The organism is Corynebacterium sp. HMSC064E07, from assembly GCF_001815745.1.
GTDB lineage: Bacteria > Actinomycetota > Actinomycetes > Mycobacteriales > Mycobacteriaceae > Corynebacterium > Corynebacterium jeikeium_D.
Genome location: NZ_KV821829.1, coordinates 1 through 55,993 on the forward strand (window position 1 = coordinate 1; position 55,993 = coordinate 55,993).

The 55,993-nt window shown below is 59.4% G+C and carries 51 protein-coding genes (1 of these 51 cut by a window edge); 30 read left to right on the forward strand and 21 right to left on the reverse strand.

Annotated elements, in window-relative coordinates; all coding sequences use genetic code 11:
* Positions 1-611: 611 nt before the first annotated feature.
* Positions 612-1,427: a hypothetical protein gene (locus tag HMPREF3053_RS10255; protein ID WP_049172588.1), complete on the forward strand. Its 816-nt coding sequence runs from the start codon at positions 612-614 to the stop codon at positions 1,425-1,427.
* Positions 1,428-1,465: 38 nt separating this feature from the next.
* Here HMPREF3053_RS10255 and HMPREF3053_RS11265 read toward each other — a convergent pair whose 3' ends face one another.
* Entirely contained in the window at positions 1,466-1,588 is a 123-nt protein-coding gene (locus HMPREF3053_RS11265; protein ID WP_255351592.1) for a hypothetical protein, read from the reverse strand.
* A 124-nt stretch (positions 1,589-1,712) separates the two neighbouring features.
* Positions 1,713-2,975, reverse strand: coding sequence for an aminotransferase class I/II-fold pyridoxal phosphate-dependent enzyme (locus HMPREF3053_RS10265; protein WP_065421670.1), 1,263 nt, complete (start codon positions 2,973-2,975; stop codon positions 1,713-1,715).
* Here HMPREF3053_RS10265 and HMPREF3053_RS10270 point away from each other — a divergent pair.
* Positions 2,974-4,347, forward strand: a complete 1,374-nt coding sequence (locus HMPREF3053_RS10270) for an aminotransferase-like domain-containing protein (RefSeq protein ID WP_048731913.1) — start codon at positions 2,974-2,976, stop codon at positions 4,345-4,347. The two genes, HMPREF3053_RS10265 and HMPREF3053_RS10270, sit on opposite strands and share 2 nt — an antisense overlap.
* Before the next feature lie 24 nt (positions 4,348-4,371).
* Here the strand turns inward: HMPREF3053_RS10270 and HMPREF3053_RS10275 are convergent, their stop codons facing one another.
* A complete protein-coding gene (locus HMPREF3053_RS10275) occupies positions 4,372-4,788 on the reverse strand; it encodes an iron chaperone (RefSeq protein WP_049172586.1) in 417 nt (138 codons plus the stop codon).
* Positions 4,789-4,847: 59 nt separating this feature from the next.
* Between HMPREF3053_RS10275 and HMPREF3053_RS10280 the strand changes: the two genes are divergently transcribed.
* Positions 4,848-6,230: a DHA2 family efflux MFS transporter permease subunit gene (locus HMPREF3053_RS10280; protein WP_070604527.1), complete on the forward strand. Its 1,383-nt coding sequence runs from the start codon at positions 4,848-4,850 to the stop codon at positions 6,228-6,230.
* Here HMPREF3053_RS10280 and HMPREF3053_RS10285 read toward each other — a convergent pair.
* Both HMPREF3053_RS10285 and HMPREF3053_RS10290 read right to left on the reverse strand, forming a co-directional pair.
* A complete protein-coding gene (locus HMPREF3053_RS10285; protein WP_070546990.1) occupies positions 6,214-6,906 on the reverse strand; it encodes an AAA family ATPase in 693 nt (230 codons plus the stop codon). The two genes, HMPREF3053_RS10280 and HMPREF3053_RS10285, sit on opposite strands and share 17 nt — an antisense overlap.
* Positions 6,903-7,916 carry an App1 family protein gene (locus tag HMPREF3053_RS10290; protein ID WP_070546991.1) on the reverse strand — a complete coding sequence of 338 codons (1,014 nt, stop codon included), beginning with the start codon at positions 7,914-7,916 and terminating at the stop codon, positions 6,903-6,905. The genes HMPREF3053_RS10285 and HMPREF3053_RS10290 overlap by 4 nt, the downstream gene beginning before the upstream one ends.
* 93 nt (positions 7,917-8,009) lie before the next feature.
* On the opposite strand from HMPREF3053_RS10290, the gene HMPREF3053_RS10295 reads away from it, so the two are divergent.
* A complete protein-coding gene (locus HMPREF3053_RS10295) occupies positions 8,010-8,336 on the forward strand; it encodes a transglycosylase family protein (protein ID WP_005511827.1) in 327 nt (108 codons plus the stop codon).
* On the opposite strand, the gene HMPREF3053_RS10300 is transcribed toward HMPREF3053_RS10295, so the two are convergent.
* A complete protein-coding gene (locus HMPREF3053_RS10300; RefSeq protein ID WP_016421766.1) occupies positions 8,333-9,562 on the reverse strand; it encodes an HNH endonuclease signature motif containing protein in 1,230 nt (409 codons plus the stop codon). The genes HMPREF3053_RS10295 and HMPREF3053_RS10300 overlap by 4 nt on opposite strands.
* 309 nt (positions 9,563-9,871) lie before the next feature.
* Here HMPREF3053_RS10300 and HMPREF3053_RS11315 point away from each other — a divergent pair, with 309 nt between their 5' ends.
* Positions 9,872-10,015, forward strand: coding sequence for a GNAT family N-acetyltransferase (locus HMPREF3053_RS11315; RefSeq protein ID WP_306295439.1), 144 nt, complete (start codon positions 9,872-9,874; stop codon positions 10,013-10,015).
* The gene (locus HMPREF3053_RS10305) at positions 9,994-10,233 is read left to right on the forward strand and encodes a GNAT family N-acetyltransferase (RefSeq protein WP_306295438.1); all 240 of its coding nucleotides are present in this window, start codon (positions 9,994-9,996) and stop codon (positions 10,231-10,233) included. The genes HMPREF3053_RS11315 and HMPREF3053_RS10305 overlap by 22 nt, the downstream gene beginning before the upstream one ends.
* Here the strand turns inward: HMPREF3053_RS10305 and HMPREF3053_RS10310 are convergent.
* Complete coding sequence (locus HMPREF3053_RS10310) at positions 10,190-11,107, reverse strand: FAD-dependent oxidoreductase (RefSeq protein WP_070767665.1); 918 nt, start codon at positions 11,105-11,107, stop codon at positions 10,190-10,192. The genes HMPREF3053_RS10305 and HMPREF3053_RS10310 overlap by 44 nt on opposite strands.
* A 54-nt stretch (positions 11,108-11,161) precedes the next feature.
* Here HMPREF3053_RS10310 and HMPREF3053_RS10315 point away from each other — a divergent pair, with 54 nt between their 5' ends.
* Entirely contained in the window at positions 11,162-12,160 is a 999-nt protein-coding gene (locus tag HMPREF3053_RS10315; RefSeq protein WP_070429082.1) for an LLM class oxidoreductase, read from the forward strand.
* Here the strand turns inward: HMPREF3053_RS10315 and HMPREF3053_RS10320 are convergent.
* Positions 12,144-13,181: an aldo/keto reductase gene (locus tag HMPREF3053_RS10320; protein WP_070767666.1), complete on the reverse strand. Its 1,038-nt coding sequence runs from the start codon at positions 13,179-13,181 to the stop codon at positions 12,144-12,146. The genes HMPREF3053_RS10315 and HMPREF3053_RS10320 overlap by 17 nt on opposite strands.
* Positions 13,182-13,326: 145 nt before the next feature.
* On the opposite strand from HMPREF3053_RS10320, the gene HMPREF3053_RS10325 reads away from it, so the two are divergent.
* From HMPREF3053_RS10325 to HMPREF3053_RS10335, 3 genes are all read left to right on the forward strand, one after another.
* Entirely contained in the window at positions 13,327-14,655 is a 1,329-nt protein-coding gene (locus HMPREF3053_RS10325; protein ID WP_070767667.1) for a PepSY-associated TM helix domain-containing protein, read from the forward strand.
* Positions 14,656-14,734: 79 nt separating this feature from the next.
* On the forward strand, positions 14,735-15,139 hold the full coding sequence (locus tag HMPREF3053_RS10330; protein WP_049172567.1) for a hypothetical protein: 405 nt from the start codon (positions 14,735-14,737) through the stop codon (positions 15,137-15,139).
* A gap of 108 nt (positions 15,140-15,247) precedes the next feature.
* Positions 15,248-15,583 carry a YciI family protein gene (locus HMPREF3053_RS10335; protein WP_049189837.1) on the forward strand — a complete coding sequence of 112 codons (336 nt, stop codon included), beginning with the start codon at positions 15,248-15,250 and terminating at the stop codon, positions 15,581-15,583.
* 1 nt (position 15,584) lies between these two features.
* Here HMPREF3053_RS10335 and HMPREF3053_RS10340 read toward each other — a convergent pair whose 3' ends face one another.
* Both HMPREF3053_RS10340 and HMPREF3053_RS10345 read right to left on the reverse strand, forming a co-directional pair.
* Positions 15,585-16,436 carry an SDR family NAD(P)-dependent oxidoreductase gene (locus tag HMPREF3053_RS10340; protein ID WP_070767668.1) on the reverse strand — a complete coding sequence of 284 codons (852 nt, stop codon included), beginning with the start codon at positions 16,434-16,436 and terminating at the stop codon, positions 15,585-15,587.
* Complete coding sequence (locus HMPREF3053_RS10345) at positions 16,433-17,650, reverse strand: saccharopine dehydrogenase family protein (RefSeq protein ID WP_070595870.1); 1,218 nt, start codon at positions 17,648-17,650, stop codon at positions 16,433-16,435. Before HMPREF3053_RS10345 ends, HMPREF3053_RS10340 begins: the two co-directional genes overlap by 4 nt.
* A 106-nt stretch (positions 17,651-17,756) precedes the next feature.
* On the opposite strand from HMPREF3053_RS10345, the gene HMPREF3053_RS10350 reads away from it, so the two are divergent.
* A complete protein-coding gene (locus HMPREF3053_RS10350; protein WP_070595869.1) occupies positions 17,757-18,965 on the forward strand; it encodes an MFS transporter in 1,209 nt (402 codons plus the stop codon).
* Between the two features lie 200 nt (positions 18,966-19,165).
* Positions 19,166-20,380: a Fic family protein gene (locus tag HMPREF3053_RS10355; RefSeq protein ID WP_070767698.1), complete on the forward strand. Its 1,215-nt coding sequence runs from the start codon at positions 19,166-19,168 to the stop codon at positions 20,378-20,380.
* A 14-nt stretch (positions 20,381-20,394) separates the two neighbouring features.
* Here the strand turns inward: HMPREF3053_RS10355 and HMPREF3053_RS10360 are convergent, their stop codons facing one another.
* Complete coding sequence (locus HMPREF3053_RS10360) at positions 20,395-20,781, reverse strand: Rieske (2Fe-2S) protein (protein WP_049172555.1); 387 nt, start codon at positions 20,779-20,781, stop codon at positions 20,395-20,397.
* A gap of 30 nt (positions 20,782-20,811) precedes the next feature.
* Positions 20,812-21,534: a YggS family pyridoxal phosphate-dependent enzyme gene (locus tag HMPREF3053_RS10365; RefSeq protein WP_049193390.1), complete on the reverse strand. Its 723-nt coding sequence runs from the start codon at positions 21,532-21,534 to the stop codon at positions 20,812-20,814.
* A gap of 84 nt (positions 21,535-21,618) precedes the next feature.
* On the opposite strand from HMPREF3053_RS10365, the gene HMPREF3053_RS10370 reads away from it, so the two are divergent.
* The gene (locus tag HMPREF3053_RS10370; protein WP_246819400.1) at positions 21,619-22,785 is read left to right on the forward strand and encodes a glycosyltransferase 87 family protein; all 1,167 of its coding nucleotides are present in this window, start codon (positions 21,619-21,621) and stop codon (positions 22,783-22,785) included.
* A 12-nt stretch (positions 22,786-22,797) separates the two neighbouring features.
* On the opposite strand, the gene HMPREF3053_RS10375 is transcribed toward HMPREF3053_RS10370, so the two are convergent.
* Entirely contained in the window at positions 22,798-25,215 is a 2,418-nt protein-coding gene (locus HMPREF3053_RS10375) for an ATP-dependent RNA helicase (protein WP_049172549.1), read from the reverse strand.
* Between the two features lie 43 nt (positions 25,216-25,258).
* Here HMPREF3053_RS10375 and HMPREF3053_RS10380 point away from each other — a divergent pair, with 43 nt between their 5' ends.
* The 5 genes from HMPREF3053_RS10380 to HMPREF3053_RS10395 all read left to right on the forward strand — a co-directional run bounded on the left by HMPREF3053_RS10380 (position 25,259) and on the right by HMPREF3053_RS10395 (position 28,389).
* On the forward strand, positions 25,259-26,152 hold the full coding sequence (locus HMPREF3053_RS10380) for a cation diffusion facilitator family transporter (RefSeq protein WP_070767670.1): 894 nt from the start codon (positions 25,259-25,261) through the stop codon (positions 26,150-26,152).
* A 109-nt stretch (positions 26,153-26,261) separates the two neighbouring features.
* Positions 26,262-26,975, forward strand: coding sequence for an alpha/beta fold hydrolase (locus tag HMPREF3053_RS10385; RefSeq protein ID WP_070767671.1), 714 nt, complete (start codon positions 26,262-26,264; stop codon positions 26,973-26,975).
* On the forward strand, positions 26,899-27,210 hold the full coding sequence (locus HMPREF3053_RS11045) for a hypothetical protein (protein WP_141758957.1): 312 nt from the start codon (positions 26,899-26,901) through the stop codon (positions 27,208-27,210). Before HMPREF3053_RS10385 ends, HMPREF3053_RS11045 begins: the two co-directional genes overlap by 77 nt.
* A gap of 12 nt (positions 27,211-27,222) precedes the next feature.
* Positions 27,223-27,723: a methylated-DNA--[protein]-cysteine S-methyltransferase gene (locus HMPREF3053_RS10390; RefSeq protein WP_070767672.1), complete on the forward strand. Its 501-nt coding sequence runs from the start codon at positions 27,223-27,225 to the stop codon at positions 27,721-27,723.
* Positions 27,724-27,726: 3 nt separating this feature from the next.
* Positions 27,727-28,389: a nitroreductase family protein gene (locus HMPREF3053_RS10395; protein ID WP_070767673.1), complete on the forward strand. Its 663-nt coding sequence runs from the start codon at positions 27,727-27,729 to the stop codon at positions 28,387-28,389.
* An 11-nt stretch (positions 28,390-28,400) separates the two neighbouring features.
* On the opposite strand, the gene HMPREF3053_RS10400 is transcribed toward HMPREF3053_RS10395, so the two are convergent.
* A complete protein-coding gene (locus HMPREF3053_RS10400) occupies positions 28,401-30,461 on the reverse strand; it encodes an oxidoreductase (protein WP_070767674.1) in 2,061 nt (686 codons plus the stop codon).
* A gap of 183 nt (positions 30,462-30,644) precedes the next feature.
* On the opposite strand from HMPREF3053_RS10400, the gene HMPREF3053_RS10405 reads away from it, so the two are divergent.
* Entirely contained in the window at positions 30,645-31,406 is a 762-nt protein-coding gene (locus tag HMPREF3053_RS10405) for an SDR family oxidoreductase (RefSeq protein WP_070767675.1), read from the forward strand.
* Positions 31,407-31,454: 48 nt separating this feature from the next.
* The gene (locus tag HMPREF3053_RS10410) at positions 31,455-32,186 is read left to right on the forward strand and encodes an SDR family oxidoreductase (RefSeq protein WP_016421787.1); all 732 of its coding nucleotides are present in this window, start codon (positions 31,455-31,457) and stop codon (positions 32,184-32,186) included.
* Between the two features lie 82 nt (positions 32,187-32,268).
* On the opposite strand, the gene HMPREF3053_RS10415 is transcribed toward HMPREF3053_RS10410, so the two are convergent.
* Both HMPREF3053_RS10415 and HMPREF3053_RS10420 read right to left on the reverse strand, forming a co-directional pair.
* The gene (locus tag HMPREF3053_RS10415; RefSeq protein WP_049193377.1) at positions 32,269-33,966 is read right to left on the reverse strand and encodes an AMP-binding protein; all 1,698 of its coding nucleotides are present in this window, start codon (positions 33,964-33,966) and stop codon (positions 32,269-32,271) included.
* Between the two features lie 539 nt (positions 33,967-34,505).
* On the reverse strand, positions 34,506-35,363 hold the full coding sequence (locus HMPREF3053_RS10420) for an HNH endonuclease family protein (RefSeq protein WP_083295689.1): 858 nt from the start codon (positions 35,361-35,363) through the stop codon (positions 34,506-34,508).
* A 314-nt stretch (positions 35,364-35,677) separates the two neighbouring features.
* Between HMPREF3053_RS10420 and gltB the strand changes: the two genes are divergently transcribed.
* Positions 35,678-40,300 (forward strand): glutamate synthase large subunit, encoded by a 4,623-nt coding sequence (gltB, locus tag HMPREF3053_RS10425; protein ID WP_070767699.1) that lies wholly within the window; start codon positions 35,678-35,680, stop codon positions 40,298-40,300.
* The gene (locus HMPREF3053_RS10430) at positions 40,293-41,834 is read left to right on the forward strand and encodes a glutamate synthase subunit beta (RefSeq protein WP_070547013.1); all 1,542 of its coding nucleotides are present in this window, start codon (positions 40,293-40,295) and stop codon (positions 41,832-41,834) included. The genes gltB and HMPREF3053_RS10430 overlap by 8 nt, the downstream gene beginning before the upstream one ends.
* Before the next feature lie 8 nt (positions 41,835-41,842).
* Here HMPREF3053_RS10430 and HMPREF3053_RS10435 read toward each other — a convergent pair whose 3' ends face one another.
* Together HMPREF3053_RS10435 and HMPREF3053_RS11120 are read right to left on the reverse strand one after the other, a co-directional pair.
* Positions 41,843-44,410 carry a multicopper oxidase domain-containing protein gene (locus HMPREF3053_RS10435; protein WP_070767676.1) on the reverse strand — a complete coding sequence of 856 codons (2,568 nt, stop codon included), beginning with the start codon at positions 44,408-44,410 and terminating at the stop codon, positions 41,843-41,845.
* A gap of 132 nt (positions 44,411-44,542) precedes the next feature.
* Positions 44,543-44,695, reverse strand: coding sequence for a hypothetical protein (locus HMPREF3053_RS11120; protein WP_155877870.1), 153 nt, complete (start codon positions 44,693-44,695; stop codon positions 44,543-44,545).
* 366 nt (positions 44,696-45,061) lie between these two features.
* On the opposite strand from HMPREF3053_RS11120, the gene HMPREF3053_RS10440 reads away from it, so the two are divergent.
* The 6 genes from HMPREF3053_RS10440 to HMPREF3053_RS10465 are packed head-to-tail and all read left to right on the forward strand — an operon-like array spanning position 45,062 to position 52,809.
* Positions 45,062-46,948: a polysaccharide biosynthesis protein gene (locus HMPREF3053_RS10440; protein ID WP_070547016.1), complete on the forward strand. Its 1,887-nt coding sequence runs from the start codon at positions 45,062-45,064 to the stop codon at positions 46,946-46,948.
* A gap of 9 nt (positions 46,949-46,957) precedes the next feature.
* A complete protein-coding gene (locus HMPREF3053_RS10445; protein ID WP_070547017.1) occupies positions 46,958-48,202 on the forward strand; it encodes a lipopolysaccharide biosynthesis protein in 1,245 nt (414 codons plus the stop codon).
* Between the two features lie 3 nt (positions 48,203-48,205).
* Positions 48,206-49,396 carry a glycosyltransferase family 4 protein gene (locus HMPREF3053_RS10450; protein ID WP_070547019.1) on the forward strand — a complete coding sequence of 397 codons (1,191 nt, stop codon included), beginning with the start codon at positions 48,206-48,208 and terminating at the stop codon, positions 49,394-49,396.
* Complete coding sequence (locus HMPREF3053_RS10455) at positions 49,396-50,574, forward strand: DegT/DnrJ/EryC1/StrS family aminotransferase (RefSeq protein ID WP_070767677.1); 1,179 nt, start codon at positions 49,396-49,398, stop codon at positions 50,572-50,574. Before HMPREF3053_RS10450 ends, HMPREF3053_RS10455 begins: the two co-directional genes overlap by 1 nt.
* Complete coding sequence (locus HMPREF3053_RS10460) at positions 50,571-52,133, forward strand: O-antigen ligase family protein (RefSeq protein WP_070767678.1); 1,563 nt, start codon at positions 50,571-50,573, stop codon at positions 52,131-52,133. The genes HMPREF3053_RS10455 and HMPREF3053_RS10460 overlap by 4 nt, the downstream gene beginning before the upstream one ends.
* A 10-nt stretch (positions 52,134-52,143) precedes the next feature.
* On the forward strand, positions 52,144-52,809 hold the full coding sequence (locus HMPREF3053_RS10465) for a sugar transferase (protein ID WP_048731988.1): 666 nt from the start codon (positions 52,144-52,146) through the stop codon (positions 52,807-52,809).
* On the opposite strand, the gene HMPREF3053_RS10470 is transcribed toward HMPREF3053_RS10465, so the two are convergent.
* Both HMPREF3053_RS10470 and HMPREF3053_RS10475 read right to left on the reverse strand, forming a co-directional pair.
* A complete protein-coding gene (locus tag HMPREF3053_RS10470; protein ID WP_070767679.1) occupies positions 52,793-53,488 on the reverse strand; it encodes a NeuD/PglB/VioB family sugar acetyltransferase in 696 nt (231 codons plus the stop codon). The genes HMPREF3053_RS10465 and HMPREF3053_RS10470 overlap by 17 nt on opposite strands.
* Before the next feature lie 58 nt (positions 53,489-53,546).
* The gene (locus tag HMPREF3053_RS10475; protein WP_049189801.1) at positions 53,547-54,074 is read right to left on the reverse strand and encodes an HPP family protein; all 528 of its coding nucleotides are present in this window, start codon (positions 54,072-54,074) and stop codon (positions 53,547-53,549) included.
* Positions 54,075-54,237: 163 nt separating this feature from the next.
* Between HMPREF3053_RS10475 and HMPREF3053_RS10480 the strand changes: the two genes are divergently transcribed.
* The gene (locus HMPREF3053_RS10480; protein ID WP_005510922.1) at positions 54,238-54,531 is read left to right on the forward strand and encodes an RNA-binding S4 domain-containing protein; all 294 of its coding nucleotides are present in this window, start codon (positions 54,238-54,240) and stop codon (positions 54,529-54,531) included.
* Positions 54,532-54,534: 3 nt separating this feature from the next.
* Entirely contained in the window at positions 54,535-55,416 is an 882-nt protein-coding gene (locus HMPREF3053_RS10485) for a VOC family protein (protein ID WP_070767680.1), read from the forward strand.
* Positions 55,417-55,419: 3 nt separating this feature from the next.
* Here the strand turns inward: HMPREF3053_RS10485 and HMPREF3053_RS10490 are convergent, their stop codons facing one another.
* Positions 55,420-55,993 carry the 3' portion of an NYN domain-containing protein gene (locus HMPREF3053_RS10490; protein ID WP_070652688.1) on the reverse strand. 191 nt of this gene lie beyond the right edge of the window, so the window shows 574 of its 765 coding nt (coding positions 192-765); the start codon falls outside the window, past its right edge; its stop codon occupies positions 55,420-55,422.

Here is a 55,993-nt window from a genome sequence, read left to right on the forward strand (position 1 = left end):
TGGCATGCGGACACACTTTTCTTTACTTAACCCGGGTTTGGGGTGGGGCTTGGGTTGAAGCAGAGGCAGATGCTGAGCTGAGGTTGTTGGCTTGTCCTTTAACTCTCCTTTAACCCTGTCCGGCACTTATGGCCAGGTTTCGGGGACTTGTCGATGGATTCTCCTGACTTATCGATGGTTTTTCGGCACTTATGCGCACGCTGTGGGCCAGGCTCTCTCACTTGTCGATGCGCTATTCACTTGTGGACACGCTGTAGCGCATCGATAGGTGAATAGCGTGGCCATAAGTCGTCGGATGCGTCGGCCAGCTAGCATTGCAACGGCTCACGAGAAGAAATGTAGAAATCTCACAACTCATTTTGTATTGAAAGTAGAAGAAAACTTGAATAGTTTTGAGATGTGCATGAGGGCAGTCGGCCCCCATCTGGGGCATTGATATAGCGGTGTTCAGTCATGAGCTTGGCTTACGGCCATATTTTAACGACCATTTGGTACCTGTTCATATCGTGAAAAGGCAACTCAAGAATGTGTAAGAAGTATTAAGAGAGAGCCCGTTTGGTGAGTAATCTTCTTCCGAGGAAAACCTGCCAATTCATAGTCGGAAGGCAAACATGAAAATTGTATTTAGAGCAATGCTGGGTGCCGCAATTATTTTTGAAGGAGTTCTTTTCCTTCTTATGAATGTGGTATCTGGTTTGCCGGGTTGGGTATTCCTGTTACCACTTGCCGTGGTGGTTGCGGCTTTTCTCTTACTGTTTGGAGGTATGTGGCAAGACTATCTCAGAAATGGCAGGTCATGGGCTTCTTCGCTGTCCGAGACGTCAAAGAAATTTGGCGTACCTCGAAAAATACTAGCGTTACTCGTTTCGGAAGTTGGTTCGCTGCTAGCTGCTTTCACCTTTTTTAAGCCTCAGAGAAATGTCGACAGTGAAGTCAGATCCTTCACAGCATATAGAAACCTTCGAACTGTTGTTTTTATGATACTGGCGCTGAGCGTTGCAGAAATAAGCATAGTGCATTTTGCTATTTCTAATGCGTTTTGGCGATATTTATTGCTGGTAATTAGTGTTTATGCCGTAGTTCTTTTATCTGGATTTTACGTAACTGTTCGGGATCATCCACATCTAATGACACCGCAAGGACTCGTACTGCGAAATGGGCGAAGGCTTATTTGCGAAATTCCGTGGTCACACTTACGTCATGCGAGCTCCGTAACGGCAGGTGAAGGAGGGGACGTAGCAATTGACGAGCACGGCAATCTCAGGGTGCCTGTTTTGAGCGAAGTGAACGTCAAGTTAGAAGTCGATTCGCAGGTCGTGGCAGAAGATCTTTACAAGGGACCAATGATGGTTTCCTCGATTGAGATTTACTGCGACGACAAAGACACATTCCTGCGTGATCTCGCTGAGGAAAGGAATGCTCATTAAGTGCTTGGCAGCTTCCAGGGCTGGTAATCAACCCCGACCTACCGCCAGAACTTGGTCATCCCGCGCTTGTCCTCGATGTTGAACTCAATCATTTTGGCCAGCAGGTCCAGCGGCATGGACTCGGCCTTGCCATCCTTTGGCCAGGGGAAGCGGACCATCATTTTTCCGTAGGAGAGGCCGCGGTCATCGAACTCGTCGGAGAACTTTTCAATACCTGCGCGGGTCGAAGATGGACGGCCTTTATTGATGAGGATGCCCTGGCGGATTTAGCGATGTAGTTAGGGGCTAGCGCTTAGCGTACTTCTCCAGGTGAGCTGCGAAGCGAGCGGCGAAATGTTCAATTGTCTCGACCTCAGGAAGAAAAGTAATCCGGACATATGTCCCGCCTTTCACATTGAAAGCGCTGCCTTGGACGATGTGAATGTGTTCTGCTTCCAGAAACGAGAGAACGAAGTCCTCATCCTTATCAATTTCGTAAATATTGCCGTCTAGTCGAATGAAAATGTACAGCGCCCCTTGCGGCTCGATGAACGAGATTCCGGGAATCTTGCTGAGTGCTGTAGTGGCAGCAACTTTTTGTTCGAAGAGGCGGCCACCGGGTCGTACTAAATTGTCGATGCTGTGTTCTTTGCCCAGCACGGCAGCAATCGCGTGCTGGGCTGGAATTGAGGCGCACATCCGCATTGAGGCCAGTAGTCGAATTCCTTTAAACAGGGTGTCCTGTTCGCGAAATCCAGTTGCAGTCACCCATCCAGCTCTCAATCCGGCCAAGCGATGCGTCTTGGAAAGGCCGGAGAACGTTAAGCAGGGGACATCCTGCGCTAGGCAAGCTGTTGGAGTGAACGAGGCTCCAGGGTACACAATGCGGTCGTAGATTTCGTCGGAAAGCAGCACTAGATTGTGCTCACGTGCGAGCTGGGCAATCTGGGAGAGAGTCTCCGGTGAGTAGATGGCGCCTGTGGGATTGTTTGGATTGATGATGACAATCGCCCGAGTTTTGGCTGTGATGGACTCGCGTATGGCATCGACGTCTGGCTGCCAATTATTTTCTTCTAGGCAGGAATAGTGCACGGGGACTCCGCCGGCGAGGGTGGTGGATGCGGTCCAGAGTGGATAGTCGGGTGAGGGGATGAGGATCTCATCACCGTCGTTGATGAGAGCTTGTAGACATAGGTTTACCAGCTCCGAGACACCATTTCCGACAAGAACGTGATTGCTATCGAGGGCGGGGAAGTCCTCATTCTGCGAGTAGTAGTCCACGACAGTCTGACGGGTGTCGCTCAGGCCGAGGGAATTTGAGTATCCAGAAGTTTCCTCGAGGCCACGGTGCGTAGCGGAAAGTACCTCTGCAGATGGCCGGAAGCCGAATGGGGCAGGATTTCCGACATTGAGGGGAATGACCTTTACGCCCTGGCGCTGTAGCTCGTCGGCCTTGTCCTGAATTGGTCCGCGCAGGTCATAGAGAACATTGTCGAGGTGATGCGAAAAATGGATTGGGCAGGATAGCACTGCGCGCTTCGATACGATAGCGCTACTATGTATATTCATGGTTAACAGTAGCACGTCTATGTTGGTCGGCGAGCTGGAAACGTGGATTGCGCAACACAAAGCCGGAGAAAAGCTGCCATCCAGCCGTGAAATCACACGGTCGTATTCGGTTAGCCCGGTGACAGTGCGAAACGCTATCCACGAACTGGCTACCCGCGGACTGGTAGAAGTGCGAGTCGGCGTGGGGGTATTCGTCAGGCATCGCCAACAACTCCCACGGGCGGACTTTAGCTGGCAAGTCGGAGCGCTGGGACCTCAGCCCAATACCGGAAGGGTTCTGGCCGCCACCCAGAGAGCTTCCACTGATGAGGCAATCAGTCTGCATTCCGGTTATCCGGATGAATCTCTGCTGCCAACGAACTTGGTACGAAGAGCGCTTACCAGAGTCAGTAAATCGTACGATGCCTATCGACGAGCACCGGTGCGGGGGATGGCAGAACTGCGGCAGTGGTTTGCTTCGCAACTGGTACGGGCAAATGAGCGCGATGTGGTTATTGTTCCGGGCACACAGAGCGGGCTCGGTGCCATTTTTCGTGCCATTTCACCGAAGGAACTCATCATTGAGTCGCCTTCATATTGGGGTGCAATCCTGGCTGCTCGGCAGGCTGGGATTTCTCTACTACCAGTGGAAAGTGATGATGAGGGGCCAATCCCCGAGAGTTTGGAGAGGCTGCTACGAACGAGTTCTGCACGAGCTTTTTATGGTCAACCCACGTTCGGTAACCCTCATGGGAAACGGTGGTCGACAGCTCGTCGTAAAACAATTATTGAAATCATAAGAGCGTTCAACGCTTTCCTCATTGAGGACGATTGGGCACATGATTTCGCATTCGACGCACCTGATGTTCCGATAGCGGCGGATGATGCCGAAGGGCATGTCATCTATCTGCGATCGCTGACAAAGGTGATTTCGCCTGCAGTTCGGGTAGGGGCAGTAATTGCCAAGGGGCCAGTTCTTCAGCGGATACTCGCAGAAGTTTCAGCCGAAGCGTTGTACACCAGTGGAATTTTGCAGGCCGTGGCGCTGGACGTCGTCAAGCAAAGTGCGTACGCGACGCACCTCAAAAATATGCAGGTCGCACTGCGACAGCGACGAAATGATTTGCTTGAAGCTTTATCCAGATATGCGCCGTCGGTGGAAACTCCACACGTGCCTCAAGGAGGACTCAACTTGTGGTGCAGGCTTCCCGATGGCACAGACCCCCAAGAGGTTGCCGAACGTTGCGAAGGACGGGGACTGATAGTTGCGCCAGGACGGGACTGGTTTCCCTCCGAGGAAATCGGCCCGTATTTACGCCTGAACTTCGCGGGTCCCCATCCCGAGAGATTTGTTGATGCTGCGATGATTCTGGACAGCGTGGTTTCGGGCTAGCCACTAAATTCGACGGAGACATTCCTACCGCCAAAACTTGGTCATCCCGCGCTTGTCCTCGATGTTGAACTCAATCATTTTGGCCAGCAGGTCCAGCGGCATGGACTCGGCCTTGCCATCCTTTGGCCAGGGGAAACGGACCATCATTTTTCCGTAGGAGAGGCCGCGGGCATCGAAGTCGTCGGAGAACTTTTCAATACCAGCGCGTTCCGGGGCAATCGCCATGTGTTTCTTGGCGTAGGAAAAACCGATGATAAAAGTGCCATCGAGCGTGAACATCGGCTGATTCCAGGCAATGCGAACGCCGAGTTCCGGGTACTTTTCATGAACCCATTCCAACACCTCGAGAGCGACAGCGCGCTGCGTGTCATCATCTACCCGCGAGAGGTGATTGGCGAAGAACTCGGCGATGGTTTCATCGGTCATATGCTGAACAGCCATAGCCTGGATTTTACTGTGCCATCAACTAACACCCGAGCCATCAACTAACATAACTCCGAGTGGCTACAGATTTGAATACTCAGTTTGATCCCAAAAAGGCGTGGCCAGCGCTATGGACCGTGTTACTCGGCTTCTTCATGATCCTGGTCGACGCCACCATTGTCACCGTTGGTATCAACACCATCCAGCATGAACTGGGCGGTGAGCTCAACCAGGTCATGTGGGTGACCAGTGGTTATCTGCTGGCCTATGCCGTGCCGTTGCTCATTACTGGCAGGCTCGGTGACCTCTGGGGAGTCAAGCACACCTATGTAGCGGGCCTGGTTATCTTCGTGTTGGCGTCGCTGGCGTGTGGGTTGGCGCCGTCGTTAAGCATGCTGATCATTGCCCGCGTGGTGCAGGGACTGGGGGCCGCGCTGCTGACGCCGCAGACGATGGCGCTGATTACGCAGATGTTTCCGCCGGCGCATCGCGGTGCGGCGATGGGCCTGTGGGGTGCGGCGGCCGGAATTGCCTCGCTGACGGGGCCGCTGGCCGGTGGCGTGTTGATTGAGCTGCTGAGTTGGCGCTGGATTTTCCTCATTAATGTGCCGATTGGGCTGATCGGGCTCGTTTTTGCGTTCCGCTATCTGCCGACCTTTGAGACGCACCGCAACAAGATTGATTATCTCGGTGTTGTACTCAGCGCGATTGGTATGTTCCTGCTGGTCTTCGGCATTCAGGAGGGGGAGAGTGCCGGCTGGTCCGGTTGGATCTGGGCACTGATTGCCGGTGGCGTGGTGGTCCTGGCCCTGTTCACCCTGTGGGAGGCCAAGACCACGGCCGAACCGCTGATGCCGCTGTCCCTTTTTAAGGATCGCAACTTCACCATCTCCTCGCTGGCCATTGCCGTGATGGGCGCGCTGGTGGTCGCGGTTGGTTTCCCGATCATCCTCTTCGCCCAGAATGCCCGCGACCTATCGACCATCCAGGCCTCACTACTGCTCGTGCCGCAGGCGCTCATTTCCGGTGTCATGGCGCCATGGACTGGGCGAATGCTGGACCGGCTGAAGTTCCGCGAGTTCGCGCTGATCGGTTTTGGGTCCTCGCTGGTGGGCATGCTCGGGTTCCACTACCTCATCCACGAGGACCTCTCCGTGCTGTGGCTGCTACTGCCGGGCGCCGCATTCGGTGTGGCAAACGCGTTTATTTGGGGCACGCTGTCGACGGCTGCTACTCGCAACATCGACCCGTCCCTCGCCGGTGCCGCCTCCGGTGTGTACAACACCATCCGCCAGATTGGCAGTGTGCTGGGTAGCGCACTGATTGCCACCGTCATGGCGGCGGCGCTCAGCAGCAACCGTGGCGACTTCACCACCGCCATGAGTGACGCGATGTGGTTGCCGGTGGCACTGTCGGCCGTGGGTGTCGTGGCGGCGCTGGGGCTTAAGAATCCGACGTAAAACGCTCCACCATGTAGTCCGCGATGCCGACCGGATCGGCCAGGAAATCCCTGGTCGCCCGTACCGCGAGGGTGTCTTCGAAGTGGGTGGTGTCGGCGTCGTCAAGCGAAATAATCGTTGCTTCTGGCGTGGCGAGCAGGATGGGGGAATGCGTCGCCATGATGATTTGTGCGCCGGCTTCCGCGAGCGCGCCGAGGCGGCCGAGGAGCTCCAGTTGGCGTAGGACCGACAGTCCCGCCTCGGGTTCGTCAAGGAAAATCAGTGATTCGGGACTGAAGCGGCGTTCGGCCAGCGTCATGATGGATTGGCCGTGGCTCATCTGGGTGAGGTCTGCCATTTCTCTGCCACCTGGTAGCTGCCCAAGCGACTCGTAATAGCGCGCGAGGTTCAGGTGCGCGTCGCCGCGAAAGAAAAACGTATCCGGGGGATTGCGCCTGGTCAGCGCCAGTGGGACCGGGGAGGTGCGCTCTTGCGTCTTGTACCGCGAGCCGCCGTCCGTATCGACACCCATCGCCGACGCTAACGCCTCCAGTACCGTCGACTTTCCCTTGCCGTTTTCGCCGGTCAGGATGGTAATCGGCGTGGTGAAGGTCATGGGGAAGGGCAGCGCGAGCTTTACGACGTACGCCGGGAGCTCGGCATCATCGTGAATACGGGCATGGCGGAGGTAGATCATGGTTGCGGCAGCTGGTCAATCTGTTTGAGCAGTTCATAGCCGTCGGCGCCCTCGATGAACGGGACCTCCTTGTTCTCCAGCTTTTCAATTGGCACCGCCGTGCCGTGAGAGAGCACGTGCTCGCTGGGAGTGAGGTTGCGGATTGCGATGGCCGCGACCTTGTCCGGATGCTCCGCCGCGGCCGTGCCGTAGATGAGCGGGTCGTACTGGCCATCATCGCCGACGAGAATCCAGTTGATTTCGGGGAAGTCAATAAACAGGTCGCGAAGTCGCACCTTCTTGTGTTCCTTGCCCGAGCGGAACAGGCCGGTGGGCGTTGGCCCCCAGTCGGTGAGCAGCAGTGGGCCCTTCGGCAGGTTGTTGCGGTGTAGGAACTTTTTTAGTGTGCTGAAGGTGTTCCACGCTCCGGTGGAGAGATAGATGACGGGAACGTCCGTGTCCTCGTCGGTTTTGCTCGCGTAACGACGGCGAAGTTGCGCATAGAACTCGCTGAAGCCAGCGACGGCCTTGCGCTCGTCTGTCTCCTTGACCCAGGAGTTGTAGGCGGCGATGAGGGCGCGCGGCAGCATAGTGACCAAAACGGTGTCATCAATATCGGAGACGATGCCGTATTTGGTCTCCGGGGAGAGGATGAGGACCTCTGCAGGAGTGTCGTTGATGGTGATTTCGTGCCAGCCGGGTTCCAGGCCGTGATTCCTGATTAGTACCTCGATATAGCCGTTGCTATCCGTGGTGGTTTCCACCGTGCGGTCGCCGGCAGTGATGGTGACGGGAAAGTCCGCGAGTTCGACGGTAAAGAACTGCCAAAATCCGCGTTTTTTGTTTCGTTCTTCGTCTCGTTTTTTGGCCGGATCCTTCAGGAGGACACGGCCGAATACGCGCACGCGCTCTGCATTTCCGTACCCGGTGAAACCGATGATTTCCGGTTCCCAACCAGCGTTTTTGGAACGCTTGGCGGCCAGCGCGTTGATCCTTCTCTCGGTCTTGCGGACGACATCTGCCACGGACATGCTTTCCAGGATACGGGTTGACAGGACGGGGGAGGGTGCGCGTAGGTTGGTCGCCCAAGAGAAAAGTCAACCCTTTAGGAGTGTTCTCTTTTTATGCGTTTTTCCGGTAAGTTCATCGCATCCGCCGCTGTGGCAGCAGGCATGATTGCTGCCCCGACCGCGGCCGCTAACGCTGCATCAGTTAGCGCCTGGGATCAGGTTGCGGCTTGTGAGTCCGGCGGAAATTGGCAGACCAATACCGGTAACGGCTACTACGGCGGACTGCAGTTCTCGCAGCAGACCTGGAGCGGCCACGGCGGTGACCAGTACGCACCGACGGCTGACCAGGCCACTAAGGAGCAGCAGATTGAGATTGGCGAGCGCGTGCTTGCCTCCCAGGGTGCTGGCGCATGGCCGAACTGCGGTGGTCCGCTGGGTTAATCCTCCCCATCATCAAAGACCAGATCTGGCACAGCCGCGAATGACAGCCACCACTTCATGTAGTGGTCATGGCGTGCTTTCGTCTTCTGAGTAGCGCGTTTGTCAAAAGTCTGTCGCCCGAACCCGGCTAATGGTCCGGCCGGGACGGTCGCCGCGGTAATACCGTCGGCAGAGGACCACACCTCTGAGCCGTCCTCATAAGCGGTGATATCCCAGAGCTTGTGGGTTTTCAGGTTGTGGTGCTTCCTGCATAGGCAGTGCAGATTCTGTGTGTCGGTGGGGCCACCGGCTTCGGGGGCTTCCTGGTTGTACGGCGCGATATGGTCAATATCGCACTTATATGCTGGGACTTCGCAGCCGGGGAAGCGACACGTGCCGTCGCGACCGTGGACGCGGGCGACCTGCGCTGGAGTTGGACGGTAACCATTGGTGGCGCTGTCTGCTGAGAGGCGGACATGCGTCACCTTTTGCATCCACTCTTCCGTGACCAGCGCGCCAAGCCAGCCGGCGCCGTCCAGCCAGGCATCATCACTGTGGGGCTCGCGGAAAACATTGAGCACAACTTCCGCATTGGTGCGCTGGTGGATGAGTTCCACAAATGCATCCGCCTGCGTCATTTCCTCATTCGCGCGGAAAACCGTTTCAATCGCGCACATGGCAAAATAGGCGCGGTCCGGCCGCAGTGTGAGAATGATTTGAGAGTAGCTGTCGGGACGTTCCACCAGAGTCACCGATTCCGTATCGGTGATGGTGGGAATTGTGCCGTCGGCACGAGCGCGGTCATCCAAATCCGCAGCAATATCACCAATTTTGGTGGTGAGCGTGCGAGGACCAATCATTGCTTGACGACGCTTCCGTGGCGTAACCAATGCCAGAATCTTCTTCTCTGCATCGGGTATTTGATCAGGCTCGATGCCGACTACGCCATGTGCAATGATGCCGAGTTGCCGCATGGATAATGCGCAGCTTTCCCGGGCATATTCCGCCAACTGTGGCATTTTCTCCAGCAACAGGCCAATGTCACAGATACGCAGTGCCTCACTGCGAGTGATTCCCAACCGAACGCTGATGCGAGCGGCATGGTTTTCAACGTCATCATCACCTGCAGGGCAGCAGGCTTCAATCAACTCAAGTTGGGCGCGGTTGGTAGCCCGCGCGAGTGCTGAGAGCTCATCTTCAGAATTCTCATGAGCCCAATATGGTTCGGGTACTTGTTCGGACTTCATTGGATCCCCCTGGTGCTCCAATGGTTGTCGGTTTTCTTTCGAACTTACTTGCTATCATACGGGCATGTTTCTAGTTTGTAAAGAGAAATGAAAGAGAATTTTGAGGAGTTTTCGAAGGTGGTCGGTGGAGGCGGTAAAGCGCTATCTAGCTGCATATTTGAGGGAGTAGTGTGAGCTGTATGCGAGCTAGCGGACGGAAAACAAAACTAAAACACCCGTTCGAAAACGAAAGCTTGGTAATCCCGCTTTCATAAAAGCGGAGCTGTAGAAAACAGCACAGAAACAGCGCAGACAGCGGGGAGTAAAACCATGATCATCCGGCACGCAACGCGGGACGATGCCGCGGCAATCGCGGAGATCTACAACGAAGCCGTAATCGACACCGTCGCCATCTGGAATGATGACACTGTCAGTGCGGAGGATCGCATCGCATGGATGGAGGCGCACTGTTAAGCGCGACCATCGATGCTGCTCGCGAGGCGGGAAAGCACGTTCTGGTTGCGGCGATTGAAGGCAGCAACGAGGGATCGATTGCGCTGCACAAAAAGTATGGCTTTCAGCGCGTTGGACTGCTGCCGCAGGTGGGGACGAAGAACGGACGCTGGTTGGACATGCTGTTAATGCAGGTCATGCTGACAGACGGGCAGCCGTCCGCTCGGCCGCGCGCTTAGCAAAGGGCCCAACACCCATGATTGTGGCGGCGCCGGGACCAACCCAGTCGCCGTAGCCGACGAACTCGATGAGGTCAGAGTCGATGCTGCGGAAAGGGCCGAGCGCTGGGCGGAAACCGGTGCACCAGATGAGGTGGTCCGCGTGGACGTCGTCAAGCGAAGAAAACATGGGCGTCCAGGTGAGTGCGCCGGAGTCGCGGGCTTTGCGGACGGGCGGTAGGACAACGATGTCGCCGATGCTGTCGGTGGAGCCCTGGCGGTAGCGTTTGAACAGGACGCGGCCGTCGACGTCGTCGGGCATCCAGCGTGGTTCGTGGCGGGTGAACCAGGTGGTGTCGATGTTGGAAAGTACCAGTTCAGAGGCAATTTGTGCGCCGGAGTTTGCCGCGCCGACAACGGCAACGCGGGAGCCTTCGAATGGCTCGGGACCTGGGTAGTTGGCCGAATGCCACTGTTTCGCGGTGGTCGTGCCGGGGTAATACGGGACGAAGGGGCGGTTGCCGGTGGAGGCGATGAGCTGACGGGATTCGAAGTCGCCGGCATCGCTGGTGAGGTGGAAGTTGCCGTCGTGGGAGACGTGCGTAACGGTGACCGGGCGCTGAACGCGCAGTTCGTAGCGCTTTTCGTAGGAGCTGAGGTAGTCAATCACGTGGGAAGCGGGCGGGAAACCGTCATAATTGGGCATCTGGATGCCCGGAAGGTTGGAAAAGTCCGGGGTGGAAAAGAGCGTCAGTGAGGGCCAGACATTGCGCCAGGAGCCGCCGGGAGCGGGCTGATTGTCCAGAATGAGCGGATCAATGCCGCGTTTGTGCAAGTAATAGGCGGTAGCGAGGGCAGCTTGGCCGCCACCGACGATGATGACATCCTCAAGCATGTTTCCAGCTTAACGACGAGTGCCGCACCTCGAGCTGTACTACCGTGGAGCACCATGAGCTCGCTGTTTGATCTTTCGGACAAGCCCATCGACGAACTACCCGGTTACCAGCGCACATTCGCGCCGGGCCGACTCACGGTAGGGCTGAGCCTGCCCATCGAGCAGGATGCCGAAGCCGAGCCCAGGGACGCGCTGAGCAACCAGATTCGGCTGATTCAGAAAGTCGAACGCGCAGGCATCGCGGCGGTGTGGGCACGCGACATCCCGCTGCGCGTGGAAACATTCGGCGACGTCGGCCAGGTCTACGACCCCTGGATGTACCTCAGCTACATTGCCGCACACACCACCGACATCGCGCTCGGCACCGGTGCAGTCGTCGTGCCCTTCCAGCATCCGCTGGTGATGGCCAAGCGCGCTGCCACACTGGACAGGCTTTCCGACGGCCGTTTCCTCTTTGGCGTTGCCACCGGTGACCGACCCGAGGAGTTCCCCGCCTTTAACCAGGACAAAGGCAAGCGCGGTGAGCGTTTCCGCGAGCATATCGAGGTCTATGAAAAAGCCCTCAGCACCAGCTACCGGCCTATCCGGTGGTCCGAGGGCAAGATGGGCGGATCCGATGTGGTGCCCAAGCCGCTGGCACGCCGAGTTCCGCTGTTGGCCACTGGCTCCTGTCAGCAGAGCCTGGAGTGGAAGGCCGCGCATACCGACGGGTGGTTCATGTACCACAAGGGTTTGGAGATGCAGAGGAAAAACATCGTCAACTGGCAGGAGGCGGTGGCCCAGGAGTGCGGCGAGGGCGTGTTCAAGCCCTTCTTGGAATCACTGTGGATTGACCTGCATGAAGATCCCGACGCCCCCGCGCAGGGCGGCCACTTCGGGTACCGCCTTGGCCGCAACAAGCTCATTGAGCTGCTGCAATCGCAGCGACAGCTCGGGATCAACCACGTCAGCATCAACTTTCGTACCTCGAAGCGGGATGCGGAAGAGCAGATTGATGAGCTGATTGAGTATGTGCTGCCGGCGCTCGATGAGCTCCCTACACAGACTCCGTAGCGCCCTGCCACTGATTAATCCCGCGGTCGACAGCCCACTTGTCGATTTCCGCGAGTTCTTCATCGCTAAACGGTGCAGCGTCCAGGGCGCCGAGGCTGTTCTTCAGCTGCTTCACCGAGGATGCACCGATTAGGGCTGAGGTCACTTCGTCACGGCGGAGCACCCACGAGATGGCCATCTGTGCCAGGGACTGGCCTCGTCGTGAAGCAATGGCGTTGAGCTCGCGGATGGCGGTGAGCGTGTCGTCGTTGAGGAACCCCGAGTTCATCTTGTGCGCCCCGAGACGCGAGGACTCCGGCACGCCATCCAAGTAGCGGTCGGTGAGAAGCCCCTGCGCAAGCGCGGAAAAGGCGATGACGCCCATGCCTTCGTCGGCGCAGGTTGCCAGCAGCTCGTCCTCGATCCAGCGGTTGAACATGGAGTAGCTCGGCTGGTGAATGGTCAGCGGTGTGCCCAGCTCACGGGCGATTTTCTGCGCGCGGCGAGTGAGCTCGGGGGAGTAGGAGCTCACGCCGACGTAGAGTGCGCGACCCGACCGGACGAGGAAATCGAGGGCGGCGACGGTTTCCTCGATAGGCGTATCCGGGTCGGGGCGGTGGTGGTAGAAAATGTCCACATAATCCAGGCCCATGCGCTTCAGCGAGGCATCGCAGCTGGCCACGAGGTACTTCCGCGAGCCGCCGAAGCCGTAGGGACCATCCTGCATGTACCAACCGGCTTTGGAGGAAATGATCATTTCATCGCGGTAAGGAGCGAAATCCTTGGCCATGATGCGACCGAAACTCGCCTCCGCAGAGCCCTGCGGTGGGCCGTAGTTGTTGGCGAGGTCGAAGTGTGTGACGCCGTGGTCGAACGCGGTGCGCAGGATCTCACGCTGCGTCTCGAGCGGCCGGTCATCACCAAAGTTATGCCAAAGTCCCAGCGTAATGGCTGGAAGCTTCAGCCCCGTGCCGCCGGAGCGGTTGTACGGCATCGTCTCATAGCGGTTGTCATTGGCGTGGTACACGTCTGGATAAGCCATGTATTCGAGGGTACGCGGGCTTTACGACGAGTAGTTGTGCACAAGGTGGCCGACAACGAGGCGCGTGGCCGAATGGCTACCCCTGGAAGTAATAAAAGTGAGCTTGCTGGGGAACAACTGGGGCAGTTCGTCCGACTAATAAGGCATGACTTCAATAGCCACAGGCGATGCCGCTGGAACGCCAGCCGCAAACCCCGTCGCACAGACTCAGAAAAATGGTGGGCCACGAGCATTACTGCACCGAATCCATGTCGTTGCAGGCATCCTCGTTGCGCCACTACTTGTTATTGCAGCTATCACAGGCGTGGCGTATGCCCTCGCCCCGAGCATAGAAAAGGTGGTTTACCACGAAGAACTAACTGCAACATCAAGCCTTCCCGCACAACCACTGGAAAAGCAGGTTGAGGTCGCGCAGCGCGTGCACCCGAACCTGCCGGTAACCGCAGTGCAGGTCCCGGAAAAGCCGGGGCAGACAACGCGAGTCATGTTCAATGACGAGCAGCTGAAGTCGGAGTCCTACCGACATGCGGTGTTCGTTGACCCAGGCGACTTGAGCATCAAGGGTGACCTGGTGCAATACGGTTCCTCGGCGGCGCTGCCACTGCGGGCGTGGATCTCGGAAGGGCACCGCAGACTCTGGATTGATAGCAACTTTGGTCGCCTCTACTCGGAGACGGCAGCATCCTGGATGGGCGCACTGGCCATTGGTGGCCTCTGGCTCTGGTGGGACCGTTCGCGTCGCAAGCGGACACAGGGAACAAGTAAGAGGGCGCATCATATGCGTCGTCACGCGAATGTCGGCGTGGCGATTAGCGTCGGACTTTTATTCCTGACCGTCACCGGCCTGACGTGGTCGTGGGTGGCTGGAACGGGCATCGCAAAGCTGCGCGAGACGATGGACTGGTACGCGCCAAAGCCAGCCATGACTGCGACTGCACCAGCGAATTACGACTGGTCAGAGGCAGATAATGTTATGAACCTCGCACGTGCCGAGGGCCTGTCCGGGAAAGTCGAACTGACACCACCGGAAGCTGGCACGGTGTGGATGGCCAAGGAAGCCCGCGAGGAATGGCGGATGGGCATTGAGACCGTCACCGTTGACGGCTCGACCGGAGCGATGGTTGATCGGATTCATTTTGCGGACTGGCCGCTGCCGGCGAAGCTGACCGAATGGCTGATTAACGCGCACATGGGCATCCTGTTCGGGTGGGTGAATCAGCTGGTTCTGGCACTGATCGGTGTCGCTTTGTTGGCGATGATTGTGCGCGGGTACGCCATGTGGTTTGGGCGCGGTCGAGGTGGCCGCCCTGGCAGGCTCCCGGCGCCGACGCGTTGGCGGGACATTCGCCCGGGTGTTGCGGCGGCTGTTGTGGCATTGCTGATTGCCTACTCGGTGGTTGCACCACTGTTTGGTGTGACTCTCGTTGGCTTCGTGATTGTGGATTGGGCCTGGCGGAAGCTGCGGAGAGGTTAGTGTAGGTTCTGTCGCCTTCGGGTTCCCTGTACCTAACGGCGTGGTAAGACCCATAAAAAACACTCAGGAGGGTAAACGCATGACAAGGTATTGGGATCACAGCGGCAGTATCTACAAAGACGACGGTCAGGAAGACTGGTGCGACCCCATCACCGAGCAGCAGGCACTCGCTGAGATCACCGAGCAGCAGGAACAGCATAACGAAAGGGTGAAGAGCAAAATCAAGGAACTGCGCGCGAGAATGAAATCGGTCGGTGCGCAGACCAGGCAAGCCACCGAACAGCCGTACCCAACCTTTACTGAGCAATCCGCCGCATACCGTGAGGGCGCGCAGGCCTACAACGAGGGCAAATCTTGGCGCGATAACCCGCATGCCCCCGAGTCAGGTCTAGCCGCCCCGTGGCGCATGGGCTTCAATACCCGCAAGCAGCAGGTAGCGGAGATCAGGGCACAGCGAGCCGCCGCTGCGCGGCAGGAAAACTAGGCCCTGGCCGCAAAAACGCTCAGCCAAAGCTCTAAAATTCCCACAAATTCCCGGTTCCAGCCCCGCGCAATCTGTTACACTTAGCAAAACGAAACTCAGGAGCTTGGTGTGCAGTACTTTTTCACGGTCCATGGCCGCAGAGATATCAACGCGTATGACTCTGATGAGGAAATGCACGCTGCCTTTGAACGGATTGGACGCTTCAATCAGAAGCTTCAGGACGAAGGCCACTGGGTTATGTCCGGCGGGCTGGTTCCACCGGAGGATGCCATGACGGTGCTGCCGGATGGTTCGCACAGCGATTTGCCGTACTACAACGCGATGACGTTCCCGTCAGCTTTTTGGATTGTCCAAGTCGCAGACGAGCAAGAGGCCATCAATCTAGCCCACGAAGCCGCGGAGGCGTGCGCGCAGGCAGTCGAAATGCGCGCCGTCGCCGATTAACTCACCGCAGCCCGTGCACCCGGCGCATGATGGTCAACATCGCTTGCGTCGGGATTCGCCGCATGAAGGGCACTGCAACGCTTGCCGACGACCCCCGCGCCACCAGAGCCAAAGGTCGCTCGGCGGTCACCTCGCGCATAACCACCTCAGCAATCTCCGAAGCGGGAATGCCATCTTCCTCATTGGCGTTCAACTTCGTCAGCATGCGGTGGACATCAGCAGCGTAAACGGAGCCCTCATCGCCATACGTCGTCCGACGTGTAGAAATCCCCGTGTTGATGGCACCCGGTTCGACAACCGTCACCCCAATACCGAACTGCGCGACTTCACCGCGCAACGAAAGCCCAAAGCCGCGGATAGCGGCCTTCGTCGCCACATAGGAAGAACGGTAGGACAGCGGCAACCCGCCGAGCATCGAGCCAACCAGCACAATTCGGCCACGACCGGCCTCGCGCATGCCAGGCAGCAGCTGCTGTAACAGCTCCACCTGCCCCAGAACATTGACTTGGAAGAGACGCTCAAGCGCCTCGCGGGGTAGCTCCTCGAAAGCGCCCGACTGGCTCTCACCGGCGTTGGCGACGACGACGTCGTAAGGCCCGTGGGCGACCACAGCAGCGATGTCGTCGGCGCTGGACATGTCGAGTGCCACCATCTGCACGCCCTCGGGGTGCGGCGCCTCGGCGCCCCTGCGGGACGTGCCAACGACCTCGAAACCGTCCTTGACCAGTGCCTCCGCGCATGCCCAACCGATGCCGGAGGAAGCGCCGGTCACTAACGCACGGCCGCCACCTACACTCGGCAGTTTCGGTCCGCGGGTGAGATTCGCAAAAGCACCGGTCAGGCCATCAGTCATCGAGCCTGCACCGCCTCAATGGTCATGCCGCCCGCGCGGAGACGGCGGGACAGGGCGTCGCCAAGCGCGACAGTAGGAGTGAGCACGCCGGTAGCGTCCGGCAGATCGTCGTGGACGAGTGCGAGGGCGGCGCTGGAAATCATAATCGCGGTGCCTGCGTACCCCGGGTCTTCCTCGAGAGACACCTTGGAACGCCAGTGAATGCCGGAGGTATCGACAGTGTAGGCCTCGATGGTGAAGCGACCCTCGGCCTGTTCTTCAGCGCTCGGGCCCTCACCCGGCTTCGGCAGCTTCTTATCAATGAGCTTGGCCGTCGGCCCGAACGCCATCGCCGCCAGCGCCAACCTGCAGACAGCCGCAAAAATATTTGCGCGGACGAAAGCCCTCGGGCCACGGCCGACATTGAGTAGCTCGCGGTAGCGGAAGGAATCACCGTAATCCGCCAGCATCGCCGAGCGCTGAACAATTCGGGTGTTGAACGGCGACATGAAGAAGGGCGCTCGCCAGTGGCGGCGGAAGCGCGCCGGGCGCAGGTCGACGCCGAACTTACCCTGGTCGGGACCCGGCTCAGCCAGGGCGTACTGATCGGCGATGATGCGACGCAGCTTGGGGTCCTTCTTGGCCTGTGCAAGCTGGACGCGGACCGAATCGATAGTGCCGCCGGAGACACCGCCCTTGACGTGCTTGAACAGCAGGGTTGTTTCACCGAGCTTGGTGTGGGCCGCCTCGTGGAGCTCGCGGACAGCGACGTCGGAAGGAATCGAGTCGAAGCCGCAGGAGTGAACAATCTTCGCTCCGGTCTGCTGTGCCACCTCGTGGTTATTCGCGATGGAGTCGTGGACGAACAGCACCTCGCCACACAGGTCGACGTAGTGAGTACCGGCCTTGGCGCACTCGGCCACCAGAGTGCGGCCGTACTTCGCGTACGGTCCCACAACGGTCAGCACCACCTTTGTGCTGGCCGCAAGCTGAGCCACCGCTTGCTGGTCGGCGGCATCCGCAACAATGACCGGCCAGTCCGATACGCCTGCGTTCTCCGCGACGTCGGCAAGCTTCTGGGCGTTCCTGCCTGCGAGCGCCACCTTCGTCTGACCGGCGTGTTTAGCCAGATAGTCCACAATCAAGCGGCCCACGAAACCCGTGGCACCGTAGACGACGATGTCGTACTCGCGGTCGTGATTGCGACTCTGTGGCTGTGCGGAAGAAGTAGTCATGCCTACGAAACTAATAAAACGAAAGCGATACCGCGGGCGAATTAAAAAGGTTTTCTGAATCCGGGTACTCAGCGAGAGGTTTGGAGGGAGGGTTAACGTAGGACAAGTGACTAGCGCTAACGAAAACCCCGAACAGATCGAAGGACTACGGCCAGAAGATCCCGGATTCCGTCGCGCGCTTATTGCTGTGCTTTTCGCTGGCCTGGCATCGTTCCAAGCGCTCTACGCAACGCAGGCGCTACTGCCCACGCTTTCCGACGAGCTATCGGTCGACCCCGCCACCGCCGCGCTGACGGTATCCGCCACCACCGGTGGCTTGGCCTGTGCGATTATCCCGGTGTCCATTTTGTCGGAGCGCTTTGGGCGCAGGCGCGTCATCGTCATCAGCGCATTTGTGGCAACGCTACTGGGGCTCGTGGTGTCAATTGCGCCGGGCATCGGTTCGATGATTGCGCTGCGCCTGTTGCAGGGCATTGTCATTGCCGGTGTGCCCGCAGTGGCTATGGCGTATGTCAGTGAGGAAGTCCACGCCGACCATGTCAGTCGCGTGATGGGGCTGTATATCTCGGGCACGACGGTCGGTGGCCTGCTCGGCCGTATTATTCCGTCCATTGTGCTGGAGTTCGCCTCCTGGCGGGTGGCGATTGCGGTCTCGGCGACGGTGGCGTTTGTTTTCGCCATTCTGACCTGGTACTTCCTGCCGCAACAGCGTAGGTTCCAGCCGAAGCAGCTGTCGTTTGCAGGGGAGGGGCAGGCCATAGCGCGGCACTTGCGCGACCCGCGCATTCTCGCGCTGTGCGCCCTGGCGTTCCTGTTTATGGGGTCGTTTGTCTCTCTGTACAACTACCTGGGCTTCCGACTGGGCGATAAGTTCGGGCTCTCCCCGGCACTGGCAGGGTTCGTATTTATTCTCTACCTGTCGGGCACGTGGTCGTCGGCACGCGCGGGCGTGTGGGCGAAGACGGTGAGCCGCCGTCGCCTCATCGCCATTGCGACTCTGGCCGCGTGCGTGGGCCTGGGGCTGGCGCTGCTGCCGTGGCTGCCCGCATTGGTTGTGGGCGTACTTGTATTCACGGCATCGTTCTTCGTGGCGCACTCACTGTCCTCGTCCGGCGTGGGGCTGGTGGCGCAGCGCGACCGCGCCGAGGCGTCATCGATGTACCTGTTCAGCTACTACGCGGGCTCATCGATTGTCGGTTGGGTCTCCGGCATGGTGTTCAGCCACTTCGAGTGGGCAGGGCTGATTCCGTGGCTGGTGGCGCTGTCCTTCATCGCTGGTGCGTGTGCTGTGGCGGGGTTGAAGCCGCGGCGGTAAGGGTAACGCGGTAGGGGGAAAATCGCCAGCAAGGTACATTTAGACACCAAGAAACGAACCCTTAATGTAAAAAACGGTGATTTTTTACATTAAGGGTTCGTTTTTAGGGCACTATATGTAGAAAGCATCATGTAAAAAGCATTGGAAACAGAAGGGGGAGACTCGCCGTGAAGCACTATCCGCTTAAGAGGATCTTCCACATGTCTGCACACGATGCGGAACAGGCAGTGGAGAGCGAGTACCAGTCACGCAAAGACTCCCCGTCGACGATTCAGTGGCACTTTCCGCTGGGGCAGTGGCCACTCTTTTGCTGCATCACAAGCGATCTCGCAGCCAGGGTTGAAAAGATTCTGTCTCTAGAGCTGCAGATTTCACAGTTGTGGAATCGTCTGCCAGGTGCCGCGCGGACTCACTATCTCTTCAATCTGCTCCTGGCCGAGGTGGTAGCCACCAATGAGATTGAGGGGATTCACTCCACACGGCGAGAAGTCGCCGAGGCGTTGGACAACACTTCGGGAACCCAGCACAAGCGCTTTCATGAGTTCAGTCAGCTCTATTTCCGGCTGGCAAACGATGAGCGGATTGAGTTTCCGACAACGCTCACAGGGATCCGGCAGCAATACGATCAACTTCTCGGCGATGAAATTGGCGCCGAGGATGAGTTAGACGGTGAACTCTTTAGAGCATCAACGGTCACAATTACCGATGGGCAGCGACAGATTCATCGCGGTGTTGAAAGTGAAGCTGCCATTCACCAACTTCTCAATGAGTTCCTGGAAACGGTGAATTCCTCAGAGGACAATCGGCTTATTCGAATCCTGGCAAGCCATTTCATGTTCGAGTTCGTTCACCCGTTTTATGACGGCAATGGTCGGATGGGGCGTTTTCTGCTGTCAGTGGCTTTGCGGGAGAGACTCTCACCTGCCACAGCGCTGACTATTTCTCGCCAACTCGCTGAGGATAAAGCGAAGTATTACAAGGCTTTTACCACTACGGAAGACCCAATGAACCGGGGCGAAGTCACGTTCTTCGTCGAGGTGATGGCTGATGTCATTCTGAATGCTCAGCAGTATTTGCTGGAAGAGCTGCAGATGAAGTCCCACCAGTGCGAGAAGCTTGAACAGCGGGTAGCTGAGCTAACCAACTCGCCCGAGCAGGCACTGTCCGTGTCGCTGACAGACAACGAAATCGGGACGCTGTTTGTCCTGGCACAGGTTCGGTTGTTCGGACCTGATTATGGAATCAAGCTCGAACACGTCGCCGACACCATCGGCAAGGAGAAGCGGACAGCGCGAAAGTATCTCGCCGAGTTAGAGGCTCAAGGACTGGCAACGCCGACGAGCCGTCGCCCGCTGCGATTCCAGCTAGCGCCGGCTGGCGTAGACCTTCTAGGCCTTGAACCCACCGAACACTAATCTGCTTCCGGAACCTACTTCTGGCCCACAATCAGCTCAGTGCCTTCAGCTGAAAGCGATGCCTGACCAGCGGGCTTACGCGACGGACCAGAAACAACCTCACCAGTAGCAATATCAAAGTGTGAGTTGTGGTTCGGGCAAATCATCACACCATTGCTGACCTCGGTGATACGACCATTCTGGTGCGGGCAGGAACTGGAGAAAGCGGCGAACTTGCCTTCCTCCGGCTGCGTGACGACGTAATTGCCGATCACCACACCGCCGCCAACCGGAATGTCGGCAGCGTCAACCTTTTCCACCGCAGACTTTGGTGCACAAGCGGCTACGAGTGCGCCAGCTGCAGTGGCGGCAGTTCCCAGGAGGAAACGACGACGGGAGCACGGGGAGACATCAGAACTCATGGCATTGAGATTACCTCTATTTCGCGACCTTTATTTCTGATAGGAGCGCTCACCGAAGATGGCGCGTCCCACACGGACGGTGGTCGCCCCCTCGGCGATGGCTTCGCGGTAGTCGCCGGACATACCCATTGACAGTTCGTTGAGGCTGACACCGTCCGGCAAATCCCCGAGCAGACTGTCCCGCAGCTCCCGCAGCTCCGCGAAGGTCTCGCGCACATTCGGATCATTCTGGGCCGCGATGGTCATAAACCCGCGCAGACGCAGGTTCGGGTATTCGCCATCGGGGCCAAACATGCGGACAAACTCCGCCGCGTGACTCGGCGCCAGACCCGACTTCTGCGGCTCGCGGGAGGCATTGACCTGAATCAACACATCGAGCTTGCGCTCGGAATCGGCCAAGCGACGCTGCAGCGCCCCGGCCACCTTCGGGCGATCCAGCGCCTGAAACTCATCAGCACAGCTGACTAAGTGGCCGGCCTTATTCGTCTGCAGTGGACCAATGATGGCCATATGCGGTGCCTTGTCGCCGAAGGCCTCCCGGAATGCCTCCGCCTTGGCCACCGCTTCTTGGACGCGGTTTTCCGCCAGGCCAGCGCAGCCGGCTGCTGCGAGCTCCGGCCAGGATTCCACCAGGGCGTCGACAGGCACAGTCTTGCTGACTGGCAGCAGGCGGACCTCGGAGGGCTGGCGCCCAGCTCGTCGGCAAGCGTCGTCAATCTCGGAGCGAACCTTGCGATAGTTTTCCACGAACATACCTCCCACTCTAAGGCCTGAGTAGGAAGAACTGTGCGGTAGTGTCGAATCATGCTCATGGACAGACTCTCGACGCTTTCCGTCATGCAGAGACGGATCTTGGCAATTGTATTTGGGCTGGTGTCGCTGGTCGTTGTCATCGACTTCATCTATCTTGCGGCAACTGCCTACATGATGGACCTCGAGGTCTTCCAAGACGCCGGCTGGGCACTACGACGAGACCAGGATCTCTACTCACCAGAGTTTCCCACCAGATCGGGTTTCCGCTTCATCTACCCACCGTTTGCGGCGCTGCTGTTTTACCCGCTGACCTGGGCGGGGCCGGTGACCCTGCAGATCATCTGGACGTTCGCCACGCTGGCGGCGGTGTGGGCGATGCTGTGGATGGTCTTCACTCGTCTCGGCTCTGAGCGTCCGAAGCTGATGGCTACCTGCGTGCTCGGTGTTGTGATGCTGCTCGACCCGCTGCGCGCCAACGTGCTCTTCGGGCAGATCAACGTCTTCCTCGCGCTGCTGGTGGTCTCCGATGTGCTGGGCTTTTTGCCCAAGAAACTGCGTGGACTGGGCGTGGGTATCGCGGCGGGAATTAAGATCACTCCCGCGGCATATGCGCTGGTGTTCCTCATGCGCCGTGACTTTGCGGCCGTGGCCAAGAGCTTCTGCTGGTTCCTGGTGACCGTCGCTATTGGTTTCGCCGTGCGCTTTAAGGAGTCCATCTACTTCTGGACCGATGAGTTCTTCGCCGGCAACCGCGGTGGCGCCCCGACCTATGAGGCCAACCAGGCGTTCAGTGGTCTGCTCGCCCGCGCCGGGGTGGAGGGTACCGCGCTCGATATTGGCATCTACGGTTTCTTCCTCATCGGTGCCATCGCCGCCGCCTTCGTGGCGTGGATCTACCACCGCAATGGTTATGATGTCGCAGCCCTTGGTTTCGCTGCGCTGGCGGTCAGCTTCGCCGGGCCATATGCGGTCAGTCACCACTGGTCGATCGTCATGGTCTTCGTGCCGCTGGTGCTCTTCGTCCGCGAGATTGGACACATTATTGTCGGCACTCTGTTCATGATTGCCAACTGGTGGGCACCGTACAAGGTGTTCGTGGGCAATGACTTCGGCCACGCTGCCAATGTGGGGCAGTGGTTCTACGGCAACATGCAGGGAATCATGGGCGGCGTGCTCTTCTTCACCTGCCTGGGCTACGCAATCTACCTCTGGCGCAAGCCCAGTCGCGTGCGGGCGCAGGCAGCTGCTTAACGACGGGCTTGCTTAACGACGACGCTTCGTTCTCGCAGTAGCCTGCTCCTCCCACGGGTTCTCCGGCCACGGGTGCTTGGGGTAACGGCCCCGCATCTCGGAGCGAACCTGTGCGTAGGCGCCATTCCAGAAACTTTCCAAGTCCTGAGTGACCGCGAGTGGTCGCTGAGCCGGTGACAGCAAATGCATTGTCACCGGCTTTTCCAATACCTGCGGGGTCTCCGCCAGGCCGAAGCACTCCTGCAACTTCACGGCCAGGACAATCTGCGCCTCAGGGTCCGTGGGGTCCTCCGGGTACTCCAGGCGAATCTTCGAACCGGAGGGGACCTCCAGGCGTTCGGGCACCAGCCGGTCGAAGTCCGAGGCCTCCGGCCAGGGCAGCAGGCGGCGGAGGTGCTCGGCATCTAGCTTGGGTGGGGTCGGACGGTCCAGCTCGCCGGCAAAAAGGAGCTCGGCCTGAGCCGCGAGCCCTGCGGGGGAGACATCCGGCCATGGGGCACCGCGATGAGCGTGGAGAAAGGCCATGCGGCGGCGGAGCTGCTCGGTGTCGCGGTCGAGGCTGGGGGAGGCGTCGGTAAGCGCGTCGGCAAGCCAGGCGGAGTTGGCGGCAATGCACTGCTCGGGCGTCGGGGAGACCTGGCGGGATGACAGTTCGATGGCGCCGAGCAGGTCGCGCTCGCGGGCGCGAACACGGCCCTGTTCGACGCGCGCCGTGGTCTCCGTGCGGGCGAGGTGGCCGGCGGCGAGCATGGCGATTTCCAGGTCAATCGCCTCGCCGTCGCGAATCAGCGCGCGCCCATGGGAGAGCCGCGAGATGTCGGCGGCCGCGATCCATTCGTGGCCGCGCAGGTCAGAACCACGGGTGAGTTCCGCAGCGGTGCCGCCGGTAAAGAGGTATTCGTCGGAGTTCGCACTGCGGCGTCGCCCGATGAAATCCGGCCAGGCCAGGGCCGTGACCAGCGCGGGGATGTCCGAGGGCAGCAGGTTGGCGGGGGCCTCAGTATCCAGCTCAATGCGGCGCACCTGCTTGGCCAAGCCGCGGGCGTCGGTGAGTTTCTCCACCGCGCGTGCGACCGCGTCCGCGTGCTGCGGCATCATGGCCGTGGCGGTCAGCAGCGCGCGTCCCATGCGCGGATGCACCGGCAGGGTAGCCAGGGTGCGGCCGAGTTCCGTGATGTCACCGGCCTCATCAACAGCGCCCAGGCCAGCCAGAATGCGGTTTGCGACCTCCGCGTGGTGGGGTGGTGGGGCGTCGAGAAGCTTCAGTCCCTGCATCCCAGGCGTGCCCCACGCGGCGGCGTCGAGGAGTGCCTGTGTCAGGTCGGCGACCTCGATTTCCGGCGCGGGCCAGGCTGGGAGGGACGCGAACTCCGACTGGGAGACACAACGCACCACGATGCCCGGGCCCTCACGTCCCGCTCGGCCAGCGCGCTGGTTCGCGGAGGACTGCGCACACGAGCTGGTGACCAGGCCGGAGAAGCCACGCGCAATGTCGAGTCGCGGTCCGCGCGCGAGGCAGGCGTCGACAACGGCGCGCACGCCCGGCACAGTCACGGATGATTCCGCAATCGCGGTGGACACAATTACGCGTCTACCATCCGCTTGCCGACGAAACACGCGGTCCTGCTCCTCGGAGCTCTGCTGGCCGTGCAGCGTCAGCACCGCCACCTCCGAGGAATCCGCGATATAACCCGCGCAGCGTTCCACCTCGCGGACGCCGGGGAGGAAAACCAGCACATTACCGGCGGCTTCTTCCGCGATTGTGCTGGCCTGTGCAGCAACGTGCTGTAGGAAGTCGTCGGTCACACCGCGTGCATCCAGCCGCTGCGGAAAGGGCGCGTAGCGGATGTCCAACGGGTGGATTGCCGCCTCCGCAGCCACGATGGGAGCCGGGGCAGAGCCACCGAGCAGGGTCGCGAACTTCGGCGCGTCCACCGTTGCCGACATAGCGACAAGGCGCAGGTCATCGCGGATATCCCGCAAGTCGCGCACCATCGCCAGCACTAAATCGGTATCCAAGCCGCGCTCGTGCACCTCGTCGATGAGCACCGCGCTGGCATCCACGTCGCCGTCGCGCAGCAGTCGACGCAGCAGCACACCGGGAGTGACAAACTCCACGCGGGTGGCGCGGGAAACTTTTGTGTCGCCACGCACCGAGTAACCAACTTCCCCACCGAGCTTCGTGCCCGACAGCTGTGCCAACCGCCGCGCTGCCGAGCGCACCGCCACACGCCGGGGAGCCGTGACCACAATGCGGCCGCCCAGGGTGTTGGCTACTGCCGGCGGAACCAAAGTGGTCTTGCCGGTGCCCGGTGGGGCTTGGACTACTACGTCGTGGTCGCGCACGGCGTCGGCAAGCGAGGCGAGCTGCGACGCGAACGGCAGGCCTGCAGAAATGTTCTGCAAATTGAACTGGAAATCGGTGCTCATAGAACTGGTAGTAACTCCGGACAGGCGGGTAAAGTGCCCGCATATGCAGGACTTATCTCGTTTTGGTTGGCTTTCAGTGGGGGCGGCGGTCGTCACCATCGCGCTGAAGTTTTGGGGCTACATTCTGACCGGATCGGTGGGCCTGCTTTCCGACGCGACGGAGTCGATTGTCAATCTGGTTGCGGCAGTTTTCGCAATTATTGTGCTCAAGGTTATCGCGCGGCCCGCGGACCGCGACCATGAGTTCGGCCATTCCAAGGCAGAGTACTTCTCGGCCGGGCTGGAAGGTGCCATGATCTTCGTGGCGGCGGCGGCGATTATTTATGTCTCTATCGAGCGTTTGGTGCACCCGCAGCCGATTGAGCAGATCGGCCTGGGCCTCATCGTGACCGTGATTGCCTCGGTGGTTAATGGTGCGGTGGCGCTGATTCTGCTTAGGGCTGGGCGTCAGCATAACTCCCTGGCGCTGACCGCCGACGGCAAGCATCTTATGACCGATGTGTGGACCTCCGCCGGTGTTCTGGCGGGTGTGGCTCTGGTGTGGATTACTGGCCTGTGGTGGCTCGACCCGATTATCGCGCTGGCGGTGGCCGTAAACATCCTGGTCACCGGTTTCAAGCTGCTGCGCGATTCCGGTAACGGCCTGATGGACAAGGCCATGGAGGGCGAGGACCGCGTGGCGGTGGACGAGGTTTTGGCCTCGCACCGCAATCGGAGTCGGGGCATTGACGTTCACGAGATTCGCACTCGTGTGTCGGGGCATCAGCAGTTCATTGAGTTCCATGTGCTGGTGCCGGGCGCGTGGAGCGTCGAGCGCGGCCACGATGTGCTCACTGCGATGGAGGATGAGCTGCGGGAGCGCTTCCCGGGTGTGCATATTTCCTCGCATCTGGAGCCGATCGAGGACGAACGCGCCTATGGGGATGTGCAGTTGTAACGCGCGTGAGGCAAATTCCACGAAAGCGCTGAAAGTGATGAGCCTTACACTTTAAGATTGTGTATACAAAATCATGCACTGTTTAAGTCCACTCGAAGGAACTGCATAAATGACCTCCGAAGCCTCAACCACTTCCACTGGGGATAGCCGTTTTTCCGCGAAGAGCCCGAAGTTGCCGGAGCCGTGCCCTCGGCAGGACATCATTATTCCGGCAAATGACCGCGTCCTGCTGCGCGGAACCATGTTCCGCCCGAAGGAGAACCCAGAGAACATTCCCAACGGCATCATCACCGTTCACTCCGGTACCGGTGTGCCGCAGGGTTTCTACCACCGTTTCGCTGAGACCGTGGCAGAAAAGGGCTACGGCGTTATCACCTATGACTACCGCGGAATTGGCCAGTCCGCTCTGAAGACTGACCAGAACAATGAAGACATCCGGATGTCGGACTGGATCACCAAGGATATTCCGGGTGTGATCGAGTGGGCCAAGGAGACCTACCCGGACGTGCCGCACTTCGCTGTCGGCCACGCGGTTGGTGGTCACGGCATCGTCTACGCCGGCTCCGAGGGCACCTATGACGCAGCGGCGTTGGTCAACTGCCGCGGTATGCGTATTTCCAAGGTGCCGTCCGTGGCGGGCAAGGTCCGCGCATTCTTCATCTTCAATATTCTCGGCCCGATTAGCGGTTTCATCACTGGCCACATTCCGGCGTCGGCGTGGCGTCTAGCTGTTGAGCCGCCGAACGGTGTCATGCGTCAGTGGGCTCGTTGGGCTCGCAAGGAAGGCTACTTTCTTCGACGATTCCGAGTTCGACTTCGCTAACCGCTTCTCCAAGGCTCCGCAGCCGTTCCTGTCCATCCGCGTTCCGGATGATTACTGGACTGAGGAGTCCTCGGCAGACCTGATCACCAATGTGATGAGCTCTGCTGAAAAGATTGAAAAGCGCCAGGCTCAGCCGGCTGGTGGCAAGGGCGTGGGCTACGGTGGTTACTTCCGCTCCGGTCACGAGAAGGAGTGGGACGAGCTGTTGGCCTGGTTCCAGGCCAACAAGGGCTAAGTAGGAGGTTTTATGGCGATTTCCCAGGTAGAAACGCCTTTCGGCGCGCTTGGAATCGCCACCTCCGCTCGCGGGGTCGTCGAAGTCAATCTCTTAGGTCCCGTGCTTGACGACGACCCCAGCGCCGCCGACCCCGAAGCGCAGGCGGTGGCGGAACAGGCAGCGCAGCAGTTCCGCGAGTACTTTGCCGGGCAGCGCCGCGAGTTTGCGCTGCCGCTGGACTGCGACATATTCACCCAGGATTCTTTCCGCGCTCGTGCGCTGACCGCACTGCGCGACGTGCCGTATGGCCAGGTTGTGACCTACGGTGAGCTCGCTGAAATGGCCGGGTCACCCCGTGCCGCCAGAGCTGCCGGATCGGCCTGTGCCACCAATCCGCTGGGCATTCTGATTCCCTGTCACCGCGTGGTGCCCGCCAGTGGGGGAGCGGGGTCTTTCGGATCCTATGCCGGCGGCCGCGAAATGAAGCGCTGGCTGCTCGAACTCGAAGGTTGGCAAACAGTTATTCTTTAATGCATGACTTCGCATTCTCCGCGCGACCAGTTCGCCACCGAATTTGAGAACATTATCCGCAACCGCCGTGCCACGCGCGTTTACGCTGACGAACCGCTTGACGACGCTGACGTGCGCCGCCTCCTGGAGCTATCTCTGGAAGCTCCCAGCGCCTTTAACATTCAGTCCCGCGCGATTGTGCGCATCGAGGACCCTGAGGTGCGCAAGCAGGTAGTGGAAGCTGCCGGTGGCCAGAAGCAGGTTGCCAATGCGCCGCTGCTGCTCGCCTTCATTGGTGAGCCGACCGGCTGGAAGCGCGGTATTCCGCGCCTGGTTGAGGCCAACAAGGCCACTGGCCTGTGGGACGAAGTCGCCGCTGCTGAGCGGGAGGCCTCGATGACCTCCTTCCATGAGGCCCGCGAGGAAAAGGGGCTCTCCCGCGAGTTCGCAATCCGCGACGCCATGATTGCCGCTTCTTTCGCTATGGTCACTGCCAGCGCCTTTGGTTGGGCTAGCTCCCCGATGACGGGCTTTAGTGAGCAGAAGGTCAAGGAAGCTATCGGTGCCGGTGACACCGATGTGGCGGTAGCGCTGTTGCTGGCCATCGGTGTCCCGGGTGAGTTCCCGGCTCACCCGGGCCGTTTCGAGTTCGAGCAGCGCGCCTACACCGACCGCTACGAGGCGTAGCAGCCCTAGCCCTACAGCGCGAGCGCTACCTCAACGGCCTGGCGGATGGCACGCTTTGCGTCCAGCTCAGCGGCCACGTCCGCGCCGCCGATGATGGTGACATTGGAGTTATCGCCGGTGACGCTCTCGCGATTCTTTCCGCCCAGGCAGTCCAGATTGGATACCTGACCAGTACAGACAATCACGTTGTCAACCGCGATGACCTGTGGCTTTTCATCGATGGTGATGTGTAGGCCCTCGTCATCGATACGGTTGTAGGTGACGCCGGTGTACTGCTTGACACCGGCCTTCTTGATCTCCGCACGGTGAACCCAACCAGTGGTCTTGCCCAGGCCCTTACCGATGCGGGAGGTCTTGCGCTGCAGCAGGTGCACCTCGCGCTCAACCTCAAACTCCTCAGCCGCGCCAGAGACCGTGCCCGGCTTGGTCAGACCCGCGCGGAACTCCGCAGGGTCACCGACGCCCCAGGCGTCCTTCCAGGCTTCGATGGTCTGGTTCGGCTTGCGGGTGAGGTATTCACACACGTCCACACCGATACCACCAGCACCGATGACGGCCACCTTGTTGCCGGCCTGCTTCGCACCCGAGAGCAGTTCGTCGTAACGAATGACCTTCTCGTGGTCGATACCGTCAATGCCCGGGATACGCGGGGTGACACCCGTGGCCACAATCACGTGGTCAAACTTGGCCTTGAGCTCGTCGACGTCGGCACGCGTGTTCAGGTGAACCGGAACTTCGAGCACCTCCAGGCGACGGGAGAAGTACTTCAGCGTCTCGCCATAGTCCTCCTTGCCCGGAATCTTTGCGGCGAGGTTGAACTGGCCACCAATCTGGTCGGCGGCTTCGAAGATCTCCGGGTGGTGACCGCGCTGAGCTGCGGCTTCCGCGAAAGCGAGTCCAGCCACACCAGCGCCGATGACGGCGACGCGCTTGGCCTTGTCCTTTGACACCGGCACGGATACCAGCTCGGTTTCGTAAGCCGCCTTTGGGTTGACCAAACAGGTGGAGCGCTTGGCCGCGAAGGTGTGGTCCAAGCAGGCCTGGTTACAGGCGATACAGGTGTTGATCTGGTCAGCTCGACCATCGCCCGCCTTGATGGCGAAGTCTGGGTCAGCCAGCAGTGGGCGGGCCATGGAAATCAGGTCCGCATTGCCGTCAGCGAGGATCTTCTCCGCAACCTCGGGGCGGTTGATTCGGTTGGAGGCTGCCACCGGGACGTCGACAAGCGAACGGAGACGACCCGTCAGGTCCGTGAATGCGGCGCGCGGCACGGACGTAACGATGGTGGGGACGCGTGCTTCGTGCCAGCCGATACCGGTGTTGAAGACATCGACGCCAGCCTCGACCAGACGCTGCGCGAGTTCAGTGGTCTCTGACCAAGTCTGGCCGTCTTCCACCAGGTCAAGCAGCGAAATGCGGTACTGCAGCAGGAAGTCCTCGCCCACCTCGGCGCGAATGCGACGGACAATTTCGATGGGCAGGCGCATGCGAGCCTCGGCGCTGCCGCCCCAGTTGTCCGAGCGGTGGTTAGTGCGCTCGGCCAGGAACTGGTTGAGCAGGTAACCCTCGGAGCCCATAACCTCGATGCCGTCGTAACCAGCACGTTTCGCGAGCTTCGCGGCGCGGACATAAGCGCCGATAGTGCGCGAGACATCAAAGCCGGTGAGGCGATGAGCCTTAAACGGGCTAATTGGCGACTGACCGGTATTGGCGGAGCGAGCCAGCGGACTGTAGCTGTAACGACCGGCGTGCAGCACCTGCAGCACGATGTGGCTGCCGTGGGAGTGCACGAGGTCAGTAACGCGGCGGTGATTGTCCGCCATGCGCTTCGACGCCATCATCGAACCGGCCGGAGTCAGCCAGCCTTCGATGTTGGGAGCATAACCGCCGGTGACGATGAGTCCCACGCCACCTTCGGCGCGCCGACCCAGGTAGGCAGCCAGCTTGGGGATATCACGGGTGCGGTCTTCCAGACCGGAGTGCATTGAACCCATGATGATGCGATTGCGCAGAGTTAGAGGACCGACATCGAGAGGGGAGAGAAGATGTGGGAAGTGAGGCTGGTCAGACATGCAACCAGTATCGCGGTTTTAGCGGCTGTGCATGCGGTGAATCGGAAAAATTCCTGCACAGTTTTATATACGTTTCACGTGGAACATCAGGTGTAAAGCACACGCAGTCTTCGGCGGAGGAAGGTGTCCTATGACTACAGTCGGGGATATCAGTAGACGCATGTAGCAAGGAGTTGAGCCCTCATGACCTCTGAAACTTCAACTAATGGCAGGAAAGTAGCTGTAGTTACCGGTGCTTCTTCCGGTATTGGTGCAGCCACTGCCAAGCAGTTCGCAGCTGAAGGTTTCCGCGTTGTGTTGGGAGCCCGCCGCGAGGACAAGCTGGAGGCTGTCGCGGAGGAGATTCGCGCTGCCGGCGGTGAAGCGACGGTCTACAAGGTTGACGTCACCTCCGACGACGATGTGGCGGCGCTGGCTAAGGCTGAACCGCGCGTCGACGTGCTGGTAAACAACGCCGGTGGCGCCTGGGGCATGGAATCGGTTGAAGGTGCTGTCGAGGAAAAGTGGCGTTGGATGTACGAGGTCAACGTGCTGGGCACCCTGCGTGTTACCCGCGCACTGCTGCCCGCACTGAAGACCACCAGCGGCATTGTGCTCACCGTCGGCTCGATTGCCGGTCGCCAGGTCTACACCGGCGGTGCCGGCTACAACGCCGCCAAGCACGCTGAGCGCGCCCTGGTGGAAGTCCTGCGTCAAGAGGTTGCTGTCGATGGCGTGCGCGTCACTGAAATCGACCCGGGGCGCGTCCACACCGACTTCTCACTCGTGCGTTTCGATGGCGACGAGACCAAGGCCGCAGCGGTCTACGATGGCGTTGAGTCGCTGACCGCCGATGATGTTGCCGACATCATTGTGTTCGCGGCCACCCGCCCGAATCGCGTCAACATCGACTTCCTGCAGGTGACCCCCATCGACCAGGTGGGCGGCGCGAAGCCGAAGAAGTAAGCCCAAAACCAAAGTCAAGTACATATCGACTAAATAAAGGAGCCGTGCATGAGCATCGATATTGCCGCTGATACCAAGATTGCCCTGGTCACGGGCGCAAGCCGTGGTATCGGCCTGGCGGTTGCCAAGGATCTCTCCCGTGATCACCACGTCATTGTGGGCGCTACCAGTGCTGAGTCTGCCGAGAAGGTGGCGTCGCAGTTGCCGTCGGCAAGCGTATTCGTTGCTGATCTGGGTGATACCGACGCCGTAAACGCGGAAGTGGCAAAGCTGTTGGAGGCGCTCGGTGGGCGCGGGCTGGATGTGCTCGTGCACTCGGCGGGCGTGTACGTCGATGGGGACGTGGCGGAGGTTTCGCGTGCGGACTGGTCGCGGATTATGGACATCAACGTCGTCGCCGTTGCCGACCTGACCCGCCAGCTGCTGCCGGCGCTGCGCAAGGCGGAGGGTACGCTGGTGACCATCAACTCGGGCTCGGGATTCCGCGCTTCAGCTGGTACTTCGCCGTATGCGGCGTCGAAGTTCGCACTGCGGGCCTTCACCGATGCGCTGCGCGAGGAAGAGCGTGGCGCGGTACGAGTCAGCTCCGTGCACCCCGGGCGCGTCGATACCGATATGCAGGTTCAGCTGCAGTCGAATTGGCACCGCGATGATGCGGATTGGCGTTACGACGGCACGAAGTTCATGCGGCCTGAATCGATCGCAGCCGCGGTACGTCTGGCCGTTGATACCGGAGCGGATGCCAACGTGGATGAAATCCAGGTGCGCCCGCGCGGATAGCCGTGTAAAAGGTAGCGGAAATAAGCAAAAAGTGTGCCCACCAGGCGGATAGCCGGTGGGCACACTTTCGTGTGCAGGCTTCTTACTGAGCGTCCAGATTCAGGCGCTCGTGCATTGCCTTGACCTCGCGCGGGACAACCTTGCCGATGGCGTTGCGCGGCAGGGAGTCGACGAAGAAGACGCGGTCCGGAGTGGAGTGCTCGGCCAGAGTTTCGCGGACGTACTCGCGCAGCATGTCCTCGGTGAGGTTCTTGCCGGCCTCATTGTCCTCGCGGACAACGTAGAGGAACAGGTCAGCGAAAATCTCGTCGTTTTCGTTGCTGCCGTGGCAGAAGACATCGGCGATGCCCGGCACCGGGCCCAGAATTTCTTCGACCTCGCGTGGGAAGACGTTCTCGCCGCCCTTGATCACCATGTCGTCGGAGCGACCACAGATGTACAGGTAGCCGTCCTGGTCGATACGGCCGAGGTCACCAATCTGGAACAGGCCATCGACGGTGGTGAACTTGTCCTTCTTGTTCAGGTAACCGATGAAGGAGAGCTCCTGAGCGGTGTGGATCATGCCAACCTCACCCGGCTCGACTTCCTTGCCGTCGTCACCCAGGATGCGAACCTTGGCGCCAATTGCCGGGCGACCTGCGGAGTCCGGGCGGGCTGCGAGGTCCGCGCCGGATGCGATGGAGCACAGGCCGGCCTCGGTGGAGCCGTAGAAGTTACAGATAACCGGACCGAAGCGGTGAGTCAGCGCGGAGACGAGCCAGCCCGGGATGGCGTTACCAGAGGAGACAATGAAGCGGAACGGGCCAATCTTGCGGTTCGGCTCCTCATCCAGAACATCCTTGATCTGGCGCAGGAAGAAGGCCGCGGAAATCATGCCGTTACAGCCGTACTGTTCACACTGGTCAACAGCCTTCTTCGGGTCGAAGACACGCATGGTGACAATGGTGGAGCCGGTAGCCATGCCAATCAGCACATTTGCCCAGCCCCAGGCGTGGAACATGGATGCGGACTGGTGAATGACCATGTTGCGGCGCCACGGAATACGATCGGCGATTGCACCCACGGTTGCCGGTGTCTTGGGCTCATTGCGCAGGACACCCTTCGGGATGCCGGTGGTGCCGGAGGACATGATGATGATGCGTCCCTGCTCCGGCTTCGGATCTAGCTTGGCGTTCGATGTACGACCTTCTTCAATGAGGTCTTCCATGAACACGAAGTTCTTGCCCGCGTTCTTGCGGGTCTCCGGCTTGGTCACGGAGGTAATAACGACGGTGACATCGTCGAGGTCTTCTGGCAGGTTGCCCAGGAACTCGTCATCGACGAACAGGAACTTGGCCTTATTCTGGTCAACGACACCGCGAATCTGAGTCGGGCCGGAGCCGATGTTCATCAGCATAATTTCGGAGCCGATGAAGCCCTTGATAGCCATCGGCAGAATAATGCCGCGGCCGTTACGTGCGATAACACCGAAGCTGGACTTCTGGGTCATGCCACGGTCCATCAAGGCGCGAGCCAGGGCGTGGGCGTTGTCAAGCAGCTGAGAATAGGTGAGTTCGCCGTCATCGTCGACAAGGGCGAGGCGATCCGGGTAGCGCAGCGCACTCATGGAAATCAGGCTGGCGACGGAGAACTTCAGGCGACGCAGGTAATCGAGAATCTTCGGCGCCGTCTTCGGAGTCATGTACAGGGCACCAGTACGCAGGAGTGGTGGAATCGACTGGGCAAAAGCCTTGATTTGGAGCCCAAGTGGTACTTCCGGAGCCTTCATTTCAGCTGCCATGGGTGAGAATCCTCCAAGATGATGGACAAGCGATTAATAGCGCCAAGCGACTCTTTAGTCACACTGACACCATCAGTCACGGTAGTGCGATTTTGTAACAACCAGACTTTAACAAACCTGTGCCGCGTCAAAAAGTAGTTTCCACGAAGAAAAGTAAAAAATACGCAGTCGGCGTGCGCAATGCTTTACGACGGATACCTTTTCGCGTACGGGCTCGAGGATACAGTGTTATCAAACAGTTATAAACCGACAGGAAGCAGTGAATATAACGAAAGGATAACACTGCGGTAACGAATTCAATTCTGATATTGACGTATATAACTCTATGAACCCAGGGGTTTTCGGTTGGTTTGTTTGACGGGGCGGGCAGTAGCTGAATGGCGGTCGCCCCCAGAAATTAGGGGGCTAGGAATCTTCTGAAAAATAGAAATGTTCGAGACTAGGAGGGGCGGAGGTTGCGAGTGCGTAGCTGAATAGGTGGCATATTCGCTGGCTTGAGCCTCGGTGTGCGGCATCGGTGAGCGTCGGAGGAAGTTGCCCTAATTCAGGGTTAGGGCGGCAAGTGTGGGCTCATCCTCTGGTGTGCAGGTAGAGAGCCAACGGTCGATGGCATCGTACTCCGCCTGTGTGAGCCACAGGTGGTATTTCTGTTTTACTGCCACCTGGCGAGCGACATACTGGCAGCGAAATGGCTTATTGGCGGGTACCCAGGATGCGGCATCGCTATCCCGCTTCTGTTGATTGGCGGGGCCATCGACGGCCAAGAGGTTGAGGGGGTCATTGGCAAAGTCCTGCCGAACCTCGGGCGGGAGTTGCTGTGCCCCCTTTTGCCAGGCGTCGCTTAAGGCTACGACATGGTCGATTTGAACGGCAGAAGAGGTATCGCGGCCACGCTGGAACTCAATCATCGTGCCGGTATAGGGATCCAGTAATTGCCCTGAAAGCACGACGCAATCGTGGCTATTTGGTTTGTACTCCTTATTAATAAGGTCACGATTCAAAATATCGTTTCGCGTGTCACATCCGTTGTGCCCAAACTCGGCAGAGACGTCGTCGCTCCAACGTTGCCCGAACTCATCGCGCGCATAGCCGGTTTTCGGTGCGCGCCCTTTTACCTCCAGCTGGTTGAGGGCGCTACGGATGCCGTCGATAGGCGATGTGCCGGGCGCTGGGGTGTCCGGGGCGGCGGGGGCGTGGGGCACTTCGGGAATCTCGGGCGCGGGTTCCTCTGGCTCGGGCGTAAATGCGGGTGCCGGTGCCGGGCTGTATGACTGGCTCTCTGGAGTGGGGGCTGTGGGAGCCGTGCAGCCGCTGAGGATTGTCGCTGCGCCGATAAGGAGGGCGAGGCCCTGCAGTGGCGAGCGGAAACGACGGTTGGCGAGCATGGAGCTAACCATAGCGGTGGGGGCGGATTGGGTATGGAGAGAGGTGTGCTAAAGAATCGAACAATTGTGCGTAGTTAGCGGGGGTGGTAGCTCGATTAGGGGGTTATGGCGTTAAAGCGGGTAGTAAAAGCCCGGTTTTAGTCGAACGGGAAGGGTGTTCTAGCTCCTTCGGGGGTGGGTAAATATAGCTAGTTCCCTAAATACGTATTGCAATACGCCTAGGTGAAAGTGCATTGTTAAAACAGTTGGAAATATAGATAACCCGTGTCCCCCAATTGGCACATTGCACCTACAAGGGGAAAACAGCCATGACAGCTAAGACAGCCATGACTCTGACCGAAACAGCGACCACATTGCCTCGTGGTCCTCAGAGGGAAGGTCTCTACCACCCGTCGAACGAACATGATGCGTGTGGCGTGGCCTTTGTTGCCGACATTTACGGTCGCCAGACTCATGACATTGTCGAAAAGGGCATTCAGGCACTGGTCAACCTCGACCACCGCGGTGCCGCCGGCGCTGAGAAGACCACCGGCGACGGTGCCGGCATTCTCATTCAGGTTCCGGATGCCTACTACCGTGCTGAGCTGAGCAAGGAAGGCGTTATTTTGCCGCCGGCCGGAACCTACGCCACCGGTATTGCGTTCCTGCCGCAGTCGCGCATGGCCACCCTCGATGCCATCCGGGCTATTGAAGACATCTGCGCCGAAGAGGGCATCGAGATCTTGGCATGGCGCGATGTGCCGATTAACGCTGACGGGCTTGGCCAGATGGCTCGCCAGGCTATGCCGGTGCTGCGTCAGCTCTTCGTTACCGCGAAGAACTACGAGGGTCGCCAGCTCAGCAATATCGATCTCGACCGCAAGATGTTCTTCCTGCGTAAGCGCTGCGAGCGTGAGCTGGGTGAACAGGGCGCCGGCGAGGGCTCTGGTGGCGACACCGTGTATTTCCCGTCGCTGTCCAGCCGCACGATCGTCTACAAGGGCATGCTGACTACTCCGCAGCTGAAGGATTTCTACCTTGACCTGCAGCAGAAGGAAGTCACTTCCGCGCTCGCCATCGTGCACTCGCGCTTTTCCACGAACACTTTCCCGTCCTGGCCGCTGGCACATCCGTACCGCTACGTCGCTCACAATGGCGAAATCAACACCGTGCGCGGCAACGAGAACTGGATGCGCGCCCGCGAGTCGCTGATTCGCTCTGGCAAGCTGGGCAACATCGACCGCGCGCTGCCGGTGTGCGACCCCAACGGTTCTGACACTGCGCGTTTCGACGAGGCCCTGGAGTTACTGCATCTCGGTGGTCGTAGTCTCCCGCATGCGGTCATGATGATGGTTCCGCAGGCCTGGGAGCACGACGACAATCTCAGCCCGCAGGTTCGCGCGTTCTACGAGTACCACGCCTGCCTGATGGAGTCGTGGGACGGCCCCGCTGCCATCTGCTTTACCGACGGCCAGGTCATCGGTGCCACCCTGGATCGCAATGGTCTGCGCCCGGGGCGCATCTGGGTGACCGACGAGGGCCTGGTGGTGATGGCCTCCGAAGCTGGTGTCCTGGATATCCCGCCGGAGCAGATTGTGCAGCGCACGCGCGTGCAGCCGGGGCGCATGTTCCTGGTGGACATGAAGGCCGGTCGCATTATTGAGGACAAGGAGATTAAGTCCACGCTGGCCGCCACCGGTCCATACGAGGAATGGATCAAAGAGGGCCTGGTCGACATCACCGACCTGCCACGAGAGCGCTACCAGTACATGCCGCATGCCCGCGCGGTGTTGCGGCAGCGCGTCTTCGGCATCACCGAGGAAGACGTTGACCTAATCATCCGCCCGATGGCACTCACCGGCGCGGAGGGCCTGGGTTCGATGGGCTCAGACACGCCGATTGCGGCACTGTCCAACCGCCCTCGCATGCTGTTCGACTTCTTCTCGCAGCGGTTCGCGCAGGTTACCAACCCGCCGTTGGACTCGCTGCGCGAAAAGTCCATCACCAGCATGAATACGTTGCTGGGTGCAGAGACCAACATCCTGGAGCCCACCGCCGATGCCGCCCGTCGCATCCGGCTTGAGCATCCAATCCTGGACAACCACGACTTTGTCACCCTGTGCCAGGCGGGCAAGAACGAGGAGTACTCCGAGTTCCGTGCCGAGGTCATCTCTGGCCTGTACCCGGTCGCCCGCGGTGGCCGTGGCCTGCGCAACGCTATCCGTCGTGTTCGCCGTGAGGTCTCTGAGGCCATTGACCGTGGTGCCCGACTGATTGTGCTGTCTGACCGTGAGTCCAACGAGCGCTTTGCCCCCATCCCGTCGCTGCTGCTGACCTCCGCGGTCCACCACCACCTGGTGGAGGAGCGCACTCGCACGCGCGCCAGCCTCATCATTGAGGCTGGCGACGCCCGCGAGGTGCACCACATGGCCATGCTGCTGGGCTTTGGCGCCGATGCCATTAACCCGTACATGGCTTTCGAAACCATCGATGAGCTGCGCATGAAGGACCAGCTCGGAGCTCTGACGTTGGATCAGGCCTGCTCGAACTACTGCAAGGCTGCCTCCAAGGGCGTGCTGAAGGTCATGTCCAAGATGGGTATCGCCTCACTGCAGTCCTACCGTGGCGCTCAGCTGGCCGACACCGTCGGTCTGTCGCAGGAGTTCCTGGACGAGTACTTCACCGGCGCTGTTTCTCCGCTGGAAGGTATTGGTCTCGACGAGGTCGCAGAAGATGTTGCCGCGCGCCACCGCAGCGCATTCCTGCCGCGCCCGGAAGAGCAGGCACACCGCGAGCTGGATCTCGGGGGCGAGTACAAGTGGCGTCGCGAAGGCGAGTACCACCTGTTCAACCCGGAGACCATCTACACGCTGCAGCATGCCACCCGCACTGGTCAGTACGCGGTCTTCCGCGACTACACCAACAAGGTCGATGCGCAGACCAAGCAGCTGGCAACTCTGCGCGGCATGCTCGAGTTCGCCTCGGACCGCGAGCCAATCGACATTGAAGAGGTCGAACCGGTCTCGAGCATCGTCAAGCGTTTCTCCACCGGCGCAATGAGCTATGGCTCCATCTCTGCGGAGGCACACGAGACGCTGGCCATCGCTATGAATCGCCTGGGTGCGATGTCCAACTCCGGCGAGGGCGGCGAGGACCCAGACCGTTTCGAAATGGAGGCCAACGGCGACTGGAAACGCTCTGCCATCAAGCAGGTCGCATCGGGCCGCTTCGGTGTGACCAGCCACTACCTGTCCAACTGCACCGACATCCAGATCAAGATGGCCCAGGGTGCAAAGCCCGGCGAGGGTGGCCAGTTGCCACCGAACAAGGTCTACCCGTGGATCGCGGAGGTCCGCATCACCACCCCGGGCGTGGGGCTAATCTCGCCGCCACCGCACCACGACATCTACTCAATCGAGGATCTGGCACAGCTCATCTACGACCTCAAGAACGCCAATCCGCGCGCCCGCATTCACGTCAAGCTCGTCTCCGAGCAGGGCGTGGGTACCGTCGCCGCTGGTGTCTCGAAGGCGCATGCCGACGTCGTGCTGATCTCCGGCCACGATGGCGGCACTGGTGCCTCGCCACTGACCAGCCTCAAGCACGCCGGCGGTCCGTGGGAGCTGGGGCTCGCTGAAACCCAGCAGACCCTGATGCTCAACGGGCTGCGCGACCGCATCCGCGTGCAGTGCGATGGCCAGCTCAAGACCGGTCGTGATGTCGTGGTCGCGATGTTGCTGGGTGCTGAGGAGTTTGGTTTTGCTACCGCTCCGCTGGTGGTTGAGGGCTGCGTCATGATGCGCGTCTGCCACCTGGACACCTGTCCAGTTGGTATTGCCACCCAGAATCCGAAGTTGCGGAGCAAGTTCACCGGCCGTGCCGAGCACGTGGTCAACTTCTTCACCTTCATCGCCCAGCAGGTCCGTGAATACCTCGCTGAGCTGGGTTTCCGCACCATCGATGAAGCGGTCGGACATGCCGAGTGCCTGCGTCCGCGCAAGGATCTCGACAACCTTCCGCGCGTCGCAAAGCTTGACCTGGAGCGAATCCTGCACGTTGCCGAAAGCCCCTTCTTTGCGGACCAGGATTCCTACTGCACGAAGGCGCAGGACCACGGCCTTGAGGGCGCGTTGGATGAGCGCCTCATCGACGAAGCGCAGCCCGCGCTGCGTACGGCGCGCGCGAATGGGCTGGCGCCGACACCGGTATCGCTGCACCACGCCATCAGCAATGTGAACCGTTCCGTGGGCACGCGCCTGGGGTATGAAGTCACCAAAGTCGCAGGTAAGCAGGGGCTTGCCGACGACTCCATCGTCGTCAACCTGCTCGGTTCCGCCGGTAACTCGCTGGGTGCGTTCCTGCCGGCCGGTGTGACCATCAAGCTGGAGGGCGATGCCAACGACTTCGTCGGCAAGGGCCTGTGCGGTGGCAAGATTGTGGTTCGACCTTCACGTTCGGCCCCGCCGACCGCGGATGTGGCTACCGACACCATTGCCGGCAATGTCATTGGTTTTGGTGCCACCAGCGGTGAGATCTTCGTCCGCGGCACTGTCGGTGAGCGCTTCTGCGTGCGTAACTCCGGTGCTACGGCCGTGGTCGAGGGCATCGGTAACCACGGTTGCGAGTACATGACCGGTGGCCGCGTCGTAGTGGCGGGCCCGGTCGGTCACAACTTCGGCGCCGGTATGAGTGGCGGTATCGCTTACCTGCTGGATAACGAGGCGACGCGGGCGAACATCAACACCGAGCTGGTCGATATTGTGCCGCTCGATGATGAGGACATCAGCTGGTTGGAGGCCACGCTGTCGAAGCACCGCAAGCTCACGGGTTCTAAGACTCGGTTCCCGGCTGCACAGTTCATCAAAATCATGCCGCGTGATTACGCCCGAATTCTCGACGTAGTCGCGAAGGCAAAGGACAACGACGCTGACATCAACGAAGCAATCATGGAGGCAGTAACCAATGGCTGATCCGAAGGGGTTCATGAAATTCCAGCGCGAAGAGCCTGCTCATCGCCCGGTTCCGCTGCGTCTGATGGACTGGAAAGAGGTCTATGAGGAGGCTAGCAACGAGCAGGTGCAACAGCAGGCGACCCGCTGTATGGACTGTGGTGTGCCGTTTTGTCACTCGGCCTGCCCGCTGGGCAACATCATTCCGGAGTGGAATGACCTGGTTCGTCAGAACCGCTGGCACGAGGCTTTCGAGCGCTTGCACGCCACCAACAACTTCCCGGAGTGGACGGGCCGCCTGTGCCCGGCACCGTGTGAGGGCGGTTGTGTGCTCGGCATCAATGATGATGCCGTGACCATTAAGAACATCGAGCTGGCCATCGTTGAACGCGGCTTCGATGAGGGCTGGGTGCAGCCGATTGTGCCGACTTTCGACACCGGCCAACACATCGCTGTCATCGGCTCCGGGCCGGCGGGCCTTGCTGCAGCACAGCAGCTGACTCGCGCCGGGCATGATGTCACGGTCTTCGAGCGCGACGACAAGATTGGTGGTCTGATGCGCTACGGCGTGCCGGACTACAAGATGGAGCAGCGTTTCCTCGACCGTCGTCTCGAGCAGATGGAAATCGAGGGCACTGAGTTCCGCACCAACATCTCACCGACGGCTGCTGACCTGGCCGAATTCGATGCAGTGGTCCTAGCTACCGGCGCGTCACTGGCCCGCGACCTGCCTGTCGATGGCCGTGATTTGGAGGGTATTCACCAGGCTATGGAGTACCTGCCGGGTGCCAACCGCGTTGCCGCAGGCGAGCTCGACACCCCGCCGATTGATGCGAAGGGCAAGAAGGTCGTTGTCATTGGCGGCGGTGACACCGGCATTGACTGCTTCGGTACCGCGCTGCGCCAGGGAGCGGCGTCCGTCACGCAGTTCGATATTCGCCCGCGTGCGCCGAAGTCCCGTGCGGCGTCGACTCCGTGGCCGATGTATCCGCTGGTCTGGCGTGTGGCGACTGCCCACGAAGAGGGCGAGTACACCATCACCGGTTCCGAACCACCAGAGGTTACCGAGGCACTCGGCTTCAACGCTCGCGTCACCGGCGAGACCCTGGGCAAGCGCGTCTTCAACGTCAACACCGTCTCCTTCCACGGCGAGGACGGTCACGTGACCGGCCTGTCCGCCAACGAGGTCGAGGTCATCGATGGCAAGCGTGTGCCCATGGAGGATACGGATTTCGAGCTCGACGCCGACCTAGTTCTCATCGCGCTGGGCTTCTCCGGTCCGGAGCGCGGCGGTCTGCCCCATGAACTGGGGATTCAGTTCAACGATCGCGGTGTGATGATGCGTGACGACGACTACCTCGCCGTGCGCAGCGACATCGAGCAGAACTTCGACGGTCCGGTGTTCGTGGCCGGTGACAATGGCCGCGGGGCCAGCCTGATTGTGTGGGCTATCGCCGAAGGTCGCGCCTGCGCCGAGGCCGTGGACCAGTACTTGATGGGCGAGTCCAATCTGCCGCGCGCTGTCGAGCCGGAGGATGCTCCAATTAAGTTGTAAACCCTGGTTTAGTTCACCACTATGTTGCCGCGTGCCCCCATTTCGGCATGCACCATCTGGTGGTCGACAAAGCGGTACGTGCCAGGCTCCGGGGATTCGGCCTCAACATAACCACCCTGCGCGGCACCGAGGTCAAGGGCTTGGGCACCGCCCACGCCGTCGTCAAGCAAAAGCGCGCCCTCCTTGTACACGCGATGGAACTGCGTGCCGACGATATGGAAGCTCGTGCCCTTGTTGGGGCCGGCGGCAAGTACCCAGAAACGTACCGTCTCACCTGCGCGAATGCGAATTGGGTGGGTGAGATACTGGTCGGGGTAGCCGTTGAACTTGTAGATATCGGGGTCCTCGGCCATGGTCTTGTCGGCGTCGGGGCCGTCCTCGCCCCAGTAGCTTTCCGACTGCACCAGAAGAACCTCGTGGTCAACATCAGTGAGATTCGGTGGGTCGATGATGACGGCACCGTGCATACCGGCAGCGATGTGCATGGACATGGGCATGGTTGCGCAGTGGTACATCCAGATGCCCGCGCGGTCAGCACGGAAGCGGTACTCAAGCTTCTCACCAGGGGCGATGTCGCGCATTGGCTCGTCCGGCGAAACAATGCCGGCGTGAAAGTCGATGGAGTGACTCATGGTGCCGTCATTAATGAGCGTGACGACGAACTCGTCGCCCACCTTGCCGCGCAAAGTTGGCCCCAGCGGTTTGCCGTTGAATACCCAATGCTGCTGCTCGACGCCAGGGGCAGCGTAGCCGGTGAATTCGCTGGCCCGCAGCGTGACGTGGTGAACCGTGGCGTCCTCGGCGGGCTCTAACATCGGGTTGATGGTGGGGGAGTCCGGACCGGGCTGTTCGCCGACATTCCCGAGTGCGCCTGGCGTTGCGTGGTCGGAGTGGCCGCTGTTCCCGGTGCGGTGTGAATGATTCGAGCCACCTGCATTGACCGTGAGCGTCATGCCCATCTGGCGGTGACCAGCAATGGTGCACCAGCCGTCAATGTCACCGGGAACAACCGGCACTTCAATGGTGGCGGAGTTGCCAGGGGCGACACGTCCGGTGTCCTCGCCGGTGGCCAAGCGCAGATCGTGGACCTGGGAATCAGCGTTGACCATGGTGATGACCAGTCGGTCGCCGGGGTTCGCCTCTATAACGTTCGGGGTATAGGTCATATCGTTGGCAGTAACCGTCACCTCGACGGTATCTCCGGTGGACGCAACATCACCGGTGGTTTCAATGCTTCCTGTACCGCCACCGCCACCGCTCAGCGCAACGCCGACGGTTACTACCAGGCCCAATACAGCCAGAGCAGCGGTCGTTTGAGCACCGAGTCGACGTGCAGTTGCATGCAGTTCGACCGGTTTCGGCGGTGCTTCCTTGTTCGCCCGTGCCTTCTGACTCTCTTTTAACGCACCAATCTGAGCCTTCGCGGCACGGCCGACAAGTGGCAGATAAGACACCAAGGCAAGGGAGACCATTGCGGAGACCGCCACTTTGGTCCAGGAAGGCAGCGGCATTAGCCACAGTGCCAGACCAATATTGATGGTTGACCAGCGGAATGCGCCCGCGCGGTCAAGTTCCTTCATACCGGCAGAGACTGGGCCAGCACCTCCGCCGATGGTGGCGGGCAAGAGTTGGCTCATCATGCCGATAAGCAACTGGGCGCCGAAACCGATTACCAGCGGCAGCGTGAGGGATGAGATTACGAAGCCGTCGTCAAGCGCCTTGACTGTGGCGACTGCGAGTGTGCCGATTAGCCAGACGACTGCAGCTGCAGCAGACAACGCCGGGTAGCTGAGGCGGTCGCGCGGGTCTTTAGCGACAGTCATGACGTTGTGTGCCCACGGGATGGCGGCTATGACCCAGCCGATAGTGATAATGCCAAGGCCGACGGAGTCCAACCAGTTGAAGCTGGTCAGTGCACCGATCGCAGTAATTGCGATACCTATGAGCTGTACTGCTAGTGCCAGCTTCGGGCGGGAATGCGGCGACATCCGGGTTCGCCACAGCGCTGGGAACATGGTGATGAGCGTGCCGCAGGCCGCGAGCCCGAGGAAGCCAATGAGGTTGACGGTTTCGTGTGCCAGTAGGAGGTCGTCGTGAAGCGCTTTGCCCTTAGGAGATGCGAGGATGGCGCCGAGTGCAGCGCCGATGGGCAGTAGGCATGCCGACGCGACGTAGTGTGCAACGGAGATGGCGAATGGCCGATCGCGCTTCGCTACCAGGTCGCGTCCGAGGGAAAACGCATGCCATGCGACGGCGACGCCGACGACCGTCGCGCCGGTGGTGGTCACTGGCCACCAGTCACCGAGCTTGCCGACGACCGTCGCGACAATACCTACGTTGAGCAGGTAAATATTTGCCAACTGAATCTTCCGATTGCCAACGGGCACGTCGATTTTCAGTAGCTTTTCGGTGAAGTGGCGGCCCCAGATGAGGATGGAGTTGGTGACGGCGCCGAGGGTAAAGAGATGCACCAACAGCCAACGGCCATCGGCGACGAAAGGGTGAATGAGTGCTGCCACAATGATGGAGGCGAACCACCAGCGCACTGGCATACCGGCCTTGCGATGCCAGGACATGCGGCGCTTCTTGCCAGGCTTAGTAGGCGGTTTGGTTGTGGGGGATTGGGGTTCTGGTGTGGCGTGCGACGACATATATCAATAATACGCATACTGGGTGCGCATTTAATATGGGCGCATGTAAGAGTGCTTTTATTTGGTCGGGTCTTCGCCGTTTTTGTGGGCCTGCCAGAACTGTGTGGTCTTCTGTGTCTGACCCATCCGGTTTTGAATCAGCATCAGGGTAGTAAGGAAGGGCTTCCGGGTGATGAAAGCGCGTGCCCGACGCGTTGATGATGTGCTCACGGGGAAGTGTAACCCTTTTGTCAAAAACGATTGTTTGAGTATTCACGCAAATACTTCCTTGAATAAACATCTCAATAAAGAGGTGATCGTGCATTAATTGCAATCGTCAGGAAGTGGTTACGTTAGAAGCTAGTTTGTACAGCTAGTTAGATGAATGTAAACAGATTGAAGCTTCAGTAAACAGTTGGTGAAACGTTGTTTTACCAGGGAGAATGATGAGTGGTAAAGGTGGCTTTTTGGCTACCCGAACGATGGGGTAGCCCTTTGTAGTAGGGGGCTGTAAATGTAGTTCATATCGCATAGTATGCCAAGCCTGTGGAACGCATTGTGCGTAAGAAAATTTAACCAGCAGTAAAAGGCATAAGAATGTTTATCCGAGACTGGAAGCAGCTCGCCTGGTGCGTATTTGACGTACTCGCCTGGCTGATTGCGCTGTCCGCCGCTAACGGAATCGTCCGCGGTGAATTGGTATCTTTCTCTGAAATATCAGGCACTAATTTTTTGGTTGTCGCTGTCGCCGTGGCCGTCATCGTCCTGCTCGGCCTGCTGCTCGGGGAGTACACCAACCCGCAACGCGTATGGCCCGGCAGTCGAACTGAAGATATTGTTCTGCTGAGCATCAGCATGGGCGGTGCTACCGCAGCCACTGGCTTGGCTCAAATCCTGAAGACCTTCCCGGAAATTGCGTGGTACGTTCCGTTCGCCGGTGGCTGTGTCGCAACTTTGGCAAGTATCTATACCCGAACTCTCGCTCGCTGGATTACCAACAACTTTGGCTCCCGTCAGACGGATGACCGCTTGATCGTTCTCGGTGCAGGCCGTCGAGCCAAGTTCTTTATTAACAGCCTTACGGATTCCGGTATCTCCCGTGAGAACCGCTTCCACTTGGTTGGAATCGTCGATCCCAAAGAAAGCCGCGAGAACCATATTTCTCGTATCCATGGTCTCCGCGTGATTCGTGGAATTGATCAGCTGGGTGAGCTCGCATCGCGCACTTCGGCGCAGTCGGTCATCATTGCTACTGATGAGCCACTGTCCACTGAGTGCATCAACGTCCTCAACCACATTTGTGAGGAATCGTCCCTGCGCCTGCTCATTCTGCCGCCGGTGGAGGAGTATTCGCGCCACCGTGGTGCTGTCGCTACCTCGCAGGTGCGCGAAATTAACATCGCCGACCTCATTGGCCGTCAGCCTCTGCACCTGGATGAATCCAAGGTCGCTTCCATAATCCGCGGTAAGAAGGTGCTGGTCACCGGCGCTGGAGGTTCTATCGGTTCCGAAATCTGCCGACAGGTTCACCGCTTTGAGCCGGCAGAACTGATTATGCTGGATCGCGATGAGGGCGGCTTGCATGCCACGCAGCTGTCGCTGACGGGTTCGGCGCTTCTCGACGGCTCCGATACCGTCCTGGCTGATATCCGTGACGCGGAAATGCTGACGCAAATCTTCACCGAGCGCAAGCCCGATGTTGTCTACCATGCTGCAGCTCTCAAGCACCTGCCGCTGCTGGAGAGCTACCCTGCAGAAGCAGTTCAAACCAATGTCATCGGAACTCAGAACGTCCTGGATGCAGCGGCTGGGGCCAACGTTTCAACCGTTATTAATATTTCCACGGACAAGGCTGCGAACCCGGCCTCGATTCTGGGTGAATCCAAGCGCGCTGCGGAACGTCTGACTGCGCACATGGGGAAAACTCACGAAGGTGTCTGGGCATCTGTCCGCTTCGGTAACGTGTTTGGCTCGCGCGGTTCAGTCATTACGACTTTCCAGCGTCAGATTGAAGAGGGCGGCCCGGTGACGGTGACGCATCCTGACGTTCAGCGCTACTTCATGACCATTCCGGAGGCATCGCAGCTGGTGCTGCAGGCTACCGTTATTGCAGAGTCCGGTGAGACTCTGGTGCTGGAGATGGGTAAGCCGGTCAAGATTGCTGAGCTGGCGGAGAACTTGATCAGGCTCCATGACGCAGACGTAGAGATTGTCTACACGGGCCTTCGCGAAGGTGAGAAAATCTCCGAAGACTTGGTTGATGACCGCGAGGTTCCCAAGATCGGTGATCGTCATCCGCTAATCACTGAGGTACGTGTTGAGCCGGAACGGCTGAATTCGCGGATTCTCCCGTGCACACATAATCACGATGCTGCACGTCGTTGGCTTGCAGAGCACGGTGGGGCGCAAAGCAGTATTGAGGCGCATCCCACCGGTGCACAATCACTTGCAACCGTTAGTGCGAAAGCAAAGAAGTTAGGATGACTCCCCACCGTGACAACTACCAGCTCCTCTAACTCCGGGCAGCTGGCGCAAAGAGTTCGAACAGTTGCGACGATTTCGGCAGCTTCAGCGCTCGCCGCAGTCGTCGCCTTTGTGGTCAGTATTCTTTCCGCGCGAGTGCTGGGGCCCGCTGGTCGAGGCGAGGTCGCTACCGTTTTGCAGTTCGCCTATATTGTGGCGCCATTCGTCGGCTTTGGGGCCGATCGGCTTTTGCTGCGCCGCGATGATTACGACCACGGTCTCATTCCGAGTGGTTACGCCATGACCGTGGTCGCTCTGATTGCCTGCGCCATCGCAGGAGTCGTCTACGGACCGTGGACGGCAATGGCCGGCATTGTCGCCTTGGTTACCGTGTCATTTTCCATGGTTCGTGCGATGGCCATCAGCCGCCATCGAGTGTCCTTCTTCGTCGCAGTATTCGTCGGCTTCCAGGGCTCAGTGCTGCTGATTAGCACTGCGCTGTATTTCGCTGGAGTCGAGGACTGGCGCTGGTGGGCTGCGGCCTACATCTTCCCGGCGCTGCCCCTGGCAATCTGGTCGCTGGCGAAGTCACGCGAGCATACCGATTCCCGTGTCGGCGGAGTGGTAGAGACGGCTCGTACAAATGCCCCGTTCATCGCATCGGGTCTCGGACCGCTGACGACCACACGCTTGGGGCGCGTTTTACTGCCGGCGCTGGCCTCGCCGGCGTCGTTAGGCCTTTTCGTGGTCGTGGCGACGGCGACAGAGCCGCTGTACTGGGTCGCGCAGTCAGTCGCCGATCAGCGCACCAGCGACCAGAGGGGTCGCGAACTCACCCCGTCTCGTGTGCTCCGACACCTTGGCATAGTCACTGCAGCGTACGGCGCGCTTGGTGCGCTCGGTGGTATGGCACTCTACTTCCTCATCGTGCCGGTATTCGGCCATGAGTTTGAGCCTGCTCGGGAGTTGGTGCTGCCACTGACTATCGCGGCCGTGGTGCTCGGCTGCTACCGACACCTGTGCGGTGAAATTCTCGGCAGCGACAATCCCCGTCGAATTGGCCGAGTGGAGCTCATTTCCGCCGTTATCGCTGTCATTTGTTACCCGATTGGCATTCTTCTCGGAGACGCCCTCGGTCTCGCGTGGACCAGCGCAGTTGTCTACTTTGCAGCAGCCGTTGTTGCCGCAGTGGCGTTGATGCAGCCGAGCAGAGGCCCGAAAAATCCATCAACCACCAACGAAGAACTTCCCGTCGACGTAATCGAGGAAAGCTAAACAATGCGAATCACTTATATCCACCAGCACTTTGTTCTCCCCGGTGAGCCGGGTGGTTCCCGACCCTACGAGTTTGCCCGCCGAATGGCCGCTGCAGGCCACGAGGTGACAATGATCTGTGGTCGCGATGAGGCCATGGATAAAACGGTCGATGGCATCCACGTGCGTCGTTTAGCGATTCCGTACCGCAATGAAATGTCGAAGCGCGAGCGCATCGTCAGTTTCTTCAACTTCCTGGTGCGCGCCTCCGCGGTTGCTGCCCGTGTGCCTGCCGACGTGATTTACGCGTCCTCGACTCCGCTGACTGTGGCGGTTCCGGGAATTGTGGCGAAGTTTACCCAGCGTGCGCCGTTGGTGGCGGAGATCCGTGACCTGTGGCCAGAGGTGCCAATCAAGTTGGGCTACCTCAATAATCCGGTGGCGATTTTCCTGGCCAAGCAACTGGAGAAGGCATTTTATGCGGCATCGAGCGAGGTCGTGGCGCTGTCGCCGTCGATGGCCGATGGCGTCAAAGAGGTAGCTCCGAAGAAGTGCGTGACTGTCATTCCGAATGCGTCGGACTTTGAGCGTTTTGATGTCCCGGTCGAGCAGCGTGCAGCTTTCCGTAAGGAGCAGGGCTGGGGCGATGACGTGGTGGCGGTCTACGCTGGTGGTTTTGGCATGTCCTACCAGCTGGAGTGGCTTGTGGATTTGGCGGCGCAGCTGCGTCGTGATGGCGTGGAGAATGTGCGCTTTGTCCTGCTGGGGCAGGGAAGCGACTCGGATGCGTTGTACCAGCGCGCTGAGAACGCTGGCCTCGATGCCGATGCGATGTTCCTCGGCCGTCAGCCGAAGGAAGATGTCGCCAAGTACGTGTCTGCCGCCGATATCGCGCTATCGCCGCTGCGTGATGACCCCTGCCTGGAGGGCAATTCCCTGAACAAGGTCTTCGATGCCATGGCCGCATCGCGTCCGGTGGTGTTCAACCACGGTGGCTGGCTGGAGGAAGCCGCAACCGAGCACGATGCCGGCTGGCGTCTCTCGCGCGATATTCCGACTGCGGCCAAGCGATTCGCTGAGATCATCTCCGACCGCGATGAGATGCGCGCAGCGGGACAGCGAAACCGCGAACTGGGTGAGAAGCGTTTTGCTCGTGACAGCCTGTACAACCAGCTCATCGAGGTACTCAACCGCGTTCGAAAGGTTCAGAAGTAATGACTAACGCCGACACTAACAAGCCCAATGAGCGGATCTTTCTTTCGCTCGCGACAGTCACCGAAGCAGAAGAACAGGCCGTCGTTCGTGCACTCCACTCTGGTTGGGTGGCTCCGTTGGGTCCCGAGGTAGACGCGTTTGAAGCGGAGATTGCCAAGCGCTGCGGTGTTGAGCACGCGCTCGCGCTGTCGTCTGGAACTGCTGGCCTGCACTTGGCGCTGCTCGCGCTGGGGATTGGTGAAGGTGACTACATTCCGGTTTCCACCATGACCTTCGCGGCCACGACCAACGCCATTGCTTACGTTGGTGCTACGCCGGTGTTCGTCGATGCCGCAGAGGACGGAAACATCGACCCTGAGCTGCTGCTCGGCACCGTCGATGAGCTGCTTGCCGAGGGCAAGAGCGTTCCCGCCGTGATGATTGTGGACCTCTTTGGCCGCTGCGCCGATTACCCGGCCTTCGCGCCACGCCTGGAAGAACTCGGCATCGCGCTCATCGAGGACGCCGCCGAGGCGCTCGGTGCCAGCGTCCATGGTCAGCCGGCCGGCAGTTTCGGCCGTGCCGCCGCGCTGTCTTTCAACGGCAACAAAATCATGACCACCTCCGGCGGTGGCATGCTGCTGTCCGATGATGCCGATCTCATCGCTCGCGCGCGCTACCTGTCCACCCAGGCGCGTCAGCCCGTCGCTTGGTACGAACACACCGAAATCGGCTACAACTACCGACTTTCCAATCTCCTTGCCGCACTGGGGCGGGCGCAGCACTCGCGTCTGGACGACATGATCGCTCGCCGCCGCCAGATTCGTGATGCGTACATCGATTTGCTCGCCTCGCTTGACGACGATGCCCCTGGTAAAGGTACCCGCTTGCTCTCTGACTCCGACGAGCGTTTCACCGAGAACTGCTGGCTGACCTCAATTGTGTTGCCGCAGGAGGCCGTCGATAAGGGCGTCCTGAGCCCAGACAGCGTGGTTGCAGCACTGGGTGAGGCCAACATTGAGGCTCGTCACCTGTGGAAGCCCATGCACCTACAGCCGGTGTATGAAGGCGCGCGAGCGACCATCAACGGCACCGCTGAGAATCTTTTCTCCCGTGGCATTACTCTTCCTAGTGGTCCGGCGCTGGACGATGACGACGTCGCGCGGGTGATAGGTGTTTTGAAGGAAGTGCTGGGATGACTTCTACAGAGGTAGCTGGAGAAACTGTAAAACAGCGAAAACCAATACTGCAGTCGCTGTTTATTGTGGTGGCCGCGGGAATGTTTGCTGGTGTCCTCTACGTTGGCGACACGACGATGAAGGACGTCTCTTCGGCGCTTCCTAATCTCTCTCTTGCATTGCCGATTTTGGTAATCGTTGCAATCCTTACCGCCATCGGCACCCCAGAAGCGCAGCGCCAGAGTTGGCTGAATGCGATGAAAGGCGCTGGCAATGTAAAGCAGTGGCCGATGGCCGTGTGGGCATTAGTGGCTTTCTATGCCTGGTTGTTCTGGATGATGCTGTCCGGACTGTGGGCCCCCGAAGCTGCCGAAGTTGCTCCTGTCGTTACTGCGTTGATAACGCTTGGGCTCATCGCCACGATGTCAGCAATACTGTTCTATTTGCATCCTCAGGCACTGGTATGGCTGTGGTTAGCAGTAGTCATTTGCTCGCTTATTTTTCTCTACGGTGGCATTACTGGTCCGAAATATGTCGGGCGCATGACGGCGTTCGGCGGTGGACCGAATGTCTTTGCCCGTTTCATGCTGTACGGCATCGCGGCAGCTGTGTTTTTCATGCTGTGGCGTAAGTTCATGTGGGCAGTTCTCTTGTTTGCTGCACCATTTGCTTACGGTCTCGTTGCGTCGGGAAGCCGCGGTGTACTGGTTGCTACCACCGTGGTAGTCCTCTTTACCGCAATAGCTGTGTTTTTTCACTGGGGTTGGAAGTGGGCGACTGTTTTTTACGTCGCAGTCGCCGCAGCGGTCGCGTATGGATACTCGCGGTTCATCGCAGGTACCGAGATTGAAGAGTACTTTAAGACGCGCTTTATCCAGTTGACCTTCGAAAAAGAACATGATTCCGGACGCGGTTATCTCCATGATGAAGCTTTCCGAATCATGGGTGAACACCGCATCTTTGGTGGAGGCCTGCATAGCTTCGTTGTGCTGTCGACACCGAGGTCTTCACGTCCACTGGAGCATCCGCACAATATCTTCTACACAGTCGGATCTGAAGCGGGTGTCATAGGTATCGGTCTGTTTGTGATTGTGCTGGTTGTGCTGGCAATCGCCTGTCGCCACCTATTCAAGTTTCTTCAAGCTGGTCTGACCGCAGCTGTGGCGTTAGCGGTTCTTGTGGCACAGGTTTTTTCCGGCTACTACTACGATTCCCGTTCGCTATGGCTATTTGGCTTTGCAGCAGCATTTACAATGCTGAGCCTACGGCGCCGCGCGCAGGACACAGCATTGGCAGAACCAGAGCTGGAGCCGCAACCAGAACCCGCAGCCGAGCCCGAACCAGTCATGGTCACCGATACCGCGGGGCCGGTTGTGCCGGAGCCGGAGCCAGCGGTGGCCGTCGTCAAGCAAAGTGCGCCTGACAACAAGAATGACAACAGGAAGCTGCGCGTTGCGGCAGCGTCGTTTGCCGCGGCCGGTGTAGTGGGTGCGGTTGGTTGGCTGGTCAGGAACCGTTCCAATGCGGAAGTCGATGCGCGTGCCGAAAAGCTTCTGCGCGAAATGTTCAACGAAAAGTAGGAGATGACCAATGGATTCACTGAGCATCCGCGCGCAACGGGTAATTAAGCGTGGCGTCGACATCGCGGCATCTGCAGCGGGCTTGATTGTGCTGTCGCCAGTTATGGGCGCTACGGCTCTGGCAGTGCGACTTTCCATGGGAAAGCCAGTCCTATTCCGCCAGGAACGCCCGGGCCAGGATGGTGAGCCGTTTAATATCCTCAAGTTCCGGACGATGCACCACGTCAATCCGGCAAAGGGGCTTGTCGACGATGCGTCCCGCCTCACCGAGGTGGGAAAATTCCTTCGGTCCACAAGCTTGGATGAGCTCCCGGAGCTCTTTAACGTTCTGCGTGGCGATATGAGCCTCGTTGGCCCGCGCCCGCTGCGCATGAAGTACCTCGAGCGCTATTCGCCGCGCCAAGCACGCCGCCATGAGGTGCCACCGGGAATTACAGGGCTTGCTCAGGTCTCGGGCCGCAATGGCATCACCTGGGAAGAACGTTTCGAGTACGACGTGCAGTACGTGGATAATTGGTCGCTACTGCTCGATGCAAAGATTCTGCTCGACACTATCTTGGTGGTGCTCAAGCGTGAAGGGATCTCGGAAGAAGGGCAAGTGACTATGACCGAGTTCACCGGTTCGTCGGATGAGAATTCGGCGGAGAAGGACGTCTCGGCTAGCGCAGGTTCTTAATCACACTTGCAGGAACACCGGCGACAACGGTGTAGTCATCGACATCGCTAGTAACTGCGGCTCCGGATCCGATGTACGCTCCCTCGCCAACGGTGAGGCCGGGGTTGATTACGGAGTTGGCTCCTAGTGTGCAGGCCTCGCCAAGCGTGACAAAGCCCGACACGGCATTGAGTGGGAAGATTGTGCAGTAGTCCCGCAGCACCGCATCGTGGCCAATCGTGACATTCATATTGATTTGGGCGTGCTTGCCTACCTCAATATTGCAGGTCAGGCGCGCTCCGGGGCAGATGACCGTGCCCTCTCCGAGCGAGACCAGCGCGCCAATGCTGGTGTCTGGGTGGACCAGAGTCGCAGGCACGAGCCCCTTGGAATCTGCATGCTGTGCAATCGAACGTCGAGCAGCGCCGTTGCCGATTGCGACTGTGTAGTAGACCCCCTCGGGCAAGTCCGCGAGGATTTTGGTTTTGCCCAAGAGTTGCACGCCCATTTTGTGGAAAAAGGTCATATCTGGGGTGCCATCATCAATAATGCCTAGGATTTCCCACTGCGGTGGTAGGCCGTTGGCTGCTGCGTAGTCGTTGATGTCCTTGATGAAGCTGACCACGTTTCGCCCAAAACCACCAGCGCCGACGATGACAATCTTTTCGGTTGTCGCGTTGTTGATCCACTGCTTTGGCATGAGTGTCATTATCCCACTGATAGCCGTATTTAGCCGGAGTGCGTGACCCCGAATCCACCTACCACCAGTAGGTGGGATACCGAAGGCCGCGCAGTCGATTTGCGAGGATGCCAAGCATCACGATCATGATCGACGAAGCGAAAATGAAGCCTATGAAGCGGAAATCGTTGGCAAGCCCATGACCGTGTGGCATCAGCACAGTGACCATAGCGGTAGCGGTGGCAGGGGAGTGCGCCGCGCGAGCAAGAAGCATGAGCGCGAAGGCGACGCCGGCGGCAACCGCTGCAGCAATGATGGTCGAACCCAACATGTGCAGAATTGCGATGCCAGTCGTGCAGCCGATGAGGTGTCCGACCACGACATTTCGTGGCTGAGCCAGAGGCAAGTTGGGCGCACCGACAATAAGCGCCATGGCAGCGCCAATAGGAGGCAGAAATAGCAGGTCAGAGACAGAAGTTGAGATGAGTGCCAGGGTCATCAGCGGCAGGCTCACGGCTACCGAGGCGGCGATAACATGGCGTAGCGGAGGGCGAGGTGGCGCTTCGCTGGCGATCCGGGGCCACTTCGGAGACCGTGAATTAGACATGAGAACGATGTTAGGGTGTGCTGCCTCATCTGCGTCGCGGTTCGAGGTTTTTATTGAAATAGAAGTTTAAATGGGGTGGCTCCCAGGTCTCCCAAGCCTCCAAAGCCGAACCAGACCCGAACCAACCCCGACCATTTTCACCGGGTATGACACACTTAAGGACATGGAGCCTATCGATGTCGCAATCCGGGATGAGTCCATCCGTCTCGGGCAATTCCTGAAGTTGGCAAACCTGGTGGAAACGGGCGGTCTGGCCAAGGAACTCATTGCCGAGGGCCAGGTCAGCGTGAACGGTGAGGTCGACACCCGCCGTGGCAAGGTGCTGCGTCCAGGGGACGTCGTCTCTGTTGCCGGTATGTCGGCACGCGTGGCCACCGCCGATGAAGTCGATGATGACTACTTTGATGAGGCCACCGCCGACGATGACTTTGATCCTGAAAAGTGGAGGAACTTGTAACTCATGCCCGCATTTCCCGCCGAATTTGGCATGCCCCTGCGCGTAGATCTGCTCTCCGCCGCACCGCGTAAGACCGAGCGCTTCTACCGCGGCGTTCTCGGGTGGGCTTATCGCAATACCGCGCCAATCCATGAGGATGCCCGCGAGGCATCCGCTGGTCGCCGCGTTGCCATGCTGTCCGGAATGCCGGTGTCGGTGCTGCTTGAGGCCGATAAGGACGCTGAGGATGCCTTCGTCAACCAGTGGCGCGTGAATTTCCATGTCGACTCCGCCGCTGGTGCCGTCGAGAAGGCGCGTGAGCTCGGCGCCGAGGTCTTCCAGGAACCGACCCCGCTTGTCGACGGATCCACGATGGCTGTCGTTTCCGACCCCGCCGGTGGCCTCATCGGGCTACTGGAACAGCCGGGTGAGCAGGCCTTCATCGCAGCGGGCGAGCCCGGCACACCAGTGTGGTTCGAGCTGGTCGCAGGCCCGGAGGAGACCTTCGAGCAGGTCGCGGACTTCTACCGCAACTTCTTTGGCTGGGAAATCGCAGTGCGCAACAAGAACGAGCACGGCACTTTCGCAGTTGCGATGGAAGACGGGGCGCCGTTCGCTGGCTTGGTAGCCAGCTCGGTTGCTGCACAGACCGATGCGGCAGATAAGAGCTTCGTTGGCTGGCTGGCCTACCTTGGCGTGGAGAACATCGACACCGCTGTCGCCAAGGCTGAGGAACTGGGCGGTTCCGTGCTCGTTGCCCCGCAGACCACCGAGTTCGGCCCGCTGGCAACCGTGCAGGATCCGTGTGGTGCGGCAGTTGTGCTCTGCGAGGTGCCGCTGCCACCGGAAGAAGATATCCGCGAGTCGGACCCACTGGAAGGCATTGACCTCAGCCAGTTCCAGTAGGAGCTAGAGCTCTTCTTCGTCGTCCTCAGGGTCCTGTTTTCCGGTGTAGTTAACGTGTAAAGGATCGTCTTCGTTTTTGGGTGGTTTGCTTACGCACTCGCGAATGCCATCAATGTGTTCGCTAAGGCTATCGGTAATCGGGGCCCACATCGGGTCGAGAATGAAATCTATCCCAGATCTGCGGGCATGTTTGGCTGCAGGGACGAAATCACTGTCGCCCGAAATCATGATGATTTGATTTACATGTCGTTGTTCAGCAAGAGAAGCGATGTCGAGACCGATTCGCATGTCCACTCCTTTCTGAGAAATATCAAGGGTGAAATCATTTTCGGTCAGCTGTGAAACATCGATAGTGCCACGGCAAAGCTTCTTGAGCGGAGCCTCTTTTAGGGTGTACCCACCTTGAGTTTCAAGAGGCTCTCCTCTTCTAATCGCAACCTTTCGTTTTTTAGCCAATGCAGCGAAGAAGTCATTGGTCCAGGTAAAAAGTTCACTTTTACCAAGGTTGACTTGCTGCTGGAGCAATGGGTGATAAACAACCCGCTGTGACGGTGGGCAGTCGTAGTAAAAGATTCGG

Coding starts and splice junctions, on each gene's coding strand:
- HMPREF3053_RS10270 (WP_048731913.1), top strand. CDS start 2,974: ATGGTTAACAGTAGCACGTCTATGTTGGTCGGCGAGCTGGAAACGTGG.
- HMPREF3053_RS10325 (WP_070767667.1), top strand. CDS start 13,327: ATGACTTCAATAGCCACAGGCGATGCCGCTGGAACGCCAGCCGCAAAC.
- HMPREF3053_RS10330 (WP_049172567.1), top strand. CDS start 14,735: ATGACAAGGTATTGGGATCACAGCGGCAGTATCTACAAAGACGACGGT.
- HMPREF3053_RS10310 (WP_070767665.1), bottom strand. CDS start 11,107: ATGCTTGAGGATGTCATCATCGTCGGTGGCGGCCAAGCTGCCCTCGCT.
- HMPREF3053_RS10405 (WP_070767675.1), top strand. CDS start 30,645: ATGACCTCTGAAACTTCAACTAATGGCAGGAAAGTAGCTGTAGTTACC.
- HMPREF3053_RS10455 (WP_070767677.1), top strand. CDS start 49,396: ATGACTAACGCCGACACTAACAAGCCCAATGAGCGGATCTTTCTTTCG.
- HMPREF3053_RS10410 (WP_016421787.1), top strand. CDS start 31,455: ATGAGCATCGATATTGCCGCTGATACCAAGATTGCCCTGGTCACGGGC.
- HMPREF3053_RS10395 (WP_070767673.1), top strand. CDS start 27,727: ATGACTTCGCATTCTCCGCGCGACCAGTTCGCCACCGAATTTGAGAAC.
- HMPREF3053_RS10400 (WP_070767674.1), bottom strand. CDS start 30,461: ATGTCTGACCAGCCTCACTTCCCACATCTTCTCTCCCCTCTCGATGTC.
- HMPREF3053_RS10360 (WP_049172555.1), bottom strand. CDS start 20,781: ATGAGTTCTGATGTCTCCCCGTGCTCCCGTCGTCGTTTCCTCCTGGGA.
- HMPREF3053_RS10470 (WP_070767679.1), bottom strand. CDS start 53,488: ATGCCAAAGCAGTGGATCAACAACGCGACAACCGAAAAGATTGTCATC.
- HMPREF3053_RS10450 (WP_070547019.1), top strand. CDS start 48,206: ATGCGAATCACTTATATCCACCAGCACTTTGTTCTCCCCGGTGAGCCG.
- HMPREF3053_RS10305 (WP_306295438.1), top strand. CDS start 9,994: ATGGATGGAGGCGCACTGTTAAGCGCGACCATCGATGCTGCTCGCGAG.
- HMPREF3053_RS10415 (WP_049193377.1), bottom strand. CDS start 33,966: ATGGCAGCTGAAATGAAGGCTCCGGAAGTACCACTTGGGCTCCAAATC.
- HMPREF3053_RS10480 (WP_005510922.1), top strand. CDS start 54,238: ATGGAGCCTATCGATGTCGCAATCCGGGATGAGTCCATCCGTCTCGGG.
- HMPREF3053_RS11265 (WP_255351592.1), bottom strand. CDS start 1,588: ATGATGGTCCGCTTCCCCTGGCCAAAGGATGGCAAGGCCGAGTCCATG.
- HMPREF3053_RS10320 (WP_070767666.1), bottom strand. CDS start 13,181: ATGGCTTATCCAGACGTGTACCACGCCAATGACAACCGCTATGAGACG.
- HMPREF3053_RS10295 (WP_005511827.1), top strand. CDS start 8,010: ATGCGTTTTTCCGGTAAGTTCATCGCATCCGCCGCTGTGGCAGCAGGC.
- HMPREF3053_RS10370 (WP_246819400.1), top strand. CDS start 21,619: ATGCAGAGACGGATCTTGGCAATTGTATTTGGGCTGGTGTCGCTGGTC.
- HMPREF3053_RS10475 (WP_049189801.1), bottom strand. CDS start 54,074: ATGTCTAATTCACGGTCTCCGAAGTGGCCCCGGATCGCCAGCGAAGCG.
- HMPREF3053_RS10265 (WP_065421670.1), bottom strand. CDS start 2,975: ATGAATATACATAGTAGCGCTATCGTATCGAAGCGCGCAGTGCTATCC.
- HMPREF3053_RS10420 (WP_083295689.1), bottom strand. CDS start 35,363: ATGGTTAGCTCCATGCTCGCCAACCGTCGTTTCCGCTCGCCACTGCAG.
- HMPREF3053_RS10365 (WP_049193390.1), bottom strand. CDS start 21,534: ATGTTCGTGGAAAACTATCGCAAGGTTCGCTCCGAGATTGACGACGCT.
- HMPREF3053_RS10285 (WP_070546990.1), bottom strand. CDS start 6,906: ATGATCTACCTCCGCCATGCCCGTATTCACGATGATGCCGAGCTCCCG.
- HMPREF3053_RS10340 (WP_070767668.1), bottom strand. CDS start 16,436: ATGACTGATGGCCTGACCGGTGCTTTTGCGAATCTCACCCGCGGACCG.
- HMPREF3053_RS10315 (WP_070429082.1), top strand. CDS start 11,162: ATGAGCTCGCTGTTTGATCTTTCGGACAAGCCCATCGACGAACTACCC.
- gltB (WP_070767699.1), top strand. CDS start 35,678: ATGACTCTGACCGAAACAGCGACCACATTGCCTCGTGGTCCTCAGAGG.
- HMPREF3053_RS10390 (WP_070767672.1), top strand. CDS start 27,223: ATGGCGATTTCCCAGGTAGAAACGCCTTTCGGCGCGCTTGGAATCGCC.
- HMPREF3053_RS10465 (WP_048731988.1), top strand. CDS start 52,144: ATGGATTCACTGAGCATCCGCGCGCAACGGGTAATTAAGCGTGGCGTC.
- HMPREF3053_RS10435 (WP_070767676.1), bottom strand. CDS start 44,410: ATGTCCTGGCATCGCAAGGCCGGTATGCCAGTGCGCTGGTGGTTCGCC.
- HMPREF3053_RS10255 (WP_049172588.1), top strand. CDS start 612: ATGAAAATTGTATTTAGAGCAATGCTGGGTGCCGCAATTATTTTTGAA.
- HMPREF3053_RS10275 (WP_049172586.1), bottom strand. CDS start 4,788: ATGGCTGTTCAGCATATGACCGATGAAACCATCGCCGAGTTCTTCGCC.
- HMPREF3053_RS10300 (WP_016421766.1), bottom strand. CDS start 9,562: ATGAAGTCCGAACAAGTACCCGAACCATATTGGGCTCATGAGAATTCT.
- HMPREF3053_RS10385 (WP_070767671.1), top strand. CDS start 26,262: ATGACCTCCGAAGCCTCAACCACTTCCACTGGGGATAGCCGTTTTTCC.
- HMPREF3053_RS11315 (WP_306295439.1), top strand. CDS start 9,872: ATGATCATCCGGCACGCAACGCGGGACGATGCCGCGGCAATCGCGGAG.
- HMPREF3053_RS10290 (WP_070546991.1), bottom strand. CDS start 7,916: ATGTCCGTGGCAGATGTCGTCCGCAAGACCGAGAGAAGGATCAACGCG.
- HMPREF3053_RS10355 (WP_070767698.1), top strand. CDS start 19,166: ATGTCTGCACACGATGCGGAACAGGCAGTGGAGAGCGAGTACCAGTCA.
- HMPREF3053_RS10430 (WP_070547013.1), top strand. CDS start 40,293: ATGGCTGATCCGAAGGGGTTCATGAAATTCCAGCGCGAAGAGCCTGCT.
- HMPREF3053_RS10440 (WP_070547016.1), top strand. CDS start 45,062: ATGTTTATCCGAGACTGGAAGCAGCTCGCCTGGTGCGTATTTGACGTA.
- HMPREF3053_RS10345 (WP_070595870.1), bottom strand. CDS start 17,650: ATGACTACTTCTTCCGCACAGCCACAGAGTCGCAATCACGACCGCGAG.
- HMPREF3053_RS10375 (WP_049172549.1), bottom strand. CDS start 25,215: ATGAGCACCGATTTCCAGTTCAATTTGCAGAACATTTCTGCAGGCCTG.
- HMPREF3053_RS10460 (WP_070767678.1), top strand. CDS start 50,571: ATGACTTCTACAGAGGTAGCTGGAGAAACTGTAAAACAGCGAAAACCA.
- HMPREF3053_RS10380 (WP_070767670.1), top strand. CDS start 25,259: ATGCAGGACTTATCTCGTTTTGGTTGGCTTTCAGTGGGGGCGGCGGTC.
- HMPREF3053_RS10485 (WP_070767680.1), top strand. CDS start 54,535: ATGCCCGCATTTCCCGCCGAATTTGGCATGCCCCTGCGCGTAGATCTG.